52 protein-coding genes (1 of these 52 cut by a window edge) are annotated in these 57,415 nt (G+C 63.0%); 37 read left to right on the top strand and 15 right to left on the bottom strand.

Annotated elements, in window-relative coordinates; genetic code table 11:
• From phnH to ACFE8X_RS09950, 11 genes are all read left to right on the top strand, one after another.
• Positions 1-264, top strand: the 3' end of a protein-coding gene (gene phnH, locus ACFE8X_RS10000; RefSeq protein ID WP_375451321.1) for a phosphonate C-P lyase system protein PhnH. It extends 333 nt beyond the left edge of the window; the window shows 264 of its 597 coding nt (coding positions 334-597); its start codon lies beyond the left edge, outside the window; it ends in the stop codon at positions 262-264.
• A complete protein-coding gene (locus ACFE8X_RS09995) occupies positions 265-1,365 on the top strand; it encodes a carbon-phosphorus lyase complex subunit PhnI (RefSeq protein WP_375451320.1) in 1,101 nt (366 codons plus the stop codon).
• Entirely contained in the window at positions 1,362-2,243 is an 882-nt protein-coding gene (locus ACFE8X_RS09990; protein ID WP_375451319.1) for an alpha-D-ribose 1-methylphosphonate 5-phosphate C-P-lyase PhnJ, read from the top strand. The genes ACFE8X_RS09995 and ACFE8X_RS09990 overlap by 4 nt, the downstream gene beginning before the upstream one ends.
• A complete protein-coding gene (gene phnK / locus ACFE8X_RS09985) occupies positions 2,240-3,016 on the top strand; it encodes a phosphonate C-P lyase system protein PhnK (protein ID WP_375451318.1) in 777 nt (258 codons plus the stop codon). Before ACFE8X_RS09990 ends, phnK begins: the two co-directional genes overlap by 4 nt.
• A gap of 163 nt (positions 3,017-3,179) precedes the next feature.
• Entirely contained in the window at positions 3,180-3,884 is a 705-nt protein-coding gene (phnL, locus tag ACFE8X_RS09980; RefSeq protein WP_375451443.1) for a phosphonate C-P lyase system protein PhnL, read from the top strand.
• Positions 3,881-4,495: an acetyltransferase gene (locus tag ACFE8X_RS09975; protein WP_375451317.1), complete on the top strand. Its 615-nt coding sequence runs from the start codon at positions 3,881-3,883 to the stop codon at positions 4,493-4,495. Before phnL ends, ACFE8X_RS09975 begins: the two co-directional genes overlap by 4 nt.
• 133 nt (positions 4,496-4,628) lie before the next feature.
• Positions 4,629-5,465: a phosphonate ABC transporter ATP-binding protein gene (phnC, locus tag ACFE8X_RS09970; RefSeq protein ID WP_375451316.1), complete on the top strand. Its 837-nt coding sequence runs from the start codon at positions 4,629-4,631 to the stop codon at positions 5,463-5,465.
• A 64-nt stretch (positions 5,466-5,529) separates the two neighbouring features.
• Complete coding sequence (phnD, locus tag ACFE8X_RS09965) at positions 5,530-6,444, top strand: phosphonate ABC transporter substrate-binding protein (RefSeq protein ID WP_375451315.1); 915 nt, start codon at positions 5,530-5,532, stop codon at positions 6,442-6,444.
• 63 nt (positions 6,445-6,507) lie between these two features.
• Complete coding sequence (phnE, locus tag ACFE8X_RS09960; RefSeq protein ID WP_375451314.1) at positions 6,508-7,464, top strand: phosphonate ABC transporter, permease protein PhnE; 957 nt, start codon at positions 6,508-6,510, stop codon at positions 7,462-7,464.
• 9 nt (positions 7,465-7,473) lie between these two features.
• Positions 7,474-8,799 (top strand): phosphonate ABC transporter, permease protein PhnE, encoded by a 1,326-nt coding sequence (gene phnE, locus ACFE8X_RS09955; RefSeq protein WP_375451313.1) that lies wholly within the window; start codon positions 7,474-7,476, stop codon positions 8,797-8,799.
• 102 nt (positions 8,800-8,901) lie between these two features.
• Positions 8,902-9,138 carry a hypothetical protein gene (locus ACFE8X_RS09950; protein WP_375451312.1) on the top strand — a complete coding sequence of 79 codons (237 nt, stop codon included), beginning with the start codon at positions 8,902-8,904 and terminating at the stop codon, positions 9,136-9,138.
• A 78-nt stretch (positions 9,139-9,216) separates the two neighbouring features.
• Here ACFE8X_RS09950 and ACFE8X_RS09945 read toward each other — a convergent pair whose 3' ends face one another.
• Entirely contained in the window at positions 9,217-11,397 is a 2,181-nt protein-coding gene (locus ACFE8X_RS09945; protein WP_375451311.1) for an esterase-like activity of phytase family protein, read from the bottom strand.
• Between the two features lie 230 nt (positions 11,398-11,627).
• Here ACFE8X_RS09945 and ACFE8X_RS09940 point away from each other — a divergent pair, with 230 nt between their 5' ends.
• From ACFE8X_RS09940 to ACFE8X_RS09895, 10 genes are all read left to right on the top strand, one after another.
• The gene (locus ACFE8X_RS09940) at positions 11,628-12,971 is read left to right on the top strand and encodes an extracellular solute-binding protein (protein ID WP_375451310.1); all 1,344 of its coding nucleotides are present in this window, start codon (positions 11,628-11,630) and stop codon (positions 12,969-12,971) included.
• 76 nt (positions 12,972-13,047) lie between these two features.
• Positions 13,048-13,932, top strand: a complete 885-nt coding sequence (locus ACFE8X_RS09935) for an ABC transporter permease subunit (RefSeq protein ID WP_375451309.1) — start codon at positions 13,048-13,050, stop codon at positions 13,930-13,932.
• A gap of 9 nt (positions 13,933-13,941) precedes the next feature.
• Positions 13,942-14,859, top strand: a complete 918-nt coding sequence (locus tag ACFE8X_RS09930) for an ABC transporter permease subunit (protein ID WP_375451308.1) — start codon at positions 13,942-13,944, stop codon at positions 14,857-14,859.
• 13 nt (positions 14,860-14,872) lie between these two features.
• A complete protein-coding gene (locus ACFE8X_RS09925) occupies positions 14,873-15,994 on the top strand; it encodes an ABC transporter ATP-binding protein (RefSeq protein ID WP_375451307.1) in 1,122 nt (373 codons plus the stop codon).
• Positions 15,995-16,011: 17 nt separating this feature from the next.
• Positions 16,012-16,926: a TIM barrel protein gene (locus ACFE8X_RS09920; RefSeq protein ID WP_375451306.1), complete on the top strand. Its 915-nt coding sequence runs from the start codon at positions 16,012-16,014 to the stop codon at positions 16,924-16,926.
• A 391-nt stretch (positions 16,927-17,317) separates the two neighbouring features.
• Positions 17,318-18,331: a LacI family DNA-binding transcriptional regulator gene (locus ACFE8X_RS09915; RefSeq protein ID WP_375451305.1), complete on the top strand. Its 1,014-nt coding sequence runs from the start codon at positions 17,318-17,320 to the stop codon at positions 18,329-18,331.
• Positions 18,332-18,379: 48 nt separating this feature from the next.
• The gene (locus ACFE8X_RS09910; protein WP_375451304.1) at positions 18,380-19,618 is read left to right on the top strand and encodes an ABC transporter substrate-binding protein; all 1,239 of its coding nucleotides are present in this window, start codon (positions 18,380-18,382) and stop codon (positions 19,616-19,618) included.
• Positions 19,619-19,670: 52 nt separating this feature from the next.
• Positions 19,671-20,594, top strand: coding sequence for a carbohydrate ABC transporter permease (locus tag ACFE8X_RS09905; protein WP_375451303.1), 924 nt, complete (start codon positions 19,671-19,673; stop codon positions 20,592-20,594).
• The gene (locus tag ACFE8X_RS09900) at positions 20,591-21,457 is read left to right on the top strand and encodes a carbohydrate ABC transporter permease (protein WP_375451302.1); all 867 of its coding nucleotides are present in this window, start codon (positions 20,591-20,593) and stop codon (positions 21,455-21,457) included. Before ACFE8X_RS09905 ends, ACFE8X_RS09900 begins: the two co-directional genes overlap by 4 nt.
• Positions 21,458-21,478: 21 nt before the next feature.
• Positions 21,479-23,395, top strand: a complete 1,917-nt coding sequence (locus tag ACFE8X_RS09895) for a glycoside hydrolase family 127 protein (RefSeq protein WP_375451301.1) — start codon at positions 21,479-21,481, stop codon at positions 23,393-23,395.
• Positions 23,396-23,415: 20 nt separating this feature from the next.
• On the opposite strand, the gene ACFE8X_RS09890 is transcribed toward ACFE8X_RS09895, so the two are convergent.
• Positions 23,416-24,117 carry a class I SAM-dependent methyltransferase gene (locus ACFE8X_RS09890; RefSeq protein ID WP_375451300.1) on the bottom strand — a complete coding sequence of 234 codons (702 nt, stop codon included), beginning with the start codon at positions 24,115-24,117 and terminating at the stop codon, positions 23,416-23,418.
• Positions 24,118-24,373: 256 nt separating this feature from the next.
• On the opposite strand from ACFE8X_RS09890, the gene ACFE8X_RS09885 reads away from it, so the two are divergent.
• Positions 24,374-25,375 (top strand): LacI family DNA-binding transcriptional regulator, encoded by a 1,002-nt coding sequence (locus tag ACFE8X_RS09885; protein ID WP_375451299.1) that lies wholly within the window; start codon positions 24,374-24,376, stop codon positions 25,373-25,375.
• 3 nt (positions 25,376-25,378) lie between these two features.
• Here ACFE8X_RS09885 and ACFE8X_RS09880 read toward each other — a convergent pair whose 3' ends face one another.
• Complete coding sequence (locus ACFE8X_RS09880; protein WP_375451298.1) at positions 25,379-26,512, bottom strand: acyltransferase family protein; 1,134 nt, start codon at positions 26,510-26,512, stop codon at positions 25,379-25,381.
• Between the two features lie 174 nt (positions 26,513-26,686).
• Between ACFE8X_RS09880 and ACFE8X_RS09875 the strand changes: the two genes are divergently transcribed.
• Positions 26,687-28,600: a DUF5054 domain-containing protein gene (locus tag ACFE8X_RS09875; RefSeq protein ID WP_375451442.1), complete on the top strand. Its 1,914-nt coding sequence runs from the start codon at positions 26,687-26,689 to the stop codon at positions 28,598-28,600.
• Here ACFE8X_RS09875 and murB read toward each other — a convergent pair.
• Together murB and ppk2 are read right to left on the bottom strand one after the other, a co-directional pair.
• Positions 28,594-29,622 (bottom strand): UDP-N-acetylmuramate dehydrogenase, encoded by a 1,029-nt coding sequence (gene murB, locus ACFE8X_RS09870; protein ID WP_375451297.1) that lies wholly within the window; start codon positions 29,620-29,622, stop codon positions 28,594-28,596. The two genes, ACFE8X_RS09875 and murB, sit on opposite strands and share 7 nt — an antisense overlap.
• An 85-nt stretch (positions 29,623-29,707) precedes the next feature.
• On the bottom strand, positions 29,708-30,619 hold the full coding sequence (ppk2, locus tag ACFE8X_RS09865) for a polyphosphate kinase 2 (RefSeq protein ID WP_375451296.1): 912 nt from the start codon (positions 30,617-30,619) through the stop codon (positions 29,708-29,710).
• Between the two features lie 155 nt (positions 30,620-30,774).
• Here ppk2 and ACFE8X_RS09860 point away from each other — a divergent pair, with 155 nt between their 5' ends.
• Both ACFE8X_RS09860 and ACFE8X_RS09855 read left to right on the top strand, forming a co-directional pair.
• The gene (locus tag ACFE8X_RS09860) at positions 30,775-31,266 is read left to right on the top strand and encodes a ferritin-like domain-containing protein (protein ID WP_375451295.1); all 492 of its coding nucleotides are present in this window, start codon (positions 30,775-30,777) and stop codon (positions 31,264-31,266) included.
• Between the two features lie 51 nt (positions 31,267-31,317).
• Positions 31,318-31,542 (top strand): DUF2934 domain-containing protein, encoded by a 225-nt coding sequence (locus tag ACFE8X_RS09855; RefSeq protein ID WP_375451294.1) that lies wholly within the window; start codon positions 31,318-31,320, stop codon positions 31,540-31,542.
• Here the strand turns inward: ACFE8X_RS09855 and efp are convergent.
• Complete coding sequence (gene efp, locus ACFE8X_RS09850) at positions 31,539-32,108, bottom strand: elongation factor P (protein WP_375451293.1); 570 nt, start codon at positions 32,106-32,108, stop codon at positions 31,539-31,541. The genes ACFE8X_RS09855 and efp overlap by 4 nt on opposite strands.
• Before the next feature lie 138 nt (positions 32,109-32,246).
• Between efp and epmA the strand changes: the two genes are divergently transcribed.
• The 4 genes from epmA (at position 32,247) to ACFE8X_RS09830 (ending at position 35,384) form a co-directional block, all read left to right on the top strand.
• A complete protein-coding gene (gene epmA / locus ACFE8X_RS09845) occupies positions 32,247-33,305 on the top strand; it encodes an EF-P lysine aminoacylase EpmA (RefSeq protein ID WP_375451292.1) in 1,059 nt (352 codons plus the stop codon).
• The gene (locus ACFE8X_RS09840; protein WP_375451291.1) at positions 33,302-34,360 is read left to right on the top strand and encodes a lysine-2,3-aminomutase-like protein; all 1,059 of its coding nucleotides are present in this window, start codon (positions 33,302-33,304) and stop codon (positions 34,358-34,360) included. The genes epmA and ACFE8X_RS09840 overlap by 4 nt, the downstream gene beginning before the upstream one ends.
• Positions 34,361-34,569: 209 nt before the next feature.
• The gene (locus ACFE8X_RS09835; RefSeq protein WP_375451290.1) at positions 34,570-34,911 is read left to right on the top strand and encodes an ArsR/SmtB family transcription factor; all 342 of its coding nucleotides are present in this window, start codon (positions 34,570-34,572) and stop codon (positions 34,909-34,911) included.
• Complete coding sequence (locus tag ACFE8X_RS09830; RefSeq protein ID WP_375451289.1) at positions 34,908-35,384, top strand: SRPBCC family protein; 477 nt, start codon at positions 34,908-34,910, stop codon at positions 35,382-35,384. Before ACFE8X_RS09835 ends, ACFE8X_RS09830 begins: the two co-directional genes overlap by 4 nt.
• Here ACFE8X_RS09830 and ACFE8X_RS09825 read toward each other — a convergent pair.
• From ACFE8X_RS09825 to ACFE8X_RS09810, 4 genes are all read right to left on the bottom strand, one after another.
• Positions 35,381-35,920: an AAA family ATPase gene (locus ACFE8X_RS09825; RefSeq protein ID WP_375451288.1), complete on the bottom strand. Its 540-nt coding sequence runs from the start codon at positions 35,918-35,920 to the stop codon at positions 35,381-35,383. The two genes, ACFE8X_RS09830 and ACFE8X_RS09825, sit on opposite strands and share 4 nt — an antisense overlap.
• Positions 35,921-35,932: 12 nt before the next feature.
• Positions 35,933-36,580: a glutathione S-transferase family protein gene (locus ACFE8X_RS09820; protein ID WP_375451287.1), complete on the bottom strand. Its 648-nt coding sequence runs from the start codon at positions 36,578-36,580 to the stop codon at positions 35,933-35,935.
• A gap of 3 nt (positions 36,581-36,583) precedes the next feature.
• Positions 36,584-38,281 (bottom strand): Rieske 2Fe-2S domain-containing protein, encoded by a 1,698-nt coding sequence (locus tag ACFE8X_RS09815; RefSeq protein WP_375451286.1) that lies wholly within the window; start codon positions 38,279-38,281, stop codon positions 36,584-36,586.
• Positions 38,282-38,365: 84 nt separating this feature from the next.
• Positions 38,366-39,268, bottom strand: a complete 903-nt coding sequence (locus ACFE8X_RS09810; protein ID WP_375451285.1) for an aromatic ring-hydroxylating dioxygenase subunit alpha — start codon at positions 39,266-39,268, stop codon at positions 38,366-38,368.
• A 77-nt stretch (positions 39,269-39,345) separates the two neighbouring features.
• On the opposite strand from ACFE8X_RS09810, the gene ACFE8X_RS09805 reads away from it, so the two are divergent.
• Entirely contained in the window at positions 39,346-40,380 is a 1,035-nt protein-coding gene (locus ACFE8X_RS09805) for an Ldh family oxidoreductase (protein WP_375451284.1), read from the top strand.
• Between the two features lie 6 nt (positions 40,381-40,386).
• On the opposite strand, the gene ACFE8X_RS09800 is transcribed toward ACFE8X_RS09805, so the two are convergent.
• On the bottom strand, positions 40,387-41,160 hold the full coding sequence (locus tag ACFE8X_RS09800) for an SDR family NAD(P)-dependent oxidoreductase (RefSeq protein WP_375451283.1): 774 nt from the start codon (positions 41,158-41,160) through the stop codon (positions 40,387-40,389).
• Between the two features lie 279 nt (positions 41,161-41,439).
• Here ACFE8X_RS09800 and ACFE8X_RS09795 point away from each other — a divergent pair, with 279 nt between their 5' ends.
• Together ACFE8X_RS09795 and ACFE8X_RS09790 are read left to right on the top strand one after the other, a co-directional pair.
• The gene (locus tag ACFE8X_RS09795) at positions 41,440-43,368 is read left to right on the top strand and encodes an autotransporter assembly complex family protein (RefSeq protein WP_375451282.1); all 1,929 of its coding nucleotides are present in this window, start codon (positions 41,440-41,442) and stop codon (positions 43,366-43,368) included.
• The gene (locus tag ACFE8X_RS09790) at positions 43,365-47,708 is read left to right on the top strand and encodes a translocation/assembly module TamB domain-containing protein (RefSeq protein WP_375451281.1); all 4,344 of its coding nucleotides are present in this window, start codon (positions 43,365-43,367) and stop codon (positions 47,706-47,708) included. Before ACFE8X_RS09795 ends, ACFE8X_RS09790 begins: the two co-directional genes overlap by 4 nt.
• 8 nt (positions 47,709-47,716) lie before the next feature.
• Here ACFE8X_RS09790 and ACFE8X_RS09785 read toward each other — a convergent pair whose 3' ends face one another.
• The 4 genes from ACFE8X_RS09785 to ACFE8X_RS09770 form a co-directional block, all read right to left on the bottom strand.
• Positions 47,717-49,558 carry an extracellular solute-binding protein gene (locus ACFE8X_RS09785; RefSeq protein ID WP_375451280.1) on the bottom strand — a complete coding sequence of 614 codons (1,842 nt, stop codon included), beginning with the start codon at positions 49,556-49,558 and terminating at the stop codon, positions 47,717-47,719.
• A gap of 103 nt (positions 49,559-49,661) precedes the next feature.
• Positions 49,662-51,251, bottom strand: coding sequence for an ABC transporter ATP-binding protein (locus tag ACFE8X_RS09780; protein ID WP_375451279.1), 1,590 nt, complete (start codon positions 51,249-51,251; stop codon positions 49,662-49,664).
• Positions 51,248-52,387 carry an ABC transporter permease gene (locus tag ACFE8X_RS09775; RefSeq protein ID WP_375451278.1) on the bottom strand — a complete coding sequence of 380 codons (1,140 nt, stop codon included), beginning with the start codon at positions 52,385-52,387 and terminating at the stop codon, positions 51,248-51,250. Before ACFE8X_RS09775 ends, ACFE8X_RS09780 begins: the two co-directional genes overlap by 4 nt.
• Complete coding sequence (locus ACFE8X_RS09770; protein ID WP_375451277.1) at positions 52,384-53,487, bottom strand: microcin C ABC transporter permease YejB; 1,104 nt, start codon at positions 53,485-53,487, stop codon at positions 52,384-52,386. Before ACFE8X_RS09770 ends, ACFE8X_RS09775 begins: the two co-directional genes overlap by 4 nt.
• A gap of 186 nt (positions 53,488-53,673) precedes the next feature.
• Between ACFE8X_RS09770 and ACFE8X_RS09765 the strand changes: the two genes are divergently transcribed.
• From ACFE8X_RS09765 to ACFE8X_RS09745, 5 genes are all read left to right on the top strand, one after another.
• Complete coding sequence (locus ACFE8X_RS09765) at positions 53,674-53,901, top strand: hypothetical protein (RefSeq protein WP_375451276.1); 228 nt, start codon at positions 53,674-53,676, stop codon at positions 53,899-53,901.
• Positions 53,902-54,101: 200 nt separating this feature from the next.
• Positions 54,102-54,683 (top strand): AprI/Inh family metalloprotease inhibitor, encoded by a 582-nt coding sequence (locus ACFE8X_RS09760; protein ID WP_375451275.1) that lies wholly within the window; start codon positions 54,102-54,104, stop codon positions 54,681-54,683.
• Positions 54,684-54,741: 58 nt separating this feature from the next.
• Positions 54,742-55,899, top strand: a complete 1,158-nt coding sequence (gene zapE / locus ACFE8X_RS09755) for a cell division protein ZapE (protein ID WP_375451274.1) — start codon at positions 54,742-54,744, stop codon at positions 55,897-55,899.
• A gap of 138 nt (positions 55,900-56,037) precedes the next feature.
• Complete coding sequence (mdh, locus tag ACFE8X_RS09750) at positions 56,038-57,000, top strand: malate dehydrogenase (RefSeq protein ID WP_375451273.1); 963 nt, start codon at positions 56,038-56,040, stop codon at positions 56,998-57,000.
• A 99-nt stretch (positions 57,001-57,099) separates the two neighbouring features.
• Positions 57,100-57,415 (top strand): ATP-grasp domain-containing protein (locus tag ACFE8X_RS09745; RefSeq protein WP_375451272.1); only part of this gene is annotated, 316 nt, incomplete at its 3' end.

Genomic DNA, 57,415 nt, shown 5'->3' with positions numbered 1-57,415 from the left:
CAGGGCAGCGATGCCTATCCAGACCGCTCCACCACGATCGTCCTCGCCTTGCCGACACTGGGCGGCGGTTCGGCGCTGCATCTGGCAGGCCCCGGTATCGATGGCTCCAGCGCGATTGCGCCCCAGGGCCTGCCCGCCGATTTTCTTGCACAGTGGGCGCAAAACGGCGCGCAGTTCCCGCGCGGCGTCGACCTGCTGCTGGTTGCCGATGGCGCGTTGATCGGCTTGCCGCGAACCACGTGCATTTCACCCAAGGAGGCATGAATGTACGTTGCCGTCAAAGGCGGGGAAGCCGCCATCGCCAATGCCCATGCCCTGTTGGCCGACCGGCGCCGCGGTGACCGCTCGGTGCCCGCGCTCGGTATTGAGCAGATCATTCAGCAGCTCGGCCTGGCGGTCGATCGCTGCATGGCCGAAGGATCGCTCTATGATCGTGCGCTGGCGGCGCTGGCCATCATCCAGTCGCGCGGCGATCTGATCGAAGCGATCTTTCTGGTTCGCGCCTATCGCACCACGCTGCCGCGCTTCGGCTATTCGCGGCCGATCGACACGGCCGACATGCTGATCGAGCGCCGCGTCTCGGCGACGTTCAAGGACCTGCCCGGCGGCCAACTGCTCGGTCCCACCTTCGACTATACCCACCGCCTGCTCGATCCGGCGATCGCCGAGGGAAACGAGGTTGCGACGCCGCTCACCGCCGAAGCCGATCCCGCTCGCGCGCCCCGCGTTACCGACATGCTGGGCCATCAGGGCCTGATGGAGCCCGATCTGGGCTTCAACCCGGTCGAGCAGGACGAGATCGGCGACCTGACCCGCGAGCCGTTGCAATATCCGCTCGATCGCGACCTGCGCCTCCAGGCCCTGGCGCGTGGCGATGAGGGGTTCCTCTTGGCGCTGGGCTATTCCACCCAGCGCGGCTACGCGAAGTCGCATCCCTTCGTCGGCGAAATCCGCATCGGCGAGGTCGAGGTCGAGCTCGATATTCCCGAGCTCGGCTTTCCCGTCAGCCTCGGTCGCGTCCGCGTCACCGAATGCCAGATGGTCAATCAGTTCAAGGGCTCGGCCAAGGTCGCCCCGCAGTTTACGCGCGGCTATGGCTTGGTGTTCGGCCAATCCGAGCGCAAGGCAATGTCGATGTCGCTCTGCGATCGGGCCCTGCGCGCCCGCGAACTCGGCGAGGACATCACCGCCCCCGCGCAGGATGAGGAGTTCGTTATTTCGCACCTGGACAATGTGCAGTCCACCGGCTTCGTCGAACACCTGAAATTGCCGCACTACGTCGACTTCCAGGCCGAACTCGACATGCTGCGCACCATGCACGCCAAATTCGAGGCCGAGGACGCCAACAAGGAAGCCGCCGAATGAGCGCCACCCCCGTCTACAACTTCGCCTATCTGGACGAGCAGACCAAGCGGATGATCCGCCGCGCCATCCTCAAGGCCATCGCCATTCCCGGTTATCAGGTGCCTTTTGCCAGCCGCGAAATGCCGATGCCTTATGGCTGGGGCACCGGCGGTGTGCAGGTGACGGCGGCGATCGTCGGTCCCGACGACGTGCTCAAGGTGATCGACCAGGGCGCCGACGACACCACCAATGCCGTCTCGATCCGAGCCTTCTTCGCCAAGGTTGCCAACGTCAAGACGACGACCCATACCGCCGACGCCACCATCATCCAGACGCGGCACCGCATTCCCGAAAAGGCCCTCTCAGCCGGCCAGACGCTGGTCTATCAGGTGCCGATACCGGAACCGTTGCGCATGCTCGAGCCGCGCGAAACCGAGACCCGCACCATGCACGCGCTTAAGGAATATGGCCTGATGCACGTCAAGCTTTATGAGGACATTGCCACCCACGGCCGCATCGCTACCACCTATGGCTATCCGGTGATGGTGGAGGACCGCTATGTCATGAGCCCGTCGCCGACGCCCAAATTCGACAATCCCAAGATGCACATGTCCGCCGCGCTGCAACTGTTTGGTGCCGGGCGCGAAATGCGCATCTATGCCGTGCCCCCCTTCACCAAGGTGGTCAGCTTGGATTTCGAAGATCATCCCTTCGAAATCCAGCACTTTTCCGAGCCCTGCGCCCTCTGCGCCGCGACCGGCGTCTATCTCGACGAGGTCATCCTGGATGACCATGGCGGGCATATGTTCGTGTGTTCGGACACCGACAATTGCGAGGACCGCCGTGCAGCGGGGCACCGCGGAGCCCTGAGCGGGGAAGAATTGAGGGCTGCAGAATGATCGAAGAACCCCTCCTCAAGGTCCACAACCTTTCCAAATACTACGGCGCCCGTCTTGGCTGTGCCGATGTCAGCTTTGAGCTTTATCCCGGCGAAGTCCTCGCCGTGGTCGGCGAAAGCGGCTCCGGCAAAACCACCCTGCTCAACTGTCTTTCGACCAATCTGCCGCCCACGTCCGGGCGCGCCGAATATCGCATGCGCGACGACGTGTGGCGCAATCTTTATGATCTGAGCGAGGCCGAACGGCGCTTCCTGATGCGCACCGATTGGGGTTTCGTGCACCAGAACCCGGCCGACGGCCTGCGCATGACCGTTTCGGCCGGTGCCAATGTCGGCGAGCGCCTGATGGCCATCGGCGATCGCCACTACGGCAATATCCGCGCCACGGCCGTCGATTGGCTCGGCCGTGTCGAGATCGCCGAAGATCGCGTTGACGATCAGCCACGCGCCTTTTCCGGCGGCATGCGCCAGCGCCTGCAGATCGCGCGCAATCTGGTGACCGCGCCACGCCTGGTGTTCATGGATGAGCCCACCGGCGGCCTCGACGTCTCGGTGCAGGCGCGCCTGCTCGATCTCCTGCGCGGCCTGGTCGGCGAACTCGGACTTGCCGCCATCATCGTTACCCACGATCTGGCGGTCGCGCGCCTGCTGTCGCACCGCATGATGGTGATGAAAGACGGCCAGGTCATCGAATCCGGTCTGACCGATCGTGTGCTGGATGATCCGCGCCAGCCCTATACGCAGTTGCTCGTGTCTTCGATTTTGCAGGTGTGACGATTGCAAACTCCCCCTCATCCGGCGCTGCGCGCCACCTTCTCCCACGAGGGGAGAAGGGTACTCCAGTGCTGTCCCAACCACAGAGCCCCCCCTCTCCCCTCGTGGGAGAGGGTGCCCGAAGGGCGGGTGAGGGGGCCTTCTTCTTTTGCGAAAGTGCATAATCATGATCCCCCTTCGCGTTCAATCCCTCGCCAAGACCTTCACCATGCACCTGCGTGATGGGGTCATCCTCCCCGTGGTCGACAACGTCAACTTCGAGGTCGCCGCCGGCGAATGCGTCGTCCTCGGCGGTCCGTCCGGCGCCGGCAAGAGCTCCATTCTCAAGATGGTCTATGGCAATTACGGTGTCGATGCCGGCCATATCTGGCTGACCCATGACGGCGATGAAGTCGATCTCGCCACCGCCGATCCGCGTCTTGTCCTGACCCTGCGCCGTGACACCATCGCTTATGTGTCGCAATTCCTGCGCACCGTGCCCCGGGTCTCGGCGCTCGACGTGGTGGCGGAGCCATTGGTCATCCGTGGTGCCGACAAGGCGGAAGCCCATGACCGGGCCAGGATGCTATTGGCGCAGCTCAACCTGCCGGAGCGGCTCTGGTCGTTGCCGCCGGCGACGTTCTCGGGCGGGGAGCAGCAGCGTGTCAACATCGCGCGCGGCTTCATCACCGACCATAAGGTGCTTTTGCTCGACGAACCCACCGCGTCGCTCGATGCGACCAATCGCGCGGTGGTGGTTGCCATGATCGCCCGGAAAAAGGCCGAGGGCACGGCGCTGCTCGGCATTTTCCACGATGAGGATGTGCGCTCCCAAGTCGCCGATCGCGTCGTCGATGTCACCACCTTTGCCCCCAGGATCGCTGCATGACCAAGCTTGGCACCGAACCCCATATCCATCCGACCGCCAAGGTCGCGCATTCAACGCTTGGCCGCTATACCGAGGTGGGTGCCGGCTGCAGCGTGTCGCATTCGAGCCTGGGCGACTATTCCTACTGCGTCGGCAACACGCAGATCGCCTATGCCCAGATCGGCAAGTTCGCCAATATTGCCGCCCATGTGCGCATCTATGCCAGCATGCATCCGATGGAGCGGGCCTCGCTGCACCATTTCACCTATCGCTCGGCCTGGTACTTCGAGGGCGAAGCGGATGATCAATCGTTCTTTGATTGGCGCGCCGGGCAGGGCATCAATATCGGCCACGATACCTGGATCGGCCATGGCGCCGTGATCATGCCGGGCATCAGCGTCGGCAACGGCGCCATCATCGGCTCCAACGCCGTGGTCACCAAGGATGTTGCCGCCTTCGCCATCGCCGTCGGCGTGCCTGCGCGCACCATCAAGCAGCGGTTCCCGGACACGATTGCCGCGCGCCTCGATGCTCTGGCGTGGTGGGATTGGGAGCATGAACGCCTGCGCGCGGGGCTGCGGGATTTCCGCACGCTTTCGACCGAGGAGTTTCTGGACAAAAACGAAAGCTAAGCCTGCCCACAAACGATAAACCCGCGACTCCCCAGTCGCCCCTGTGCATCGTCATCGTTCCGTCACGCAATCGACATGTCAGGTTTATGATCGCGCCCTAGGCATGCCTTCGGTTCAACACCGGAGGGCAGCAATGCTCAAGATTTCCAGGGTCACGCGACGGTTCGGCAGCAAGACTGCCGTCGACAACGTCGATCTGGAAATTCCCGACGGTCAGATGGTCGGCATCATCGGGCGATCCGGCGCCGGCAAGTCCACCCTGCTGCGGATGATCAACCGGCTTGCCGACGTTTCGGAAGGCTCGATCAGCTTCGACGGCGTTGCGGTTTCGGCGCTCAAGGGCCAAGCCTTGCGCAACTGGCAGCGCGACTGCGCCATGATCTTCCAGCAGTTCAACCTCGTACCGCGCCTTGACGTGCTGACCAATGTGCTGCTCGGCCGGCTCAATGGGCGCAATACGGTGGCGTCGCTGCTCAATGTCTTCAGCCATGCGGAACGCCTCGACGCGCTGCAGGCGCTGGACCGGCTGGATATCGCCCAGACCGCGCTGCAGCGGGCCGGAACCCTGTCGGGCGGCCAGCAGCAGCGCGTGGCCATCGCCCGCGCGCTGATGCAGAGCCCCAAGATGATCCTGGCCGACGAGCCGATCGCCTCGCTTGATCCGCGCAATGCTCAGATCGTCATGGACAGCCTGCGCGCCATCAATCACGACCACGGCCTGACCATCATCACCAATCTGCATACGCTCGATACCGCGCGCCATTATTGCCAGCGCATCATCGGCATGGCCGCCGGCCGGGTCGTCTTTGACGGCAACCCCGAGCAACTGACCGAAAGTGCCGCCCGCACCATCTATGGTGCCGACGGCATGAAGGAAGCCTTTTCGGAGGCCATCACCTCCACAGCCATCGCCAGCAAGAGCGAGCGTGTCGTCGCCCTCGACGCCCGGGCGGAAGCCTTCGCCAACTGACGCTGTGCGCACCCCATCCAACCCCGCGGCAAAAGCGGGGCGGATTGCAAACCAGGAGAAAACCATGCTGAAAACTATGCTTATGGGCGCCGTCACGCTCGTCGCCCTTGGTGCCGGCTCGACCGCCACCTTCGCTCAGGACGTCAAGGAGCTGCGCATTGGCATCCTCGGCGGCGAAAACGAAGCCGACCGCCTGCGCAATTACGCATGCCTCGCCGACCATCTCAAGACTGATCTGGGCTTCGAGAAGGTCTCGCTGTTCCCGGCTGCCGATTATGACGGCGTGATCCAGGGCCTTCTGGGCGGCACTCTGGACGTCGCCGGCCTGGGCGCTTCGGGCTATGCGGCCATCGCCATCGAAAACCCCGACGCGGTCACCCCGATCCTGACCACCCAGCAGTCCGACGGCTCGACCGGCTATTATTCGATCGGCCTGGCGCTCAAGTCCTCCGGCATCACCGACATCATGTCCGCCAAGGGCAAGAAGCTGGGCTATGCCGATCCCGACTCGACCTCGGGTTATCTGGTGCCGCTGACCCAGATTCCGGTCACCACCGGCGTTCCGAACGACCAGTTTTTCGCCTCCGCCGACTTCAATGGCGGCCATGAAAACAACGTCCTGGCCCTACTCGACGGCAAGTCCGACGTTTCGGTCGACGACTCTTCGGGGATCGGCGATTTCATGGACGGCTATACCTCCGGGACCTTCCGCAAGCTCGTCGACAAGGGCGCCGTCGATCCCGCAGACTTCGTCGAAGTGTGGCGTTCGCCCTTGATCCCGAACGGTCCGCTCGTCGTGCGCAACGAACTGGGCGCCGACCTGACCAAGAAGATCACCGACTTCTACCTGAACCTGCCCACCGAAGACGCAGCGTGCTTCTCGGCGATCGAAGGCGGCGACTTCAAGGGCTATGTCCCGGTCGAAGCCAGTTTCTACCAGCCGATCATTGACGTGCGCAAAGCCACCATCGGCGGCTAAGCCAAGCTTGCAAGGGCACCAACCAATTGGGTTGGTGCCCTTGTTCCATCGGGACCCCGCTCCATGACCGCGCTTGCGCCTTCCCCCTCCGAGACCGTCCGTACCGTCGATCTGGCCTGGCGACACCTGGCGCGGCAGCGCCGGCTATACTCCATCGTCGGCTTCGGCGGCCTGGCGCTGGCGCTGGTGTGGTCGCTGATCTTTGCCGACGAAAGCAATGCCGGCCATTTCGTTGAGCGGCTGCCGCATCTGTTCGATTTTTTGTCCTGGCTGATCCCGCATGACTGGGCCGATGTTCCCCGGGCCCTGTTCGACCTGCCCAGCCCTGCCGACAATGGCACGCAGGAGTTCAATTTCCCCGAAGGCAGGCAGGATATCGGTGCCGGCTTCTACCTGCCGGAATATTTTTACCTGATGCTTATCACAGTCAATGTGGCGATGGTCTCGACCATCATCGGCTTTACCGGCGGTGTGTTGCTGTGTTTCCTCGCGGCGCGCAACATGATGCCGTCGCTGCTGGTGCGCGGCTTCGTGCGCCGCTGCATGGAAATCCTGCGCGCCTTTCCCGAAATCGTCATTGCGGGCCTTTTTGCCGCCGTGCTGTCGATTGGCCCGATTGCGGCCATCATCGCGGTGGGCCTGCACACCATCGGGGCCTTGGGCAAACTCTATTTCGAGGTCATAGAAAACATCGACATGAAACCCGACGAAGGCCTGCGGGCGGTCGGCGCCAACTGGATCGAGCGCGTCCGCTTCGGCGCGCTGCCGCAGGTCATGCCCAATTTCGTGTCCTATGCCATGCTGCGGCTCGAGATCAATGTGCGCGCCTCCACCATTATCGGGGCCGTTGGCGGCGGCGGCATCGGCGAGGAACTCAAGCTGTCGATCTCGCGCGGCTTTGGCGCCAAGACCATCGCCCTGATTGCCCTGCTACTGACCACGATCATCATCGTCGACCAGATCTCCGCCTACATTCGCCGCAAGCTGGTGGGCGACGCCGCCTTCCTGGTCCATGGCTGAGGTGACCCCATGAGCGATACCACACTGACCCTGGACCAGCGTTACCCGGCGGTGTTCCAGCAATCGGCGATCCGGCGCTTCGCGCCGCTGGTCGCCCTCATCGCGGTGGTGCTCTACCTGGCCTATGCGGCGTGGTTCTTCGCGCTGCCTTCGGTCCTGTCGAGCGGCCGATGGGATCGCCTGGGCGACTATATGCAGCAATGGATCGCCTATGACGTCAGTGCCGATTTCCGCCTCAAGGAGCCGGTCATCGCCCCCAAATATCCGCGGAATTCGGTGCTCGGCAAGGACCCCCATCCACCATGGCTGATCCCGCATGATGGCGGCTACACGGTTGAACTGGGCGGCCCTGGGCAGTCGGTGAGCTTCACGAAAACCAGCGCGACCATCACCAATGGGGGCACCAGCGTCGATATCGACCTCTCCGGCAGCGAAGCGCGGATTCTCACCGCCGAACTGCCGTCTTGGCTCGTTATCAAGAGCGGCGAAGCGATCGCCGATATGGGTTTTGTCGGCGACGTCCGTGTCGGGGTCGAGCGGGTGAAATTCCGCAAGCGCACCATTGGCTGGCCCAATTTCCTGTTCGATATCAATTCACCCTTCTTCGGCAAGACGCCGGGCGAGGTGACCTCGCTGCTGGTATCGGGGCCCGATCTGGTGCCGGGCACGTCCAATGTGGCCCTGGCCTGGGACAATATCTGGTTCAACGCCCAATGGCAGCACGGCGATGTCTGGACCAAGCTGCTGCAGACCATCGTCATGGCCTTTGCCGGCACGCTGATCGGGGCCATGGTGTCGTTTCCGCTGGCTTTTTTCGCCGCCCGCAACATCATGCCCAACAGACCCGTCAATCAGGCCGTCAAACGCCTGTTCGACTTCTTCCGCTCGGTCGATATGCTGATCTGGGCCTTGTTCTTTACCCGCGCCTTTGGCCCGGGTCCTTTGGCGGGCATTGGCGCCATCGCGCTGACCGAAACCGGCACCCTGGGCAAGCTTTATTCCGAGGGCCTGGAAAATATCGACGACAAGCAGCGCGAAGGCATTGCCTCGACCGGCGCCGGCACCATTGCCACCCAGCGCTATGGCGTGCTGCCCCAGGTGCTGCCCGTGGTGATCTCGCAAACGCTCTATCAGTGGGAGTCCAATACTCGCTCGGCCAGCATCATCGGCGCCGTCGGTGCCGGCGGCATCGGCCTCAAGCTGTGGGAGTCGATGCGCACCAACTCCAACTGGTCCAATGTGTTCTACATGGTCCTATTGATCCTGGCCGTGGTGTTCATTTTCGACAATATTTCCAATGCGCTGCGCTCAAGGCTCATCGGTCCGCGGCAGTAGCGCGGCCGGAATTACCGGCCGTAGCGCGTTCATTTTTTTTCCGTTCAGCGCTGGATTATGACAGCGGCATGTGAGTTCTGTACGCGAAATACGGAGTGCGATATGCCTGATCCAGACAAGAAAGAAACCCTTGAAGCCACCTTGCTGCGGCTGGCGAGTCCCAACAATTCGCCCAGGGACATGCTGCGCGAGGCGCGCAAACTGCACCCCAAGGCGTCAAAGAAACAGATCATAAGAGCTGCGTTCTCGTCGCTGATCGGGGTTGCCGACCACGACATAGAGCGCAGCCAGGCGCTGCAGAATTTCGCGCTGACCGGGCGTGGGCCCGAAGAGCAATAAGCTTTTAAGCGCGACGCTGCGCACAAAAGCAACGGCCGGGACACTGCCCGGCCGTCATCGATCCAGTGTTGCAATGGCTTACTTGATCTGGCCGATCGACCAGAAAAAGGTCTCGCCCGAGCTATCGTCCACACCGTCATTGTCGGTGATGACAAAGCCATTGCCGGCCGCGTCGATCGCCAGGCTTTCCACCTTGTCGACGACATAGCCATTGTTGGCTGCAAGGTCGGGAATGAGGTCGCGAACCTCTTCCTTGGTTACCAAAGGCAATTCACCATCCAGGGAGGCCGGTACCAGTTCGCTGACCGGAACGCGGAAGATCTTCTTGAGAGTTGCCTTGGAAGCGAGCTGGTTGTCGCGCTCGATGATGTAGACGTAGTCGCCATGCGCGGTGATTTCCGACACGCCATTGGTCGCGCCTTCGGCCGGAGTATCGAGCGGGTAGCGTACCGCGCCCCATTCCTGCGTCGAGGGCTGGTAGCTGACCAATTTGAGCTGGCCCCTGGGATCGTCCTTCCATTCGCGCTGGATGGCGATCCACAGGGTCATGTCATCGCCGCTGCCGATAGCGGTCACGCCTTCTGAGCCGGAGCGGATTTCGCCGGCGAGCAGTTCGGCCGGATAGGCGACTTCCTCGATGATCTCGCCGTCGGCATCGACATGGTAGAGCGCATGGGGCGTCAGCGCCCCGGTGTCGCCTTCCGAAGCCAGCCAGAAGCCGCCTTCACCATCGAGGGTAATGCCTTCCAGATCGAGCTTCTGTGCGGCATTGCCATTGCGCGTGACAATGGTCTTGGCGGTGATATGAGCCGGCGTCTGGGTCGTGTCGAGCGTGTAGATGGACGGGGCATTGTAGAGCGCGTTGTCGCTGACGAGGTAGAGCAGGCCTGGCTTTTCGGCATCGGCTACTGCGCCCGAGAGCGCGGCCCAACCGATGGGGTGACCGTCGGTATCCAGATCGGAGACGATCTGGGGATAGTTCGGCGTGCCTTCAGCCAGCTCATAGAGCATGACGTGCGAGCCCGCGAGACCGTCCTCGCGCAGGTCGTTCTCGTTGGCGGTGACCAGCAGGTTACGCTCGGGAATGGCGATCAGGCCTTCGGGGCCGATGCCCGACGGTACCGATTGCAGATATTCGGGGGCAGCGCCGGTGTCCTTGTAGATAGCGATCAAGGAGGAGCGTTCCTCGGCAACGAAGATGAACTGGGTGTCGCCGATTTCAGCAACTTCCAGGCCTTCGGGCTCGACGCCCTTCTTATTGCGCTGATCAGGATAGTGACCCATCTGGGCGGCCATGACGTCAAGCGCATTGCCCGAGTCCCAGGAGACGGTGCCATCGCGGTTGAAGATGGTAAAGCCGCGCGAGCCGCCGTTCCAGTCGCCCTCATTGGCGACGACGAGGCGATCGGCATCGAGCCACTTGACCGCATCGGGTTCGCGCAGCAAGTCGTCCTTGGAACCGGTGAAATCGATCTGGCCGTCGTTCTTGGTGTCGATGCCTTCCACCGACGTGGAGCCGGCAGTGAAGCCGCCGGTGACGGTACCGGTCTTGGCGTCGATGATGGCGATCCAGTTGTTTTCCTGCAATGTGACAGCGACTTCGTCATTGTTGTTAAAGGCGACGAATTCGACTTCGGCGTCCTCGGGTGCAATGTCGGACAGCCCGGTCAACTCGACCTTCTTGATACCCGCTTCGGTGACGGCGCCATCGGCCAGAGTAACGAGAACGAGGAAACCGGAGGGCAATTGCGGGATAGCACCGTCGTTAACCTCCTCGTCGCGCTCGTTCTCGATAGCGATGGCCAGGATGGTGCCGGCCTTGTTGTGGGCAATGGAATCGGGCTGGCCGCCGAGCTCAAATTCGCCGTCGACGGTCTTGGTCGCGATATCGACGACGACCAGCTTGCCGGTCTGCTCGACGAAATTCTCGCGCGTGTTGACGGCCACATAGGCCTTGGCGCCGATCACGGTGACGGAGGTGGGCTCACCGCCCATGTCCATATAGCCGGCCGGCTTGGGCGTCTTGGGATCGGTCACGTCGATGAAGCCGATGCCGCCATTTGGGCTGTCCGAATAGATCAGCATCATGCCGTCATCGGTGGCGGTGATGATTTCCGAAGAGGTCGCCTCGGCATCGGGAGCGTTGAGCTCGACCGGAAAGCTGGCGATCCGGTTGAAGGTCGGCGCCGCCAAGGCGGGCAGGGCGGTGGTGGCAAGTAGCGCGGCAACAAGCGCAGCGGTCGAACTTTTGATCGGCATGAAAGAACCCCCTGGGATAATGAACCGGGCCCAATTAGGGGACGAATGAAAACGATGGATGACATTTGTATGACACTGCGATGACGCTCGTTTGAACCGGCGGGGCAGCATCGCTGCATCGTCAAAGCGTCATGGTGCGTTCATCTGGCTGAAACTCAACTGTCAAAATCCGCGACTAGGACTCCGGCGCTGGCAACGCGCTCGGCACCCTCATTTCGGAGAGACCACAGATGACACGCAATTGGCTGCTCAACGCAGTGTTTTCGGTCGGCGCCCTGGCGCTGGCCAGCGCGCCCGCCCTGGCCGCGCCGACCAAGTTCGAATTCTGGTATGGCCTTTCGGGCGACCTGTCCGAGCGCATCCAGGACATGTGTAAGGATTTCAACGCGTCGCAAGCCGACTATGAAATCGTCTGCATCAGTCAGAATGACTACGACACCAACCTGCAGAATACCATCGCGGCCTACCGCGCCAACAAGCAGCCAACGATCTCGCAGATCTTCGACGCCGGCACGCTCGATCTGATGCTGAGCCAGGCCTATCTGCCCGTCGGCCAGTTGATGAGCGAAAACGGCTACGACATCGACTGGAGCAACTACTTCTCCGGCATCGCCTCGTACTATTCGACCTCCAAGGGCGAACTACTGTCCATGCCGTTCAACTCCTCGACGGCGATGATTTATTACAACACCGACGCCTTGGCCAAGGTTGGCTTTGAAGGCCTGCCCGCCACCTGGAGCCAGGTCGAAGACGTCGCTCGCAAGATGAAGGCCGCTGGCTATGACTGCCCGATCGGCTTCGATCCGGCTGGTGCCTGGCAGTGGTTCGAGCAGTTCTCCGCCATTCACAACCAGCCTATCGCCACCAACGGCAATGGCTTTGACGGCCTCGATGCCGAAATGGTCGTTGGCAAGGGCAAGTTCGTCCAGCAGCTGACCTGGATCAAGGCGATGTATGACGAAGGCCTGCTCGTTCTCAAGAGCAAGGACACCGGCGAAGTTGACCAGGACGCTTTTGCTGCCGGCAAGTGCCAGATCTTTTCGGGCTCGATCGCCGGCCATGGCAGCGTGACCGCAAAGGCCATTCCCGACCTGCATTGGGATGTGGCCATGCTGCCGATGCTCGACGGCGTCGAACGCACCAATAGCCTGGTCGGCGGCGCGTCGCTGTGGACCCTCAAGGGCAAGACACCGGAAGAGTACAAGGGCGCCGCAGCGTTCTACAACTTCCTCGCCACGCCCAAGCAGACCGAATGGTGGTCGACAGTGACCGGCTATATCCCGGTAACCAATACCGGCTTTGAAGCCATGACGGCCAACGGCTTTTATAACGCTGCTCCCTATAAGGGCCGCGAAAAGGCCATTCAGAGCCTGACCTTCACCCCGCCGACTGAGAACACTCGCGGCATTCGCCTGGGCAACTACGCCTCGATCCGCGCCGAAATGGTCAAAACCATCCAGAACGTGCTGTTCAACAATGAACCCGTGCAGCAGGCGCTGGATGAATTCGACACCAAAGGCAACGACATCCTGCGCCGCTTCCAGGCGACCTACAAGAACGCCGTTCTTCCCTGATCAATCTGTCTGACAGCGCGGGCGGCCATCACTGGCCGCCCGCGTTTCTCTTTGCTCAGTCCAAGCGGGTGGCAACATGGAACGACGCGCTTTTTACCGCAATGGCGGCCTGCCCTGGCTGCTGATCGCGCCACAACTGCTGCTGGTGCTGGTGTTCTTTTATTGGCCCACCTCGCAAGCGCTGTACTGGGCCTTTACGCTCGAGCAGCCTTGGGGCGGCGGTAATAGCTGGGTCGGCTGGGAAAACTTTCTCAGCATTTTCAACGACAAGGAATACTGGGGCACGGTCGTGCGCAGCGCGTTCTACGCCATCTGCACTACCGGGCTGTCCATGGCCATGGCTTTGACGCTGGCGGTGTTCGTTGATCGCTCGCTCAAGGGAACGCGGCTGTTCCAGTCGGTCTATGTGTGGCCCTATGCCATCGCGGCTCCAGCAGCCGGCGTGGCTTTCCGTTTCATCTTTGCCCCAGAGGCCGGCCTGATCGGGGCCATCAACGATATGTGGCCCGGCATCTGGAACCCTGCGATCAACGGCTATCAGGCCTTGGCCATGGTCATCGTTTGCCATTCCTGGCTCGGCATCGGCTACAACTTCATCTTTTTCCTCGCGGCACTGCAAATGATCCCGCGCTCGATTTCCGAAGCCGGCGCCATGGATGGTGCGCGCCCGTTGCAGCGCATGATCGATCTGCAACTGCCGCTGATCGCACCGACGGTGTTTTTCTTGTTGATCATTAATCTGATCTCCAGCTTCACCGACAGTTTTGGGCTGATCGACACCATGACCGAGGGCGGCCCCTACGGCTCGACCGAGGTGATGGTCTACAAAATCTACTTCGACGGCTTCAAGGGTTTTGATTATTCGGGGGCCGCCGCCCAGTCGATCATCCTCATGTTGCTCGTTATCGCGCTCACTTTCGTCCAGTTCAAATGGGTCGAAAAGCGCGTCCACTATAATTAGGGACGGGTCATGATCGAACGCTCGCGGATTTTCGACGCTGTTACCTACACGGTGATGGTTTTGGGCATGATCATCGTCGTGGCCCCGTTCTGGATCACGCTGGTGGCGGGGTCGCAGTCGCTGCAAGAGGTTAGCCAGGTGCCGATCGTGCTGTGGCCGTCCAGCCATCTGGTTGAAAACCTGCAATCGGCATGGACGCGGGCCGATCTCGGCCCCAAGCTGCTCAACAGCCTGATCATGGCCACAGGGGTTACCGTCGCCAAGATCAGCCTGGCGTCGATCTCGGCCTTTGCCATCGTGTTCTTCAATTTTCGCGGCCGCATGATCTGCTTCTGGTTGATTTTTGCGACGCTTATGCTCCCCCTCGAAGTGCGCATCGTGCCCACCTATTCGATTGCCGCCAATGCGCTGATGCCGTTCCAGGCCATCATGGACACGCTGGGCATCACGGGCCTGATCGAAGCCATTTCGGGCATTCGCGTGAGCATGGAATGGAACCTGCTCAATTCCTATGCCGGCCTGATCCTGCCGCTGGTCGCGACCGCCACCGGCACCTTCCTTTATCGCCAGTTCTTCATGACCATTCCGGACGAGCTGGTGGAAGCCTCCAAAATGGATGGTTCGGGACCGCTGCGCTTCTTCTGGGATGTGCTGCTGCCGCTGAGCCGCACCAATATGGTGGCGCTGGCGACGATCCTGTTCGTATCGACCTGGAACCAGTATCTCTGGCCCCTCCTGATCACCACCGACCGGCAGCATTTCGGCACGGTGGTCATGCAGCTCAAGTCCCTGATCCCGGCTCTCAACGGCACGCAGGACTGGAATGTCACCATGGCGGGCGCGCTCATCATCATGCTGCCACCTCTGCTGGTAGTAGCCCTTATGCAGCGCTGGTTCGTGCGAGGCCTCATCTCCAGCGACAAGTAATCGGAGACAAACGATGACCACCATCACCTTCAAATCCGTCAAGAAGCGCTACAAGAAGACCCCGGTCGTGCACGGGGTCGATGCACAGATCCAATCCAACGAGTTTGTCGTCATCCTGGGACCATCGGGCTGCGGCAAGTCGACCCTGTTGCGCATGATTGCCGGGCTGGAAGAGATCAGCGACGGCGAAATCCTGATCGGCGACACCGTCGTCAACCAGTTGGAGCCACGCGAACGCGGCTGCGCCATGGTGTTCCAGAACTATGCGCTGTATCCCCATATGAGCGTCGCCAAGAATATCGGCTACGCGCTCAAGGTGGCTGGCATGCCCAAGGACGAACGCGGCGCACGGGTGCTGAAGGTCGCCAAATCGGTTGGGCTCGAACCCTATCTCGATCGCCTGCCGGGCGCCCTTTCAGGCGGGCAGCGCCAGCGCGTGGCCATGGCCCGCGCCATGGTGCGCGAGCCCAAGGTGTTCCTGTTCGACGAGCCGTTTTCCAACCTCGATGCCAAATTGCGCGTTGCCATGCGCTCCGAAGTGCGGCGCCTGCATCGTGATCTGGGCGTCACCTCGGTGTTCGTGACGCACGACCAGACCGAGGCGATGACCCTGGCAGATCGCCTGATCATCATGAATGCCGGTCGCGTCGAGCAGATCGGCCGGCCTTCGGAAGTCTATCACAATCCGGCCAGCCGGTTCGTGGCCGACTTCATCGGTTCGCCGGCAATGAACCTGATCGAGGGGGAATTCGATGCCCATGGCACGTTCCTGCATGGCGCTGGCGGGCGGATCGTGTCGGATGCCGGGCGCGGCCTGTCCGGGCGTAAGGCGGTGCTCGGGGTTCGCCCGGAAGCAGTGCGCCGCGCCCAGCCGGGCAGCAATGGCGCCATCGCGGCGACGGTGGACTATGTCGAGGAACTGGGCGCCTCGCGCCTGGTCTATGCCGACGCCAGTGGCAGCCGGCTGATCGCGGTCGATACCGGCACCGCGCCATTGCCGAGCGGAACGCCGGTGCATTTCACCTTTGCTGAACAGGACATCCACGTCTTCGGCGAGGATGGCCGCCGCATCGAAACCGAGGCCAGCCGTGCGCGCCAGCAGGTTGATGCCGACGATATGTCCATCACCGCCTGATCCAAAGGAGAGTACTCATGAGCAACATCACCGCCGTTGGCTTCAATGCCAGTTCCGAAGACGGAGAGCTTTTTAGCCTCGAAGCAGATTTGCGGGCCTTGTCCGACATGGGCGTCGATACGGTCGAGCTGGGCCTGACCGGCGTCGACCTGATCTCGGGTGGCCGGATCATGGAGGAGCGCGCGAAACGCCTCGTGGCGCTGACCAGCCAGTTCGATTTCCGCTATACCGTGCACGGCCTGGTGTCGTCCAACTTCATGGACCCCGCAACGCAGGGTTACCAGCTCGCCGCTGCCAAGGCGCTGATCGAGGTGTGCGACCGGATCGATGCACGCATCATCGTGCAGCACGGCGGCGCCCTGCGGGCCGAGCAGGTGCACGATCGCGCCAATGCCGACATTCGCGAGCGCGAGGCACTGACCGAACTAGCGGATTTCGCGCGCCCCTATGGCGTGCGCATTGCGTTCGAGAACATCTTCACTACCGAGCCCGGCCAGTATCGACAGACCCCGGCCGAGATCGCCGAGACGGTCAAGGCGGTGAACCATCCCAACGTCGTGGCGCTGATCGATTTTGGCCATGCCTATATCGAATCGACCTATCGCGGGCTGGATTTCCGCGAGCAGCTCCGCGCCATGGCCCCCGTCACCGGCCATCTGCATGTGCATGACGGCTTCGGGCGCCCGCAGGGTCACTTCCAAGCCTATCATCCCCAGGAAAATACCGCGATGGGGATCGGCGATCTGCACATGCCCCTAGGCTGGGGCGATATCGCCTGGGACGAGATCTTCGCCGAACTCGATTTCCTGCCCGACACCGTGCTGATGATGGAAATCGGCCGCCGCTATCGCAGCGAACAGCCCGACAGCCTGCGCCGGGCCAAGGGCCTGGCGGGCTTTGCGGCGAATGAGGATTCGGTCGCGGCTGAGTAAGACCGGGCTGCGCTGCTCGATTTTGCCCAATAGCCAAGGCTGGCATCGAAATGTCCCAGTCGACACCTCACCCTGCCAGGGGGAGGATCAAGGTGGGGGTTGACCGGTCTCGATACCGCGGCTCCCGCACCCCCACCCATCCTCCCCTGCCAGGGGGAGGGGCCGTGCTGTGGGGGTGGTGGGATCGCGCTCCACTTCATAGTGGCCTGTTAAAGAATGGAGACCACTTAGGCTGCGGTAAAACATATCTGCTAGTCTCCACCAGCGCCATATCTCCGGCGTCCTTCACGCCCTCAACGCCAAATCCCCGCACCCTCTTGACGCTTCTAGCCGAAGATGAGAAAACGTTTTATCACTTGCGCAAAGGTTTTCTCAAAACGGAGCTCTGGGCGTGTCTGCAGGGGGCAAAACGGCGAGGACGCGCATCTACGACGTGGCGACAGCCGCGGGCGTCAGTATCGCGACCGCCTCGAAAGCGCTCAACGATACCGGGCGGATGACGGCGGAAACGCGTGAGCGGGTGAAGCGCGCGGCGAGTGCGTTGGGGTTTCGGCCCAATGCGTTCGCGCGGGGCCTGCTCAGCAAGCGCAGCTTCACTATCGGGCTTTTGACCAACGACACTTATGGCCGGTTCACGCTGCCGCTGATGGCGGGCATTTCCGAGGCGCTGGTGGATCGCGGAGTCTCGGTATTCCTTTGCACCATCGAGGATGATCCGGAACTGGGCAAGGTGCACGTCGATGCCATGCTCGACAAGCAGGTGGACGGCATCATCGCCTCGGGCAAGCGCGTGGACCGGCGGCTGCCGGTCGATTTGACGCATCTGCCGGTGCCGGTGGTGTACGCCTTTACCGACGGACCCGACGATGCCGTGACCTTCGTGTCGGACGATGCGCAGGGTACGCGCGAGGCGGTGCAATGGATGGCGGGCCTCGGACGCCAGCGAATCGTTCATGTCACCGGGCCGACGACATTCGCCTCGGTCAAGGTGCGCGCCCAAGCCTATGCCGAGGTGGTGGGGGGCGAGGCGGAAATCCTTCACGGCAAATGGTCCGAGCAATGGGGCCACGAGGCGGTGGCGCAGTTGTGGTCGGGCGAGCGGCCAAGGCCGGACGGCATATTCTGCGGCAATGACCAGATCGCGCGCGGCGTCGTCGATGCTTTGCGCGAGCGCGGGAGCAATGTCCCCAAGGACGTTTCGGTGGTCGGTTTCGACAATTGGGAAATCGTCGCGGCGGCAACGCGCCCGCCGCTGACAAGCGTGGACATGAACCTCAAGACACTCGGCAAGCAGGCCGGCTTGACGGTTCTGGCAATGGCGGAAGGCATGCCGGTGGAACCGGGAATCCGGAAGCTGCCGTGCCAACTGGTCGTGCGCCAATCTTGCGGAGGATCCGCAGGCTGAAGTTACGCCAAGGGCCGGCGTCGAAATGGCCCCAACAGGGAGGAATGAATGCTCAAACGTCTTTTCGCAACGGCCAGCGTCGCAACGTTGTGCCTGGTCTCAAGCGCTGCGGCGGCGGAGACCATCAATATGTGGGTGCGCACCGGGATTGGCGCCGCCTTTACCGGGGCCGTGGCGGCCTACAATGAAAGCCATGAGAACCAGGTCGCGTTGACCGAAGTGCCCGCCACCGAACTGGTGCAGAAATATGCAACCGCCATTGCCGGCGGCCAGGCGCCCGATGCGCTGTCGTTGGACTTGATCTATACCCCCGCCTTCGCGGCGGCCGGGCAATTGGAAGACCTGACCGACTGGGCCCATGGCTTGCCTTATTTCGATGCGCTGGCGCCGGCTCACGTCAAGCTGGGCACCTATGAGGGCAAGAATTACGGCCTGCCGCTCTCGGTGGAAACCTCGCTGTTCGCCTGGAACAAGGACCTGTACACCGCCGCCGGGCTCGATCCTGAAAAGGCCCCGACCAGCTGGGACGAAATCGAGGCCAATGCGGAAAAAATCCGCGCCCTGGGCGATGACACCTATGGCTTCTACTTTTCGGGCGGCGGGTGCGGTGGCTGCATGATTTTCACCTTCGCCCCGCTGGTCTGGGCCGAAGGCGTCGACTTCCTGTCCGAGGATGCACAAACCGCAACCCTGGACACCCCGCAAATGCGCGCGGCGATCGAAAAGTACCGCTCGATGGTGGCCAAGGACCTGGTGCCCGAAAGCTCGGCGAGCGACAACGGCGCCAACTTCCTCAGCTTCACCAGCGGCAAGATCGGCCAGCAGAGCCTGGGCGCCTTTGCCATCGGCACGCTGGTCAACGACTATCCCGACATCCATTTCGGCGTGACGCAGATTCCGGGCATCGAGAGCGGCACGTCGTCCTTTGCGGGCGGCGACAATGTCGTGGTCACCAAGGGGACGCCAAAGCTTGATGCGGTCAAGGAGTTCATCGAATACATCTACTCCCCCGAAGCGCAGAAAGTCTTTGCGACCAATGGCAGCCTGCCCACCCGCAGCGATATTGCCGCCGACGTGCTCAAGGGCCTTGATCCGCGCCTGCAGGTGGCGGTGGATGCCATTGCCGTCGCCAAGACGCCCTATACGCTGCTGTTCAACGACCTGATCAATTCCAACAACGGGCCGTGGGCAACCTTCATCAATGCCGCGATCTATGGCGACGATGTCGATGGCGCCTTCGCCGCGGCGCAGGACGAGATGCAGTCGATCATCGACAACGCCAAATAGGCCGGATGGCCGGGCGTTCGCGTCCGGCCAGTTCCCTTGACTGGAGCCGATCATGACCAGCCCCGCTTTAGCCATGGCCGTGCCAATGCGGTCGCCTCGCCGCCGGACCCGCCTGGGGCACTGGCAGGGGCTGCTGTATATCGCGCCGGCGATGGCCCTGGTCATTGTGTTCTTCGTCGTGCCGGTGCTGTTCACGCTGTGGATGAGCTTTCACGATTGGCCGCTCCTGGGCCAGCCGGAGTGGATCGGGCTCGACAACTACACGCAGATGCTGAAGGACAACCGGTTCTGGTCCTCGCTGCGGTTCACCTTCTATTACACCGTGACCACCACCATCGCGATTTTCGTCGTGGCATTCCCGTTGGCGCTGTTCGTTGAAAAACAGCGGCGCGGCGTCGGCATCTACCGGACGATCTTCTTCATGCCCGTCGTGGTGGGGTTGGCGACGGCATCCCTGCTCTGGGTGTGGCTGGCCAATGTCGATAGCGGGCTGTTCGGGCCGGCGATGCGGGCGATGGGCTATGGCGGCAAGAAGGTCAATCTGCTCGCCAGCTTCGACAGCGCGTTCTGGACCATCATCGTCATGGTGGTCTGGAAGGTCGCAGGTTTCACCATGATCATCCTGCTGACCGGGTTGCAATCGATTCCCACCGAACTGGGCGAGGCGGCACTGATCGATGGCGCGCGGCGCTGGCAGCGGTTCCGGCACCTGACATTGCCGCTGATGCGCCGCACCATTGCGCTGGCGCTGATCCTGTCGGTCACCGGCTCGGTGCTGGCGTTCGATCAGTTCTACATCATGACCGCGGGCGGGCCGCAAAACCGGATGATTTCGGTGGTGTACTACATCTTCAACCAGAGCTTCGTGTCGTTCCATCTGGGCTATGGGTCGGCCCTGTCGATGGCCCTGCTGGCGATCCTGATCGCGCTCAGCGTGGTGCAATTGCGGTTGCTGGCCGGGGGAGACGATCGATGAGCGCGCAGGGCACGGCACTGCGCGCGCGCAGGAAACTCTGGGGCGGGATTGGCTACCATGCGTTCGGCATCGGGGCGGCGGCGTTCTTTTTCGCGCCGTTCGCCTGGACGGGCCTGGCCTCGTTGCGCACCGGGACGGAAGCGCAGCAACCGCCCCTGCCGCCCTGGCCGCTGCATGGGGTCAGTTTCGACACCTATGCCGCGCTCGATACGTTCGGAGCGGGTATCTGGCAGCACACGTTCAACTCGCTGATCGTGGCGCTGGCGACGGTCGTGCTGACGGTGCTGGTCAGCCTGCTTGCCGGCTACGGGTTCTCGCGCCACCGCTTTCCACTCAAGAACCTGTTCTTCATCCTGATCATCGCGACGCTGATGATTCCGTTCCAGTCCATCCTGACGCCGCTGTTCATCATCCTGGCCAAGCTGGGGCTCAATAACTCGCTGGTCGGGCTGGTGCTGGTTTACGTCACGCTGCAATTGCCGTTTTCGGTCTTCATGATGCGCAATGCCTTCGATGCGGTGCCGCGCGAGATCGAGGAAGCGGCGCGCATCGATGGTGCCCAGGATGTGACGCTGCTGATCCGGGTGCTGCTGCCGCTGGTCATGCCCGGGGTGGCGACGGTGGCGATCTTTGCCTTCCTCAATTCCTGGAACGAGTTCCTGGCTGCCCTGATCCTTCTTTCGGACAACGACAAATTCACCTTGCCGGTGCTGATGACGGCGGTGCGGGCCGGGCGGCTGGGGGCGATCAACTGGGGCGCGGTGCAGGCCGGGGTCATGGTGATGACGCTGCCGTGCTTGGTCGTGTTCCTCGTGCTGCAACGCTATTACATGCGCGGGCTGATGGCCGGCGCGGTCAAATAATCTCAACCTCTGGAAGCTCAAATGGCTCAAGCTAAAGATCGTCAATTCCGCCCGCTGCCCGTGCCCAGCGTCGATGTTTCAGGCTTCTGGGGCGATTGGCAGGAGGCCGTGTGCGACCACACCGCCGCGATCCTTCTGGACCGGTGCGTGGAAGCGCGCATGCTGGAACAGATCGATATCAGCGTACCCAGCCCGGGCCTCGTCATTCCGGTCGTCGGATGGCTGGGCACGACCCAGATGTTCTGGGACAGCGATATTGCCAAGTCGATCGAGACCATCGCCTATTCGCTCTATCGCAAGCCCAATTCCGAACTGGAAGCGCGGGCCGACGCGATCATCGACATGTACGAAAAGCTGCAGGAGCCGGATGGCTATCTCGGCTCGTTCTTCATCCGCATCTGGCCTGAAAAGCGCTGGAGCAATCTGCGCGATTTCCACGAGCTCTACTGCGCCGGGCACATGATCGAGGCCGCGGTCGCCTATTTCCAGGCCACGGGCAAACGCAAGTTCCTTGATGTCATGTGCCGCTATGCCGACCTGATCGAGCGCAAGTTCGGCCGGGGACCCGGGCAGATGCGCGGCTATTGCGGGCATGAGGAGATCGAGCTGGCGCTGGTCCGGCTGGCCCGGGTCACCGGCGAACACAAATACATGGAGCTGGCCAAGTATTTCGTCGACGAACGCGGGCAGGAGCCGAACTATTTCATCGGCGAGGCGATCCGGGGCGGCTGGGACCCCAAGGGTGTGCAGGCCCATGCCTTTGAATACAACCAGTCCCACCTGCCGCTGCGCGCGCAGACCAAGGTGGTCGGCCACGCGGTGCGGGCGATGTATATCTATTCGGGCATGGCCGACATCGCCACCGAATACAACGACGACAGCCTAACCACGGCGCTGGAGGTTCTCTGGGCGGACCTGACGGGCAAGCAGATGTATCTCACCGGCGGCATCGGGCCGGCGGCGGCGAACGAAGGCTTCACCGACTATTACGACCTGCCCAACGAGAGCGCCTATGCCGAAACCTGCGCCTCGGTGGGCCTGGTGTTCTGGGCCAGCCGCATGCTGGGGCGCAAGCCCGACCGGCGCTATGCCGATATCATGGAGCAGGCCCTCTACAACGGCGCCATTGCCGGGCTGTCGCGCGATGGCAAGACGTTCTTTTACGAGAATCCGCTGGAAAGCGCGGGCAAGCATCATCGCTGGACCTGGCATCGCTGCCCGTGCTGCCCGCCCAATATCGCCCGGCTGGTCGCCGCCATCGGCTCCTATATGTATGGCGTTGCCGACGACGAGATCGCGGTGCATCTTTATGGGCAAAGCACCGCGCGGGTAGCGCTGGCCGGCGGCACCAAGGTGACGCTGCGGCAGGAGACGCAGTATCCCTGGGATGGCGTCATCGCCCTCGGCGTGGATGTCGACAAGCCTGTCCGGTTTGCCCTGTCCCTGCGGATCCCGGCCTGGGCGCAGGGCGCCACGCTGGCGGTCAACGGCCAGGCGGTCGACGTGGCGGCGGTCACCAGCGATGGCTATGCCCGCGTCGAGCGCGACTGGCAGCCGGGCGACAGCGTGCGGCTGGACCTGCCGCTGGTGCCGCGCGCCCTGCGCGCCCATCCCAAGGTGCGCCAGGATGCCGGCCGCGTCGCGGTGATGCGCGGGCCGCTCGTCTATTGCCTCGAAGGCGTGGACAATGCTCCGGGTCTCAATTCGATCCTGCTGGGGGACTGGTTGGGCAAGTCGCAGACGGCGAGCATCCCCAATCTCAATGGCGCCATCGCCATCGACCTGCCGGTGCTGCACGAAGTCGCGGAGGGCGATGATCTCTACAGCACTACCACGCCCGATACCGTGGATGGCGAGGCGCGGTTGGTGCCTTACCATTTGTGGGACAATCGGGCGCCCGGCGAAATGCTGGTCTGGCTGCGCACGCAACGCGGCTAGCCGACCAGAAATCCGGCATGCTAGCGCTTGAGATATTCTGACTCGGGCAACGCGCCGGCATGTTCGAGTTCGCGATTGGCGCGTTCCCAGAATAAAGGATGGACCATATCGAGCAAGGCAGGCGCGGCGACCGGTTGCAACCCGGTTTGCTGCGCCGCCTCCGCATCCAGATAAAGCACGATATTCTGCTTGTACCAGGCCGGGATCAGCGCGTCGGCCCAGATGGCCGGCCGGATGACGTCGAACGGCTGGTAGCCGTGCCGGAAAAAATGGGCCGCCCAATAGCTTTGCCACTGCTCGTTGAGGTGATTGACGCCGCCCTGGCCGGGAATGGCCGCGCTGAACAGAACGGCCGGCGCCAGCGCTACCAGATCGGCAATAAAGCTTTCCGCGCGCCCCGGCGTCAGGTGCTCCGCCACTTCGAGCGACATGGCGAGATCGACGCGCGGCCCCTGGAAGCGGTGTTCCAGATCCTGCGGGGCGAAGACGATGCGCGAATCATCGATCATGTCGGGCGTTACCCAGTGACCCTCGATGCCAAAAGCGGATTGGGCGCCACCGGCCATGGCCGCGGCCAGCCACGTTCCGGTGCCGCAGCCGATATCGGCAATGGACTTGCGGGGCAGGGTCGCGGGCAATGCCGATAGAATGCAGGTCGCCGCATGGGCCGTGGCGGTGCGGCGATTGCTGTAGAAGTCGGCGGGATAGATAGAGGCTGTCATGTCGACATATCCGCGATGGTCGGCCGGACCCTAGCGGTTCCGCGCCAATTCAACCAGCATTGATGCGGCGCCGGCCGGGGCGGGCGGTGTGCTTCGGCCCATCTGCCCAAGGTGTCACGCCCCCGTTATATTGGGCTTCTAGAGCGCAATAGTCGCAAGATGCCGGCGCAAGGCACGGCGGCAGTGTTGGACCACAAGGGAGGGCGGGAATGATGCGGACCCAGGTGTATGGGACGGCATCGCGCCGTGACATAGCATGAGCGATGCCGAGAACCGTTCGCGCAAGGTCACTTCGTTCGACGTCGCCAGGCGCGCCGGGGTGTCGCGGGCTGCCGTGTCGCGTACCTTCACGCCCAATGCCAGCGTCTCGGCCGCAACGCGCGCCAAGGTGCATCAGGCGGCCAAGGAGCTGGGATATCGCGTCAATTATCTGGCGCGCAGCCTGACCAACCAGCGCTCCGACTTTGTCGGGGTGGTCGCTGCCGGCTTCGACAACCCGTTTCGGACCTTGCAGATCGAGCACATCTCGCGGGCCCTGCTGGCGCGCAACTTCCGTCCCGTGCTGCTGCCGACCGACAGCCAGGACCAGACCGAGGTGATCGCGCAATTGCTGCACTACGCGGTCTCGGGCGTGCTGGTGACCTCCGATGCGCCCCCCACCTCGCTGTGCCAGGAATTTGCCGATAATGGCGTGCCGATCGTCCTGATCAACAAGGGGGACGATATTCCCCTGGTCGACCGGGTGATCTCGGACGATGCGGCAGCCGGGCAGCTCGCGGCCCGGACGTTGATCGCGGGCGGGGCGCAGCGTCCGGCGGTCATCGGGGGCGCGGTGGCGTCCTATACGGCGGGCCGCCGTATCGAGGCGTTCGTCGCCGGCTGCAGGGCAATGGGCGTGACCGCGCAGATCGTGCCGATCATACGCAATGATTACGCGCATGGCTTTGCGGGCGCCGCACACCTTGCGGGCAGCGCCATCGATGGATTGTTCTGCGTCAACGATTACCTGGCTTGCGGCGTCATCGACGGCCTGGCCCGGGCAGGGCGCCTCGCCGGTAAATCAGGGCTGCGGATCGTGGGCCATGACGATATTCCCCAGGCCAGCTGGGGCGCCTATGAGTTGACCACGATCGTGCAACCCTGCGCCGTGCAGGCCCGGCAGGCGATCGATCTTTTGACCAGTCGCATGGCCGATCCCACAATCACGGCCCGGGTGCAGCGCACCCCTGTCGAACTGGTCAAGCGACACAGCGCCTGATGCTCATGCCGATTTTTCGACGACGCGAGACGGGGCGAACCGCTCGCGCAGCCAGCTTTGTGCCGGCCGTTCGATCCAGCGGTAGCTGGCGGCAGACAGGGCGATCAGCACGGCCATGAAGCCGACAAAGCCCACCGGGCCCTGGATCGGCGCGAGCGGCAGGCCGCCCAGGATCACGGCCAATGCAATGGCGAGCTGCAGGGGGAAATGCCAGAGGTAAAGGGCATAGGTCAGATCGCCCAAGGGCGAGAGCCGGCGCCAAAATCGTGCGCCGGTGCTTTCGTGCAGGGCCAGCGCAAGCACGCTCAGCGGCACCAAACCGAGCCGAAAACCCATCTCCACCCACCACCAGCCCTTGACGCCAAAGCCGTCGAGCCAGGTGCTGAGCGGATGCAGTCCCGCTTCGAGGATGGCATAGACCCAAAGTGCCGCGACGACAGCGCAGAACGGCAGAATGAATTGCTTGAAACCCGCATGATGATGCAGGCGCTGCCATGCCTCATAGACGAGGCCTCCGGCAAAAAACCCGATAATGCCGCGGCCCAGCGCCCATTGCGTGTTCATGACCCAAAGGCCAATGACGACGCAAAGGACGAGAGGCACGATCCAGTTGGGCCGCACCAATCGGCAATAAAAGAAGAACAGCACGTAAAGGATGATCTCGACGCCAACCGACCATTCGGGACCGTTAAAGGTCCAGCCCGGCACGAAATACTGCAAAAACAGCAGGTTGAGCGCAAAGTTCGGCCAGGTGGTGCCGCCATAAACAAAGCTTTGATGGCCGTTGGCCATCAGGGTGATCTGCAATGCCGCCACGACCAGCAGGGTCAGCAGATGCAGCGGATAGAGCCTGGAAAACCGGGCCAGCCAGAACCGGCCCAGGCCGAGCGTTCGGTCGGCGATGGATTGGCCATAGAGCCAGAAGAACACGAAACCCGAGAGGGTGAAGAAGAACTCCACCGCCAGCCAGCCATAATGGTAAAACGGAAACAGCACGCCATAGAAAGGCTGGATGCTGCGGTCGTCGAGCACGCCGCCATCGATCAGGTACATATGCTGCCAATGCCAGATCACCACGGCGAGTGCTGCCAGGCCACGCGCGGCGTCCAGTGAGTGCAGCCTCTTGAGTTCGCTCACGCATGCCCCTTCAGGATCGATCGCTTCAGCGTTGCGCTAACGGTGCGTGGTGTCCATGGCAAGACCCAATCAGCGACGGCGTGCTGCGGCAGGGCACAGAATCGGGTTACAGCAGCCTTGCTGCGCCGGGCAGTTGCTCTAGATCGGGGACGCGTCGTGACCAAGACCATCCATATGGTGTTCAAGACCCATCTCGACATCGGCTTTACCGACCATGCCGAAAAAGTGCGGCGGCAATATCACGAGCAGTTCATTCCGCAGGCCTTGGCGACGGCCGAGCATTTTTATGCCGAGAACCCTGCCGCGCCCGCTTTCATCTGGACCACGGGTGCCTGGCTGATCTGGGATCATCTCGACAGCCAGGATGCCGACAAGGTGGCGCGGCTGGAACGCGCGATCGAGCGCGGGCTGATCGCCTGGCATGGATTGGCGTTCACCACCCATACCGAATTGATGTCGCCGGCCCTGTTCCGGGCCGGCCTCAGCTATGCGCGCGACCTCGACCGGCGCTTCGGCAAGACCACGATTGCCGCCAAGATGACCGACGTGCCGGGCCATACGCTGGGCATGGTGCCCTTGCTGGCGGAAGCGGGCATCAAGTTCCTGCATCTGGGCGTCAATACCGCCAGCCCGGTGCCGGACGTGCCGGGGATTTTTCGTTGGCAAGTCCCCGGTGGCGAGGAGGTCGTGGTGATGTACCAGGCCTCGTATGGTGAAACCGATTTCCCCGCCGGAGCCGATGTTGGGCTGAGTTTTGCCCATACCAACGACAATATCGGCCCGCAAAGCGTCGGGCAGACGGTGGATGCGTATCGGGCGCTGGCGCATGCCCATCCAGGGATTCCCGTCAGGGCGTTGACGCTGGATGCGTTCGGCGCCGAAATGTGGGCCCGACGGCAAGATTTTCCCGTAGTGACGGAGGAGATCGGCGATAGCTGGATTCATGGCGCCGCCAGCGATCCGGTCAAGATCGCCCGGTTTCGCGCATTGCAGCGCCTTTTTGATGATTACGGCGCGGCATTGACGCCGGAGCGGCTGGCCTTCGGGCGGGGGCTGGCAATGGTCGCTGAACACACCTGGGGGGTGGATATCAAAACCTATCTGCGCGACGAAACGGCGTGGGACCGTCCGGATTTCGCAAGAGCGCGCCAGAGCGACCCCCGTTTTGCCTATACCGAGGCGTCTTGGGCGGAGCAGCGGCACTATCTCGATGAGGCCGTCTCAAAGCTCGGTCATGATGACAGGGGCAAAGCACAACAGGCGCTGGCCGAGCTCGACGCCGGACCCGCCCCAACCGGTGCCACAATGGCCCAAACGCGCATTGCGGTGGCCGGCTGGGCTGTGGAACTGGATGCCGCGACGAGCGATATCGTCAGCATCACCCGGCCCGATGGCGTGACAGTGCGGGGGCGCGACGGCGCGCTGATGGGCTATCGCTACGAAAGCTATGACAGCGCCGCATTGCAGACCCATCTCGACAGCTATCTGCAGCACCGGCTCGAATGGGCGATCCTGGACCATGACAAGCCGGGACTGCAGCACGCCGGCACGGCGCGGAACGCGATTTTCGCACCGGCATTTGCGGGTGTTACGGGCGCGACGGCGATTGGCACCTTGCCCGCGCTGGCGCATGAAACCTTCGGTGCCCCGCGACAGGTCGAAATGAGCATGCGGCCGCTGGACGACCGGCAGATCGAGCTGAGCTGGGTGATGCGCGACAAGCCGGCCAATCGCATGCCGGAGGCAAGTTTCATCAGCTTGACGCCGGACACCGGCACGGCATGGGACTATTGCAAGCTGGGCCTGTGGCAGGATGGAGCTCGGATCGTCCGCAAGGGTGGCGGCCAGTTGCAGGGGGTCAGCGCCGTCGCGACGCGACTGGGCCGGCACCGGTTGACGGCAACGCCGCTGGACACGGCTTTGGTGGCCCCGGCGACAAGCCCGTTCATGCCCTTTGCACCGGAGCCGCCGGACCTGTCATCGGGCGTCCGGTTTAACCTTCACAACAACAAGTGGGGCACCAACTTCGCCATGTGGTGGGAAGGCGACTTCAGGAGCCGGATCGTCCTGCGCCTGGACGATCAGTAGAAGACCGGCTCGGCCGTCAGGCTGACGCCGAAGCGCTCGAACACCGCCTCCGTGATGCGCGCCGCCAGGGCCTCGACTTCGGCGCGTGTGCCCCCGCCATGGTTGACCAGCACCAGGGCATGTCGATCGGACACGCCGATCTGGCCTTCGCGGGCGCCCTTGAGGCCGCATTGCTCGATGAGCCAGCCGGCGGAGAGCTTGAACGACCCGTCGGGCTGCCCATAGGCCGGTGCCACAGGATGTTCGGCCATGAGCGCGTGCCGGACCGACGGCGGCACCACCGGGTTGTGAAAGAACGATCCGACATTGCCGATCGCGCGAGGGTCGGGCAGCTTGGACTGGCGCAGGGCGACGACCCGGTCGAAAATTGCCCCGGCGCTGGCAGTGTCCGGCAGGGTGTCGAGGCCGGCATAGCCGAGCACGGGTTGCCACACCGAAGGCAGGGCAAAGCGGACGGCCGTGACCACATAGCGGCCGGGCTGCGCCTTGAACACGCTTTGGCGATAGGCAAAACGACAGTCGGCGGCGTTGAAGTCATGCCAGGTCAGGGTCTGCGTGTCGAACGCCGTCAGGCTATCGAAGCGATCGGCCAGCTCGACGCCATAGGCCCCGATATTCTGCACCGGCGAGGCGCCCACCGTGCCCGGTATCAAGGCCAGGTTCTCAAGGCCCGGCAGGCCATGGTCCAGGGTCCAGACCACCAGCTCGTGCCAGTCTTCACCCGCAGCGGCTTGCACGACCGTCGTTTCGGCCGAGCGGCTGACGATGGTCTTGCCCTTGCCGGCGATCCTCAGCGTCAGGCCATCAAACCGGGGGGACAGCACGACATTGCTGCCGCCGCCCAGGATATGGACCGGCAGGGCGTTGTCGCGCGAGAAAGCATGGGCGGCGATCAGTTCGGCATCGCTGGTGACTGTAGCGCCGAAACGGGACGTGGCCGCCAGGCCAAAGGTGTTTACCCCGCCCAGGTCCATGTCCCGGACCAGCCAGGCTGGAAGCGGCAGGGCGGCCGACACTGTCATCTTGGTCCTTGGCTGCGTCGCGACGATGCATGCGCCGAATAGACCTGAAACGGGGCGCATGCAACTGCGACGCGCCCCCAGGCGGTCAGTAGATTTCGGGTACGTAGAGTTCCTGGGGCACGGGCACGCGGGTGTAATCCTCGTGGCGGACGCGGCCGGGCAGCTCCACCTCAGGCTTGGGCACGTCGCCATAGGGGATTTGCGCCAGCAAATGGGCGATGCAGTTGAGCCGTGCCTTCTTTTTGTCGACGGCCTGGACGACCCACCACGGCGCCTCGGGCGTGTGCGTGCGCGCCAGCATGTCTTCCTTGGCCTTGGTGTATTCCTCCCAGTGGATGCGGCTTTCCATGTCCATCGGGGACAGTTTCCACTGCTTAAGCGGATCGTGCATGCGCATCTTGAAGCGGAATTCCTGCTCTTCATCGGTGATGGAGAACCAGTATTTGATCAGGATGATGCCCGAGCGGACCAGCATGCGCTCGAATTCGGGGACGGAGCGGAAGAACTCTTCGACCTCGTCATGGCTGGCAAAGCCCATCACCCGCTCGACGCCGGCGCGATTGTACCAGGAGCGGTCGAACAGCACCATTTCGCCGGCGGTGGGCAGGTAGGGCACGTAGCGCTGGAAATACCATTGATTGCGTTCGCGCTCGGTCGGCGCCGGCAGTGCCACGACACGGCAGACCCGCGGATTGAGCCGTTGCGTCACGCGCTTGATGGCGCCGCCCTTGCCAGCCGAATCGCGGCCCTCGAAAATCACCACGACCTTGAGCTTGTGGTGCTGCACCCAATCCTGCAGGCGGACCAATTCGTGCTGCAGGCGGAACAGTTCACGGAAATACACCTTGCGGTCGAGCGTATCGGGCGCGGGGGCCGACATGCCCTCGGCGACCAGCTCGTCCAGCCGGTCATCCTCGAGCTGCATCTCCAGTTCCTCGTCGAAATTGTCGGCGATTTCCGCCTTGATGCGATCGAGATAGGCCTGTTCGTCCGACATGATGGGTCCCCTTGTGCGCGCGCACTCAAGCCTCAGCATTGCGAAGGTAATGTGACAACCCGCGCCAGGGGCAATCATGACGAGTCGGAACCTCGCCTGCCGATCGCCGTTCTGTGAGCAGCGTCGCCTCACCGAAATCACCGGAGTGCAAACAAATGGCTGAAGAAAAGACCCTGGACGACCTATTTCTGGATACCCTCAAGGACATCTACTACGCCGAAAAGCAGATCGTGAAGAACCTGCCCAAAATGGCCAAGGCGGCGACATCGCCTGAACTCAAGGCGGGCTTCGAGCAGCATGCCGAGGAAACCCAAGGCCAGATCGAGCGCCTGGAACAGGTGTTCGAGTTGATCGGCAAGCCGGCGCGCGCCAAGACCTGCGAGGCGATCCTGGGCATCCTCGAAGAGGGCAAGGAAATCATGAGCGATTACAAGGGCACCGTGGCACTAGACGCCGGGCTGGTGGCTTCGGCACAGGCTGTCGAGCACTACGAAATCGCCCGTTATGGCACCCTCAAGACCTGGGCGCAGCAGTTGGGACTGACCGAAGCCGTCGCCCTGCTCGATGCCACCCTGACGCAGGAAATTGCCACCGACAAAAAATTGTCGCAGGTCGCGACCACCACCGCCAACCGCAAGGCGGCCTGACATCCAGCCTGGCGCGGGTTCATCCCGCGCCGGTTTTACTTGACGGTTGCCATGCGCAAGAACACGGCTGCAGCGGAAATGGTCAGGCGAACCGCCTATTTCCTTTGGGAACAGGATGGCCGCCCCGAAGGGCGCAGCTTTGAGTATTGGCTGCGCGCCAAGGAATTGCACATGCGCCAGATGGCCTATGACCAATGGCTGGCCGAGGGCGAGCCCGGCGGCAGGGCCATTGCCAATTGGCTGACCGTCGCCGACGAGATCGACCGGGACGACTAGTCCTTGGCGCGTTCGACATAGGAATTGTCTTCGGTCAGGATGACGATGCGGGTGCCGGCCCCGATATGGGGCGGCACCATGACGCGCAGGCCATTGCTAAGCAAAGCGGGCTTGTAGGACGACGATGCCGTCTGGCCCTTGACCACCGGCTCGGTCTCGACGATCTCGGCAGTAACGCGCTGGGGCAGAGCAAGCGCGATCGCGACGCCCTCGAAGGTCTTGAGATAGACTTTCATGCCATCGGTCAGATAGGCCTTGTCCTCGCCGATCACGTCCTCGCCCACGGTGATCTGGTCGAAGTTTTCCGGGTTCATGAAGTGGAAGCCTTCACCATCCGAATACAGGTAATCGTATTCGCGCTCGTCGACATCGGCCTTTTCCACCATCTCGACTGTGCGCCAGCGGCCCACGACCTTCACTCCATCCTGGATGCGGCGCATATTGACGTTGGTGATCGAATTGCCCTTGCCGGGATGCACGTTCTCGGCGGTCAGCACGATGTGCAGCTTGCCGTCCTGTTCGACGACATTGCCCTTGCGCAGCGAGGAGGCGATGACCTTGACCATTATTCTTCCTTGTTCAAGCGATAGCGGCGGCCTAAAGGAGCGGCAATCGGGACGATCCGGGCGCACTCTTTGGTGTTTGGTTGCCCCGATAGCCCAATTCCGGGGAAACTGCCAGTCCCGAGCGCGAAAGAGCCAAGTTTGACCACAAGCCCGCAATCGCCGTGGTGGACGCCCTCGGTGCATGCCGACCGGCGACCGATCCTGCTGGCGCGCAATCGGATCGAAGCGACCATCCGGGGCTATCTGGCGGAGCGGGATTTCCTGATGGTCGATCCCCCCGGCCTGCAAAGATCGCCGGGTAACGAAACGCACCTGCACGCGTTTGCAACGACTTTGATCGGCAATGATGGGGAGCCGGAAACGCTCTATCTGCAGACCTCGCCCGAATTCACCATGAAAAAGCTGCTGGCAGCCGGCGAGCGACGGATTGCGAGCCTGGGGCATGTGTGGCGCAACCGCGAGCGCGGCGCGCTGCACAGCCCCGAGTTCACCATGCTGGAATGGTATCGGGTGGGTGAAGCCTATGACGTGGTGATGGCCGATTGCGTCGCCATGCTGGCGCTGGCGGCAGACGCGGCGGGCGCCAAGGCGCTGCGCCATCGCGACCGCCGGTGCGATCCGTTCGCCGCGCCGGACCGGCTCAGCGTCGCCGATGCCTTCGAGCGGTTTGCCGGCATCGATCTGCTGGCAACGCTTGACCGGGAGGGTGCCACCGATGCCGATGGGCTGGCCCACCGCATGCGAGCGGTCGGGATGACGGTTCCGGCCGATTATACCTGGTCCTACCTGTTCAGCCTGGCGCTGACCGAAAAGGTCGAGCCCAATTTGGGCATGGGATGCGTGACGATCCTCGATGAATATCCCGCTAGCGAGGCGGCACTGGCGCGAAAATCGGCCAGGGATGCGCGCGTTGCCGAGCGCTTCGAGATTTATGCGTGCGGAGTGGAGCTGGCCAATGGCTTTGGCGAACTGACCGATGTAGGCGAGCAGCGCCGCCGGTTCACTGCAGAAATGGATGAGAAACACCGGCTCTATGGCGAGCGCTATCCGCTCGACGAGGACTTTCTGGCGGCACTGGCGATCATGCCTGAAGCCAGCGGCATCGCCATGGGCTTCGACCGGGTGGTGATGCTGGTGACCGGCGCGCCCAGGATCGATGCGGTGATGTGGGCGCCGGTGGTGGAAGCCGGGTCATGACGCTGCATCGGGCCATCAAGACGCCGGACGAACTGGTCGAGGCCGGACTGATCGATGTCCGCGAGCGCGACGGCATCGCAGCGATTACCGAGCGTTACGCGCTGGCCATTACCCCGGCGATGGAAACGCTGATCGACCGGGATGACCCCAACGACCCGATGGCCCGACAATTTGTACCCGATCCGCGCGAGCTGGTGACGACGCCGGAGGAGCGGGCCGATCCGATCGGCGATCTGGCGCATTCGCCCGTCGAGGGGATCGTGCACCGCTATCCCGACCGGGTGCTGCTCAAGGCCGTCCATGTCTGCCCGGTCTATTGCCGGTTCTGCTTCCGCCGCGAAATGGTGGGCCCGCAGGGGCTGGGCACGCTGGCGCCCGAAGCCCTCGAGGCGGCATTCGCCTATATCGAGGCGCATGCCGAAATTTGGGAAGTGATCCTGACCGGCGGGGATCCGCTGGTTTTGTCGCCGCGCCGCTTGCGGGCGATGATGGAGCGGCTGGCACAGATACCGCATGTCAAGATCGTGCGCTTTCACACGCGGGTGCCGGTGGTGGAGCCGGACCGCTGCGATGCCGACCTGATCGCGGCCCTGAAGGCGTGCGACAAGCAGGTCTATATCGCGCTGCACGCCAATCATCCGCGCGAGATGGGCGAAGCCGCGCGGGGTGCCTGCGCGCGCCTGGTGGATGGCGGCATCGTCATGCTCAGCCAGTCGGTTCTGCTGGCTGGCGTCAACGACGATGTCGAGACCCTGGCGGCGCTGATGCGGGTGTTTGTGGAAAACCGGGTCAAGCCCTATTACCTGAACCATCCAGACCTGGCGCCGGGAACATCGCATTTTCGGCTCAGCATTGAGGAAGGCCAGAAGCTCGTCGCCGCCTTGCGCGGGACGATTTCGGGTCTGTGCCAGCCGACCTATATCCTCGATATTCCGGGGGGATATGGGAAAGCCGATATCGGGGCGAGCAGCATAGAGGAGCTGCCGGACGGACGATACGACGTGAGCGATTTCCGGGGTGGCGTGCATCGGTATCCGCCGAACCCCTCACCCTGATTTTCTGCTGGACGCAGAAAATCTGTCCCTCTCCCACAAGGGGCGAGGGTTGACGACTGAGGAACCTCGCTTGACCTCGCTTCGGCCCATTCGCCGAGCCCCCTTCTCCCCTCGTGGGAGAAGGTGCCCGAAGGGCGGATGAGGGGGCCTTCTTATTGTGAAAAACACTTAGCCCTTGCACTCACTATCTCAACCTGATACTTAGCCTTATGGCTCACCAACCCGAACAGCTCGATACCATCTTCCAGGCTCTGGCCGATCCGACCCGCCGCGCCGTGCTCGGACGCCTGGGTCAGGGCCCCGCCACTATCAGCGATCTGGCAAAACCCTTCGACATGGCACTGCCCTCGTTCATGAAGCATATCCATTTTCTCGAAGGCAGCGGATTGATCCAAACCCGCAAGGAAGGCCGTGTGCGCACCTGCGCCATCGACAAACAGCGCTTCGCCACAATCGACGCGTGGCTCACCGATCAGCGTGCCCTGTGGGAGAGCCGCACCGACCGGCTGGAGCAGTTCGTGCTCAAAACGCAAAAGGAGACACAAAGATGATCACGCTGAACCCGGACACCGACCTGACGATCTCGCGCGTCATCAAGGCGCCCCGTGCGGCGGTGTGGAGCGCCTGGGCCAATCCGCGCAGCTTCGAGCAGTGGTGGATCCCCGAGCCGGCCCGATGCAAGGTGCTGGCTATGGAGTTGCGCGCCGGTGGCGCGTTCCAGACCCAGATCAGCGAAGGCGGCGGCGCGTTCGGGCCACATATCGACGGTTGCTTTCTCGATGTCGTCGAGGGCGAGCGGATCGTCTTCACCAATGCTTTGACCGGCGGCTGGCGTCCGGCGGCGCAGCCGTTCATGACGGCAATCATCACCCTGGCGGACGATGCGGACGGCACCGAATACCGCGCCCAGGTAATGCACAAGAACCAGGCCGACCGCGATATGCATGCCGAGATGGGCTTTTACGACGGGTGGGGCACGGTCATCGAGCAATTGGCAAAGCGGGTGGAAGGCGAGGCCGGCTAGGGGCGAGAGTCTTGAGCCAAGACGCGCTCGATGAAATCGGCACGCTCGCTGACACCCGTCTTGGGCAGTACGCAGACGTCATAGCCAAGCGCGGGATAGACCTGCAGCAAGTCGGCGTATTCGGCCTTGGCTTCTGCCAGCCCATGACGGCGCTCCGGGTCGGTGACATAGATTTCGGGCCAGGGCGGGGTGAGGAAAACGCGGTGATGGTAGCGGTGCGCGTCGCGCAGGGGCGCCAGTACCGGCTCGCCGGTGAGGCGCTGCATGCCGGCGGCTGCGTCGATCAGGCCGCGATCGAAGAAGACCCAACCGGCCTGGGCGGCCGCAGCGCGGTCAGCGAGGGCCGTTGCCATGGCCCGGCGGATGAAGGCTTCCGCATCAAGCCAGGGCGAGGCAGTGCCGCCGCTGTCTAATTCGTGCCGAACGATGCGGCGTCCCGGTTCTTCCACAATCTCGTAGCCGCGCCGTCCAAGTTCGGCCAGCAGCGTGGACTTGCCACCGCCCGAGCAGCCGGAAATGACGACGAGGTTTTCCATTGGTCCCTCCGGCTACTCCGCCGCTCCCCGTCCGGCCGGGAAAATCCCGGACATGACGGTGAAGCCCCCAATGCGCCGCACCCGGTCGGCCCAGCGGCGGATGGCGGGATAGTCCTGGCGGGAAATGCCGCCTTCTTCGCTCAGCATGACATAGGGAAAGCAGGCGATGTCTGCGGTGGTGGGATGGGGCGCGGCGCACAGCCAGTCGCGGCCTTCGCGCTCGCCGAACCAAAAATGTTCGTCCATCAGGCGAAACAGGCGATGGGCGCCGGCCTGTGCCTTGGGCAGGTCGAAGTCGTAGAACATGCCGAGCGCCAGCCGCGCCGCCGAGGCAGTGGACGTGATGTCATCGGCGAAAGCGTGCCATTGCAGTACCTGCGCGAGCAAACCCGGATCGGTCGGAAACCACAGGCCGGACGGGTCATATCTGCGCGCCAGGTAGGCCAGGATGGCGCCACTGTCGCGCAGGACGAGGCCATCATCGACCAACACGGGCAGTTGTCCAAGCGGATTGAGCTGGAGGAACCCGGCCGATTTATGCTGGCGGCCGGGATAAAAATCGACTGCAACGACGTCGTACCGCACACCCAGGATGCTCATCAGCAAGCGCAGCTTGTAGCAGTTGCCGGAGAGTTCGAAATCGTAAAGGGTAATGGCCATGGCTCAGATGTCCAACACCAGTCTTGGCGACAGCGAGCGGCTGACGCAGGTCATCATGCAGGTGTTGGCGCGTTTTTCGCTGGCGTTGAGATAGACGTCCTGATGGTCGGGAATGCCCTCCATGACCCCGGTCAGGCAGGTGCCACAGGCGCCCTGTTCGCAGGATGATGAAACTTGCAGGCCCGCTTCGCGCATGACCTCGAGAATGGTCTTGCCGGAGGGGACATGCAGCGTCATGGCGGAGCGCGCCAGTTCGATCTCGAAAGCCGAGCTGTCGTCGATGACGCGGTCATTGCGGAAATATTCGTAGTGCACGGCCTCATCGGGCCAGCCGAGATCGGCGGCGGTTGCGCGTACCAGTTCAAGCAGCGGGCCGGGCCCGCAACTATAGACATGCTGGGCGAAGCTGTGGGCACCCAAGGTTTGGGCAATGGCGTGTGCGATGGCGTCGCGTGGCAGGCCGATATGAAGGCGAACATTGGCGCCCAGTCTATCGAGCTGGTCGCGAAAGGCGATCTGATCCTGGCTGCGCACGATATAGTGGAGCTCATAAGGCAGGTCGGATTTGGCCAGAAAGCGCGCCATGGACAGGATGGGAGTGATGCCGATGCCGCCGGCGACGAGCACGGTGCGGGTGGCGTCGCGGCGGAGCGGGAAATTGTTGCGCGGCTCGGAAATGGCCAGCACGTCGCCTTGGCGCACGCTGTCGATCAGGGCCTCAGAACCGCCCCTGGAGGCCAGTTCGCGCTTGATGGCGATGGTGTAGCTCAACAGGTCGCCGGGGCCATTGGTGATGGAATATTGGCGGATCAGGCCATTGGGCAGGTGCACGTCGATATGGGCTCCCGGCTGGAACGTGGGCAGGTGCGTCCCATCGAGCGCGGCGAGTTCAAAGGCGGTGATGTCCTTGGCGGTCTGCCATTTGCGCTTGACCAAAGCGCGCAGGGTGAGCGCGCTGCCGATGGTGATGTCGGGCATGGTGGAGAGTTCGACCGAGACTTTCTCAAAGCTCGGGTTGAGCGGTTCGGGGACCGGCAGGCGCGCTGCGGCGCGTTCGAGGCGGTCGCGCAGGGCGGTGAGGGCGGTATTGTGCGCGCGCAGCGCCGCGATCGGATCGGCCGGCGTCCCATCGAGCATGCCCCTGATGACGGAACGGGCGGAGTCCACAGGCTGAACGAAGTAGACGGCAGTCCCGATGCGCAGTGACAGTCCGGGCGTGGTTGTTGCCGGCCCCAGATCCGTCAGGCCGGCCAGCACATCCTGCGCCGCGGCGTTGACCGGCATCGGGCGCAGCGCGAACCAGTCGCCGGTTGCGTCATCGGGCAAGGGCGTGAAGGGCATGCTCGCGTCGACGGCAGACCAGATCAGCCCGAAGGCTTCCACTGCCGGATAGGTGGTATTGGTGATCCGTCGGGCGGGCGCATCGGCGGGATGGGCCGGAATATAGGTGCAGCCGGCGGAGCGGTTGGCATAGCGCCAGCCATGGTACTGGCATTTGAGTTCGGCGCCCTCGTTGATGCCGATGGACAGGCGCACGCCGCGGTGCAGGCACCGGTTTTCCCACACGTTCACATGGCCATCGTCGGCCCGCCAGATGGCGAGTTCGCGGCCGAGAAGCTGGCCGTGATAGACGTGGCGCAGCGGCAGGTCGGTGCTGGAGGCGACGGGGTACCAGGCGGTGTCGTCTATGGCGAGGGTCATGCGGTCATCCGAAATTGAAGATCGCGCCACGATCGGATGAGCTCGAAACGGCCACCCTGGCGTACGGGGTGGCGCAGGGCGTTGTCACCCTGCCATCGGGATTACCCCATAGGTAATCCCCTTCTGGCTCAGCCATCTGCGATAGGCGATGGCGGATTTGTCGGCGCGGATGGGCGTTTCGGCGCGGGGATCGAGCGGCAGGCGCTTGGGGAACTGGTTTTCCAGGATCGGTTTGTCCTGGCCGAAAATGGTCTGCTGGAAGCGGCGCAAAGCGGTGATGGAATTGGTTGAGTCCACCATGGATTGCAACAGGTGCGCGCGCGTGGTTTCGGCGGTCATGGGCTGCAGGAAAATGGCGATGACGTCCTGGCGCGTGATGTCCTCGGGGCAGGATTTGTACAGCACCGAGCAGAACGGGTGGGGCACGCGGTAGATGTATTCCACCTCGATGCCTTCGGTGGCGCTTAAGGCCGCGCGGGGCTGGTAAAAGCGACAGCGCGTCGCCAGCACCTCGTCGCGCTCCTCGGAGACCTCGACGTCGTATTCCTTGACCTCGGTATGGGGTTCGGCACCCAGGATGTCGGTATGCACATAGGGGAAATGGCCCATGTCGAGGAAGTTTTCCACGATCCGGGGGGCCGACGAGCCCACGCCGATGGACCCACAGCTCATGTTGACGCGATCGGGCTCGCCATATTCGGGAATGGGAAACAGCTGCGCGGGCGGGGTGCCCAGACTGGTCCAGATATAGCCATAGCCGGTGATGGCGGGCAGGCGCTCCGTGACGGCGGCAAGATCGACGGCATCCCCCGCCGCCTCGGCGCCGCGCAGCCAGACCACCGGGGCGCCGGAGGCATCGCGGCAAAAGGCGATCCGGCGATCCAGCAGCAGCGTGGTCTGGACCGTGCCGATCGGGGTTTCATCGGTGGCGGCGATGACCTGCCAGAGATCGCGCGTCACGGGATCGAGCGGGGAAAGGGTGGTCATGGGCACGGTCTCGTGGCAGGTGTGGACCCACAATAAACGGGTGGCGCCATGTTGCCAGCGTAAATTTGGAGATCGCGATGGCGGTGGGTGAAGCGGAACGGTTCGATCTGGCGGTGCTGGAAACGCGGGTGGCGGCGGCCTTGCGCCTCGCGGGGGCCAGCGAGCCGTCGCTGCTGGCAGCGACACGGGCGATGCTGCATGCGTCGCGCCACGGCATCGACAGCCACGGCATTCGGCTGACCGAGCATTATTGCGCCATGCTGGCGGGCGGGCGGCTCAACAAGACGCCGCAGCTCAAGGTGGACATCCGCGCGGCAGGCAGCGCCATGGTGGATGCCGATAACGGGCTGGGGCATTACGCGGCCTACAAGGCCGTCGAGGTCGGGTGCGAACTGGCACGTACCAGCGGTGTGGCCGGCGTCGGCATCGCCCATTCCTCGCATCTGGGAGCGGCCGGGGCCTATGCGCTGGCCGGCGCCGAGGCGGGTTTCGTCGGCTTTGCGACCACCAATACCGATTCGATGGTGGCGCTGCATGGCGGGGCGGCGCGGTTTCACGGCACCAATCCCCTGGCGTTCGCGGCGCCGGTGCCGGGGCAAAAGCCCTGGCTGCTGGATCTGGCGACATCTTCGATCCCGATGAACCGGGTGCTGCTGCATCGCTCCATGGGCGTGGACCTGCCGGAGGGCGTGGCGGCGGATGCGGCGGGGCAGATGGTGACCGATCCCGGGTCCGTGGACATGCTGCTGCCGCTCGGGGGCGAGGGTTATGGCTACAAGGGCGCGGGGCTGGCGGGGGTGGCGACGCTGTTTTCGGCGCTGCTCACCGGCACGACCCTGGACGCCGATTTCATCCCGATGTTCGGCGGCGGCGATATCGCCAGCCACCGCAATATGGGCCATTTCGTGCTGATCATCGATCCCGGCAAGTTCGTCGGCCGCGAGCTGTTCGGGCTGATGATGACGCGCTATTTGCAGAGCCTGCGGGGGGCACCGGCCCGGGCCGGCGCTGCCGTCATGGCGCCGGGCGATCGGGAATGGGACGAGGCCAGGCGGCGCGAAGCCGAAGGCGCGCCGGTCGATCCCGACACAATTCGCTTTCTCGGTCTTTAGCCGGCCTTACCCCTGGCGATGGATGGCGAAGGGGCCCCAGGCCTGGGTGGTGGCCATCAGTTCGAGCCGGTTGACATTGACATGGGCGGGCAGGGTGGTGGCCCAGAAGATCGCTTCGGCAATGTCGTCGGCGTTCATCGGCTTGGTGCCCGCATAGGGCTGGTTGGCCTTGGCGTCGTCGCCCTTGAAGCGCACCAGGGAGAATTCGGTTTCGGTCAGGCCGGGCTCGATATTGGTGACGCGCACATTCTTGCCCTGCAAGTCGGCGCGCAGGTTCAGCGCAAACTGTTTGACGAAGGCCTTGGTGGCGCCATAGACGCTGCCGCCCGGATAGGGATATTCGCCCGCCACCGAGCCCAGCGTCACGACATGGCCGCCCCCACGGGCGATCAGGCCCGGCAGCAGAGCGCGCACCGTGACCATCAGGCCACGCACATTGGTATCGACCATGGTTTCCCAATCATCAAGGCTGGCTTCAGCGGCGGGCTGCAGGCCCAAAGCCAGGCCGGCATTGGCCAAAACGATGTTGACCGCGTCGAACGGGTCGGGCAGGCCCGCAATGGCCGCCTCGAGGGCGGTCCGGTCGCGCACGTCCAGTTCCAGCACATGGCAGCGCTCGCCCAGTTCGGCCTTGAGCTCGGCCAGGCGATCGCCGCGGCGCCCGGTGGCGATGACGCGGGCTCCGGCCGCGCTGTAGCGGCGCGCGGCGGCAGCCCCGAAGCCGGAGGTGGCACCGGTGATGAACACGGTGAAGCCGGCAGGATCAAGCGTCTGGTACATGAAAAACCCGGAGCGATGTGGAAATCGGCGGCAAACTGGCCCCCGATGGCGCTGGCGTCAAGCGTGGCCTATCGGCAACGCCGGAGCGTCGGGGGGAAGTTTGTAGCCACCTGGGCTGGTCATTGCGGCGGGAGCGTCTTAAACTTGTCGTCGAGTTGAACGCTTTTCATCAGGGCTCGCGGCGTCAGCGCGGTCGGTACAAACAAATTTAACTGAATCTTTCGGCTCTTGGAGTCACCGTGTCGGTCTGCCCGTGGCAGGTCGGACGAAACGAGCGGGATGAGTACACTGAAGCTGACGCGGTTGGTATCGAGTTTAAGCGTGCTGAGTGTCGTGGCCCCGCTCCTGAGCATGGGTTTGGCGCAGCCTGTTGCTGCGTTTGACTTTTTCGGGCTCAAGCTCTTCGAAGATCAAAGCGAGGTCGACGCCGAGGCGGTGGTGGCCGATCCGCAGCCTTATACCATTGACGTTTCGGTCACCGAAACAGGCACTGCCGAGAACGCCGTGCGCAATGCCTCGTCGCTGGTGGCGGATGCCGATGAGCCGGCTTCGGGCGCGGCGGGCCTCCTGGCCAAAGCGCGCGGCGATTATCGGCGGATTCTGGCAGCGCTTTACAACGAAGGTTATTATGGCGGGGCGATCAGCATCCGCGTGGGCGGGGTAGAAGCCTCGGGGCTGGCGCCGGACGTCGACCTGCCCGACCCGGTATCGATCACGATCCTGGTGACGCCGGGCCCGCTGTTCCGGTTCAACCGCGTCCAGATCGTCAACCAGGCGCCGCCTACCGAAGATCCCGGTGATTATGTCGATCCGCCCTCCAAGGAGGGATATGGCGCCGGCGAGATCGCGCGCTCGAGCGTGGTGCTGAAGGCCGAGCAATTGGCGGTCGAGGCCTGGCGGCAACTGGGCTATGCCAAGGCCGAGGTGGTCAGCCGCGACGTGGTCGCCGATCATGGGCACTCAACCGTCGATGCGACGATTATCGTCAATCCGGGTGCCAGGGCAGCCTTCGGCGCGGTTACGGTCAGCGGCACCGAGCGCATGGACCCCGAATTCGTGCGCTGGCAGACCGGGCTTGCCGTCGGGCAGGAATACGATCCCGACGATGTGGAATTGGCGCAGAAGCGCCTGGACCGGCTGGAAGTCTTCCGGGCGGCGCGATTGGAAGCCGCGGACGGGATCGGGGCGGACGGACTATTGCCCTATGATCTGATCGTCCAGGAGCAGCCGGGGCGGCGCTTTGGCGTCGGCGCGACCTATTCGACCATCGATGGGCTGGGAATCGAGGGCTACCATCTGTGGCGCAATCTTTTCGGGCGGGCCGAACGCCTGCGGCTGGACGCCAAGGTCGCGGGGATCGGCTTTCCGATCGATACGGCCGAATTCGACTACCAGTTCGGCGGCACCTTCACCAAGCCGGGGATCTTCACGCCCGATACCGATCTGATCGCGGCCATTTCGGCCGAGCGGACGCTGTATCCCACCTATCAGGAAACCTCGGCCGAAGCGCGCCTGGGGCTCAATCATACGCTGACCGACCAGATCAGTTTCGAGGGTGGCGTCGCCTATGAGATCAGCGAGTTCGAGGACGATTTCGGCTTTCGTGATTTCTCGACGCTGGGGCTCTATGCCGGCGCGGTCTATGACGGGCGCGACGATCCCATCAATGCGACCAGCGGCTTTTATGCGGCGGCCAGGGTCGAGCCGTTCTATGAATTCAACTACGGCAATGTGGCCACCAGCCTGTCGGTGGAGGGGCGAACCTATTTCGGGTTCGGTGAGGACGACAATTTCGTTCTGGCGGGGCGGCTCAAGGCGGCGGCGCTGGTCGGGCCGGACCTGGCGGAAATTCCGCCCAATCGCCTGTTCTTTGCCGGCGGCGGCGGCTCGGTGCGCGGCTATGGCTTCAAGTCGATCGGGGTCGACGATGGCAATGGCAATGTCACCGGCGGGCGTTACCTGGTGGAAGGATCGCTGGAGGCCCGGGCCAAGGTGACCAAGGATATCGGGGTAGTCGGCTTTCTCGATGGCGGCTATGTCGCGGCCGACGAGTTTCCCGGCCTCGACGATCTGCAACTGGGTGCGGGTGTCGGGGTGCGGTATTTTACCGGCTTGGGGCCGCTGCGGCTGGATTTGGCCATTCCGCTCAACAAGCGGGTCGATGATTCGGATTACGCCCTTTACGTCGGTATAGGACAGGCCTTTTGATAGCACGCCTCACCTCGCTGCCGCGGCGGCTGTTGCTCCTTATTCTGGTGCTGGCCGGATTTGCCATCGCGGTGCCGGTGGCCATCGTCGCGCAAGACGTTTTGACCATGAGCGATGCCGAGCAAAAGGACTGGCTGACCAATTTTGTGCAGGATCGGCTGTCGACGCCGGAGCGGCAGATCAGGCTTTCCAACATCGATGGGGCGCTGGGCTCGGACGTCTCGATCCGCGAGATCACCATTTCGGATGCCGAAGGCGTCTGGCTGCGGGTCAACAATGCGCAACTGAACTGGAACCAGGCAGGGCTGTTCCTGGGTCGGCTGGAAGTGCGTTCGCTCAAGGCCGATTCGATAGAATACCTGCGCAATGCGGTTCCGGCCGAGGGCGTCGACCTGCCGCCGGTCGAGGCGGGAAGCCTGACGATCCCGGAATTTCCCGTGGCGGTCATTCTTGAGGAACTCTCGGTTCCCCAGGTCACGTTCGGGGAAAACGTCTTCGGGCTGGGCTCGCAGATTTCGCTGGCGGGAGCGCTGACGCTCGAAGGCGGCAATCTCACATCGACGCTCGATATCGTGCGGCTGGATGGGCCCGGCGGCACGCTCAACCTTGCTGTCGCCTATACCAAAGCCGACAATGCCATCGATCTGGGCGTGCAACTGGTCGAGCCGGAAAACGGCGTCATGGCCAACCTGCTCAATATCGAGGGCCGTCCGGCCGTGGAACTGAGCGTAGCGGGCAAGGGGCCGGTCGCCGATCTGCAAACCAGCCTGACGCTCAAGGCCAATGGGCAGACGGCGCTGGGTGGCGGCGCCAGCGTGGCGCAGACCGCCGAGGGCTTTGCCATCGCCGCCGACCTGCGCGGACCGGTGTCCGGCCTGATGGCCGAACAGTACCGGCCATTCTTCGGGGCCGAAACGGCACTGACGGCCAATGCCCTGGTGCGCTCTGCCGGCGGTATTTCCATCTCCGGGCTGAAACTCACCGGCGGACAATTATCCCTCGATGCAACGGCCGAGACGACGCCCGATAATTTCCTGCGCCAGTTGACGCTCAATGCAGTGGTCGGCGACGCGGCGGGAACCCCCGTACGCCTGCCGGTGCCGGGCAGCCCGATAACGGTCGGGAGCGCGCAGATCGCGGTCGACTTCGGGCGCGATAATTCGGAGAACTGGACCAGTACGCTGGTTATCAACGCTCTGGATACCGGCGATCTGGCGGCCCAAACGGTGGGGCTGACGCTGGGCGGCGTGGCCGCCAATCTGAGCGATCCGGCGACGCGCCGGCTGACTTTCAACGGCGACGGGACCATTAGCGGGATCGCAGGGAGCGAGGCGGTCGAGGCCGCCTTGGGCGACAGTATCGGGCTCGGCATTGCGGGGCTCTGGAATGCGGGCGAGCCAGTGCAACTCGCCCAGTTCCGCCTGGCGGGCAAGGCGTTGACTGCTGGTCTGACCGGCGTCCTCGACGGGCCCCAGTTCAAGGGCGACATTGCCATCGATACCTCGAGCATCGCGCCGTTTTCGGGCCTTGCGGGGCGCCAATTGGATGGCGCGCTAAGCTTGCAGGCCAATGGCAGCTTCAGCCCGGTCAACGGCGGGTTCGATCTGACCCTGGATGGCACCGGCACCAATCTCGGCCTCGATGATACAGTCGCAGACGGCATCCTGGAGGGCGTGGTGGCGCTGTCGGGCCGGGTCGCGCGCACCGAAGCGGGCCTGTTGGCGGACAATTTCAAGCTGGGCAATAACCAGGTGCAACTGGCGGCCGACGGCACCTATGCCAGTGCCATGGCTGATTTCACGTTCAATCTCGATCTGGCCGACCTGGCGCTGTTGAGCGATCAGGCGCAAGGCGCGGTCAAGGTGGTGGGCACCGCCAAAGGCCAGGACGGGGTGCTCGACCTGAACCTGGATGCACGGCTTGCGGCGGGACAGTTGGCCGGACGCGATTTCCGGCAGGGCGCGATTCAATTTGCCGGGCGGTCCGACCGCAATGGCCTGACCGGCGACATCTCGGGCGATGGCATGCTGGACGGGTTCAAAACCAGCCTGGCTGCCGCGATCGCGCTCGACAGCGTCAATCAGGCCCTGTCGGGGCTGGATTTCCAGGCGGCCGGAACGCGCATCAGCGGCGATCTGAGCCGGAGCCTTGAGACCGGGCTGTTAACCGGCGGGCTGGCGATGCAATCGCCCGACGTTTCGGTGCCGGCGGCGCTGGCGCTGCTGGATGCCGAGGGCGAGGTCGATGCCGAATTGCGGCTGGCGCCACAGCAAGAAAAGCAGGCGGCCACGGTGGTCGGGACCGTCAAGGGCTTGTCGGTCAACGACATCCGGGTGGGAAGCGCTGAAATTCGCGCCGATGTCACCGACCTGTTCGGGGTCCCGGCGATCAATGGCACGCTCAACGGCGCCGATATCGCGGCCGCCGGTGTCGATGTCACGACGCTGGCGGCAAAGGCCAGCCAGTCGGGCGATACGACTGCGTTCGACGCACAGGCGCGCCTGGCGACAGGCACCGATATCGACGTCGCCGGCTCGCTGACGCCGATCGCCGAGGGCTATCGCCTAGCGCTGGATCGGGCTGCCCTGCAACAGGGCGACCTGTCGGCACGGCTGGCGCAGCCCAGCGTGCTGACCGTGGCCGGCTCGCGCGTGGCGCTCGATGCAGTGCGGTTCGACGTGGGTTCTGGCAGCATTACCGCCAGCGGCTCGGCCGGCGATGCGCTCGACATCGTGCTCGACATCAGCGCCCTGCCGCTCTCGATTGCCAATGCCGTCGCGCCCGATCTAGGCCTTGCGGGCACGCTGGACGGACGGGCGACGATCAGCGGCACCAGTAGCGATCCTCGCGTGGCGTTCGAAGCGCGGGGATCGGGCATCAATGCGGCGGCGATCAGGGATTTCGGCATCGCGCCGCTGACGCTGAGCACAAGCGGCAGCTATGCGGGACAGACCGTCTCCCTCGCGAGCATCTCGGCGAATGGCGCCGGTGGTTTGACGGTTTCGGGCTCGGGTAGCGTCCCGCTGGGTGGAAATGGCCTTGATGTGACGCTCAAGGGTAACGCGCCGTTAGCATTAGCCAGCCGTTTCGTCGCGGATCGCGGTGCGCAGTTGAGCGGATCGGTGAGCCTGGATGCGCAGGTTTCGGGAAGCATCGCGGCCCCCAAGTTCAGCGGACGGGTGTCGACCAGCAATGCCGGCTACATCGATCCGGAACTCAATTTGCGACTGCAGGGCATCAACGGCACGGCCAGCCTGAATGGTGATCGCGTGGTGATCGACAGCCTGACGGCGGGGCTGGCAACCGGCGGTTCGGTTGCGGCCTCCGGCTCGGTGGGGCTGAGCGGCGGATTTCCCGCCGACATAAATCTGGCTTTGAATTCAGCACGTTATGCCGATGGCAACTTGTTCGTCGCCACGGTCCAGGGCAATCTGACGCTGACCGGGAACCTCACCGGCAACCCCCTGTTGAGCGGCGATGTGCTGGTGGAAAAGGCCGATATTACCGTGCCCGAAAGCCTGGGCGGCGGAGCGGCGATGATTGACGTGCGCCATATCGATGCACCCCCCCAGGTCGATGCCACCCTGGCCCGAGCGCGCGTCGATGCCGCCGGCGCCCCCGTGCCGCAGTCGCGCCCGGGCGGGCTGCTGCTCGACATCAACGTCAACGCACCCAACCAGATTTTCATCCGCGGCCGCGGCCTCGACGCCGAAGTGGGCGGCTCGGTGCGGCTGACCGGGCCGATCGGGGATATCCAGCCGGTGGGCGGGTTTCAACTCAATCGCGGCCGGCTGGCGATTCTGGGCCAGCGGGTGACCTTCGAGAGCGGCTCGGTAACGCTGGTGGGCGATCTTGACCCCATGCTGAACCTGGTTGCGCGCACGGAAGGAGACGACATTACGGTGTTCGTGACGGTCTCCGGGCGGGTGTCCGATATCAACGTGAGCTTTACCTCAAGCCCGGTGCTGCCGCAGGACGAGGTGTTGAGCCGGCTGATCTTCAAACGGGGGATTGGCGAATTGTCGCCGCTGCAACTGGCCAAACTGGCGGCGGCAGCGGCTGAACTCGTGGGTGGCAGCTCCAACGGGTCGCTGCTCGACAGCCTGCGCGGCGCGGCGGGGCTGGATGATCTGGACGTGGTGACCGACGACCAGGGCAATGTCGCGGTGCAGGCCGGAACCTACATTCAGGACAATGTGTATCTGGGCGTGCAGGCCGGCGCCAGCGGGCAGAGTAAGGTGACGATCAACCTTGACGTCACCGACGATCTCAAAGTCACAGGGGCCGCCGGGGCGAACGGGGACTCCAGCCTCGGCGTATTCTACGAGACCGACTACTAAGGCCGCTATCAGCCGCCGAGCTTTGCCGCCTTGGCCGCGTCGTACCACCAGGCATTGGGAAAGCCAATGCCGAATTCGGGCAGCACTTCGGGGTGGCTAAAACGATCCCAGCGGGCGACACGCGCGGAGAGCATGGTGTAGCTGGGCACCACATAGGCGTTGGCGAGCAGAACCCGGTCCAAGGCTTTGGTAGCGGCCTCCAGCGTATCGCGATCGGCGGCAAAAATCACCTTGTCGATCAAGGCGTCGATGCCGGGATCGGCAATGCCGGCATAGTTGCGCGAGCCTTCGTCATCCGCCGAGGCAGAGCCCCAGAAGTAGCGCTGCTCGTTCCCCGGCGAGAAGGATTCCGGCCAGGCTTCATAGATCATGTCGTAGTCGAAGCTGCGCACCCGGTTAATATATTGCGGGCCGTCGACGATGCGGATGGTGGCGGCAATGCCGATCTGGGCAAGATTGGTGGTCAGGTTGCTGGCGACGGGTTCTATGGTGGGGCTATCGAGCAGGATTTCAAAACTCAACTGCGTGCCATTGGCATCGACCAGCCGGTTTCCATCAAGCGTATAGCCGGCTTCGCTCAACACGCCCAGGGCGGTGCGCAGGTTGGCGCGGAGCTTTTGCGGATCGCCGCTGACCGGATTGGCATAGGATTCGGTGAACACGCTGGCCGGGATCTGGTCCTTCACCGAATTGAGGATGTCCAATTCTTTGCCCTCGGGCAGGCCCGACGAGCGGAACGGCAGGCCAAAGAAATAGCTGTCGATGCGTTGGTATTGGCCAAAGAACAGGGTCTTGTTCAACTCCTCGAAATCGAAAGCGTAGTTGAGGGCCTTGCGAACGCGGATGTCCTGGAACTTGGGCTCGCGCAGATTAGGCGTGAAGGCCCACATGATGCCCGAGCCGTTGTAAGGCTGGGGGAAAAGTTCCTTGATGACGCGGCCGTCCCTGGCTGCGGGAAAGTCGTAGCCGGTAGCCCAGCGGCGGGCTGCTGGCTCGATCCACCAGTCGAACTGGTCACCCTTGAAGGCCTCGAACTGCACGGTTTGGTCGAGAAAATACTCAATGCGATACTCATCGAAATTGTTCTGCCCGATTTGGGTGGGGTGGTCCTTGCCCCAGTAATTTTCGGAGCGCTTGTAGACGATGGTCTTGCCGGCTTCGAACGAGGCGAGCTCGTAGGGGCCGGAGCCCAATGGCGGCTCAAGCGTCGACGCTCCAATATTGCGCTTGTTGCCCTTGGCGTCGGTGCCTTCCCACCAGTGCCGCGGCAGGATTTGCAGCTGGCCCAAAATCTTGGGCAGTTCGCGATTGCCGGTCTGATCGAAGGTAAAGGTGACCTCGCCGGGAGCGGTTTCGGCCACCTGGGTGACGTTGGCATAGTATTGGGCGATGAGCGGATTGAGCTCTTTTGCGGTCGTGAACGACCAGATGACGTCATCGATCGTGACCGGCTCGCCGTCATGCCATTTGGCGGCGGGGTTCATGCGAAAGGTGACGGACGAATAGTCGGCGGGGAATTGCATTGCCTCGGCCAGCAGACCATAATCGGTCAGGACCTCGTCCTCCGACGGGGTCATCAGGGTTTCGTAGAGCAGTCCCAGGCCGCCGGCAGCTTCGCCCTTGGGCAGGATGGGATTGAAGGTATCGAACCCGCCCAGCGTACCCATGCGCACAACACCGCCCTTGGGCGCATCGACATTGACGTAGTCGAAATGGGCAAAGCCCTCGGGATATTTCGGCGCGCCAATGGCCGAGCTGGCATGCAGCCAGGCGTCGGGCTTGTCTTCCTGGGCCAGAGCGGGCAGGACGAGCAGCATGAGGGCGGCGGCGGCGAGGGCTGCAAGTTTCATGGGGCGCTCCCGGGCGGGTCGTACTTCAAGGACGCTAGTTTAGGAGGAATGAAGGGGATGTATAGGGAGATCAAGAAAGTTTGGGCGGCCAGGCGGCCAGGCGCTAGATCACGGTACTGTTGAAGGCCGCGGCCATCAGGGCCTTGGTGTAGTCCTCGCGCGGGGCCGCGAAGATGGCGGCGGCCGGGCCCTGTTCGACGACGCGGCCATCGCGCATGACGATCAGCATATTGGCGAGTGCGCGAATGACCTTGAGATCATGGGAAATGAACATGTAGGTCAGGCCGTGCCGCTGCTGCAACTCGCGCAGTAAATCGACGACCTGGGCCTGGATGGAAACATCGAGCGCCGAGGTCGGCTCATCCAGCACGACGAACTTCGGCTCCAGCACCATGGCACGCGCAATGGCAATGCGCTGGCGTTGTCCACCGGAGAATTCATGGGGGTAGCGAAAGCGGGTCTCGGGCGCCAGGCCGACTTCCTGCAGTGCCTTGACGACGCGCGCGTCACGGTCGGCCTTGCTGATCTGGGGGGCATGGACCTCGAGGCCCTCACCGATGATGCCGGCCACCGACAGGCGAGGGCTGAGCGAACCAAAGGGGTCCTGAAAGACGATCTGCAGATCGGCACGGAGCGGGCGCATGGCACGCCACGAGCGCTGCTGAAGCTCGTTGCCGAGAACGACGATGCGTCCTTGCGAGGAAATGAGCCGGAGCAGAGCATAACCGAGGGTTGATTTGCCCGAGCCGCTTTCGCCGACCACGCCGAGCGTTTCGCCCCGCCGGATGACGATATCGACGCCGTCGACCGCCTTGATGTGGCCGACGGTGCGCCGCAGCAGGCCGGCCTTGAGCGGAAACCAGACGCGCATGCCGGTGGCCTCGACCACGACAGGCGCTGCCGGGTCGGCTTGCGGCGGTTTCCCCTTGGGTTCGGCCGCCAGCAAATGCCGGGTATAGGCATGCTGGGGGTGGTCGAACACCTGGGCAACGGGACCCGCTTCGACGATTTCGCCCTTGGTCATGACACAGACCCGATCGGCAATGCGGCGCACGATGCCCAGGTCATGGGTGATGAACAACATCGCCATGCCAAGGCGCTGCTGCAGGTCTTTGAGCAATGTCAGGATTTGTGCCTGGACGGTAACATCCAGAGCGGTCGTGGGTTCGTCGGCAACCAGCAGATCCGGCTCATTGGCCAAGGCCATGGCGATCATGACGCGCTGGCGCTGCCCGCCCGAAAGCTGGTGCGGAAACGCGGTCAGGCGGCTGGCAGGATCGGGGATGCCGACCTGCTCGAGCAATCGGATGGTTTGGGCGCGAGCCGCGTTGGTCCGCATACCCTTGTGGATGGCAAGAACCTCGCCGATCTGCCGGCCGATGGTATGGACCGGATTGAGCGAGGTCATCGGCTCCTGGAAGATCATCGATATATCGTTGCCGCGCACGGCGCGCAGCTCGGCAGGACTGACGGCAAGCAGGTCTTGGCGCTTGAAGTTGATTTGACCCGAAAGCGTCGCCGTTGCCGGCAAAAGCTTGAGGATGGACAGGGCGGTGACCGACTTGCCCGAACCGCTTTCGCCCACTATCGCAACGGTTTCGCCGGGGGCTATATCGAAGGACACTGACTTTGCCACGGCATTGCCTGCGAAGCTGACGGTCAAGTCGCGAACGGAGAGGAGAGGAGCGGTCATACGGGTGTCTTGCGCGGATCGAACGCGTCCCGTACGCCTTCGCCGATAAAGACCAGGAGGGTCATCATGATGGCGATGGTGAAAAAGCCAGTAAGGCCGAGCCAGGGGGCTTGAAGGTTGTTCTTGCCCTGGGCGAGCAACTCGCCGAGCGAGGGGGAGCCGACGGGCAGGCCGAAACCGAGGAAGTCGAGCGAGGTAAGCGTTGCGACCGAGCCGGACAGAATGAAGGGTATGAAGGTCAGCGTGGCCACCATGGCGTTGGGCAGCAGATGGCGCCACATGATGGTCAGGTTGGAAACGCCCAGTGCACGGGCAGCGGTAATATACTCGAAATTGCGGCCGCGCAGGAACTCGGCCCGCACGATGCCGACGAGCGAGACCCAGGAAAACAGCAGCAGGATGCCGAGCAAGACCCAGAAGCTGGGGGCAATGACGCTGGAGATAATCAGCAGCAGGTAGAGTGCCGGGATCGATGTCCAGATTTCGATGAAACGCTGGAACAGCAGGTCGGTCCAGCCGCCGAAATAGCCCTGCACCGCCCCCGCCGCCACGCCGATAGCGGAGCTGAAAATCGTCAGGACCAGGCCGAACAGGATGGAAATGCGAAAGCCATAGATCAAGCGCGCCAAGACGTCCCGGCTGCGGTCGTCGGTGCCGAGCCAATGATAATTGCCCCAATTGCAGTCCGGATCGTCGGCAAGCAGGGGATAGCCCGCGCAAAGCTCGTCGCGGCTCATCAGCCAGCTGGGCGCTACAGCACCGGAATGGGGCGTGGCGCCATCGACGGTGTTGTAGCTGAACCGGACCAGCGGCCAGACCGCCCAGCCGTTGGCGGCAATTTCCCCGGCAATGAATTCGTCGCGATAGTTGGTGATGGCGAGAAAGCCGCCGAACTTGGACTCGGGATAATCCACGAAAGCGGGGAGCAGCAGCTCGCCCTTGTAGCTGACGAGGATGGGCCGGTCGTTGGCGAGAAGCTCGGCGCCCAGGGTAACCACGAAGAGCACAAGGAAGATCCACCACGACCAATGGCCGCGCCGGTTGGCCCGGAAGATGGACAGGCGTCGCCGGTTCATCGGGGACAGCCAATCGGCAGGTGGCAGGGCCGTGGCGGCTTGCGTTGCGATCTCGCTCATACCTGCCGGCTTTCGAAATCTATGCGCGGATCGACCCACATATAGGCCAAGTCGGAAATCAGGGAGATGACCAGGCCGAGCAGGGAGAAGATATAGAGCGTGGCAAAAACCACCGGGTAATCGCGGCTGGATACGGCCTCGAAACCGAGCAGGCCCAGGCCATCGAGCGAGAAGATGGTTTCGATCAGCAGCGAGCCGCCGAAGAATGCGCCGACGAAGGCGGCTGGAAAGCTGGCGATGATTAGCATCATGGCATTGCGAAAGACGTGGCGATACAGCACTTGATGCTCAGTCAGGCCTTTGGCGCGCGCTGTGGTGACGTATTGTTTGCCGATTTCGTCTAGAAACGAATTCTTGGTGAGCAGGGTCGTGGTGGCGAAAGCCCCGAGCGCCATGGCGACGATGGGTAATACCAGGTGCCAGGCATAATCGAGCACTTGGCGATACCAGGGAAAGCTCTCGAAACCCGCGGAGGTAAGCCCACGCAGTGGAAAGAGGGACCAAAAGCTGCCGCCGGCGAACAGCACGATCAGCGCGATGGCGATCAGGAACCCGGGAATCGCATAGCCCACGACGATGATGGTCGAGGTCCACACATCGAAGCGCGAGCCTTCGGCGATGGCCTTGCGGATGCCGAGCGGAATGGAAATGCCATAGGAGATCAGCGTCATCCAGAGGCCCAGCGAAATAGAGACCGGCATCTTCTCCTTGACCAGATCGATGACGGAGATGTCGCGATAATAGCTGTCGCCAAAATCGAAGCGGGCGTAGTTCCACAGCATCATGCCAAAGCGTTCGAGCGGGGGTTTGTCGAAGCCGAACTGCTTTTCGATACGAGCGACCAATTCCGGGGAAAGGCCGCGCGAGCCGCGATAGACCGAGCCGTTATTGCTGTTCTGCGGGGCCTGCTGGCCGCTGAAATCGCCGCTGTCGCTGCCGGTCACGCGCTCGGTCAGGGAGGCATCGGCGCCGGTCATGTTGGCAATCGCCTGTTCGACCGGGCCGCCTGGCGCGAACTGCACCACCAGAAATGAAATGGCCATGATGCCGAACACCGTCGGAATCATCAGCAGCAGGCGGCGGAGAATATAGGCGCCCATTCCAGCTCCACAACAGAGGCCGTGAGGTAAGCCGCGGCTTTACGGCTCGGCAAATCACCATGCGGTGAAACCACCTGCTGGCGGAATGCAACACTTCGGCACACCGAATGCAAGGCAGGCGCTGGTTGTGGGTTGCTCCGGCAGGCAAGGACAATCAGGATTGACGACAGTAACCGGAGACAGTCAATGAGCTTTGAAGTCATCGCCGAGGTCGAGGATTCATCGATGGCGCGGGTGCTGATAGTGGCGCTGAAAGCACATGGATTTCATCCACTTGAAAGCGGAGAAGGGGGCCTGCCGGGACTGCCTGGCATGTTCGGGCCGCGTGGCGTGCCAGTGCAGGTTCCCGAAAGGGAAGCGCGCGACGCTCGAATACTGGCGCAGGATTTGTTGCGCGAAATGCTGTCGCCTTGATCCGTTCGGTGCCGTTGGCCCCTAAAATCGCCATAATGGCAGGCCTGGAACTGATAGGCGGTTCGGCGGTTGAACATATAACGGGGTTTGGCTATAAGCCGGCCAAATATTAACTTTATTACGCCCTAAAGGGCAGGAGCAAGCCGATGAAGGTTTGGGTGCGCGGATCGTTATCTGCCGTTGGTTTTGCCGCAATGGGGATGAGCATTGTAGGATGCGCGTCGTCCTCCAACACTGCCAATCTCAACACTATTCAAGCCCCATCGACATTGCGGCCGGTGGCGAGTTCAACGGTAGCGCAAGGCACCTTGCCGGCGATCGGCACGACCGGAGCGCCGGCTCCCGGGCTATCCGGCCAGCCCGTGCTTGGCGGTGTGCAGGCGCAGCCAATGGGTGGGTACAACACGGTTCCTGCCGGAAGCACCGGCCTGCCGCCGATCGGCTCCAGCGTGCAGACGGCCAATCTCAATGGCGGCATGGCACCCATGGCCCAGCCGGGCACGGTGACGGGTGGACCCGAAGGTGTATGGACCGTATTGGCTGGAACCAGCCAGTGCAGGCTCAACCTGCCGCTGACCGTCAAGGAAGGCACCAGCCGGTACCGCGCATCAGCGCCGGGTTGCGCCTTGCCGGGCCTTGCCACCGTGGCGTCTTGGCAGCAGGTCGGCAACCAGGTGCAGATTTTCGACGAAAACAACACTATGGTTGCGGCAGTTGCGCAGAGTGGTGGCCGCTATATCGGCACGCTCGCCGGCGGCCAGGGTATTTCCATGCAGCGCTGACGTTTGCCAGATTCGGCGCCTGAGCTAAGGCAACAATTCCGAATTGGCGCTGGCATTCGTGAGCACCACAACACCTTCCCCAAAGACTGACGGGCCCGTCAGCGCGGCTTACACGGCGCTAGTGGCACGCGGAGTGCTCACTGGTGATCCGGCGCAGCAGGCTGCGGCGCGTTTGCTGGATGGGGTGGCGTCGGGGCTGGAAGGCGGCCAGCATTCCGGATTTCTGGCTCGGCTGATCGAGCGGCCGGAGCCCATCCGGGGTCTTTATCTGTTTGGCGAGGTCGGGCGCGGCAAGACCATGCTGATGGACCTGTTTTTTGCCAATGTGGCGATCAAGCAGAAGCTGCGGGTGCATTTCCACGAATTCATGGATGAGATCCACGCCGGCATCGCAGCGTTTCGCAAACGGGCGAAGGCCAAGGGCGACGATAGCGATCCCGTGGAAGCGGTGGTCAAGCCGATCGTCAAATCCGGATTGGTGCTGTTGTGCCTCGACGAATTTCACGTGCACGACATTACCAACGCGATGTTGCTGTACCGCCTGTTCGACCGGCTGTTCGCGGCGGGCGTGACGCTGGTGGCGACGAGCAATGTGGCGCCGGATGGTCTTTATAAGGATGGGCTCAATCGTGAACTGTTCGTGCCGTTTATCAAGCTGCTGAAAGAGCGCACGCTGGTGGCGGCGCTGCCGGCGGCACAAGATTTTCGGCGGCTCAAGTTTGCCGGGCAGGACGTGTATTTTGTCGGGACCGGCGCTGCGGCGCGCGACGCAATGGACCGACTATGGCTGCGGATTACGGGGGGCGAGCCGGGGGCGCCCACAAGTTTTGAGAGTACGGGACGACAGATCGCGGTGCCATTGACGGCACTGGGAGCAGCGCGGTTCGGCTTTGGCGATCTGTGCGAAAAGCCCTTGGGATCGCGCGATTTCGTACGGCTGAGTCATCAATTCGATTCGATCATCATCGACGACGTGCCGCAAATGGATCGCACGCGCAGCGATGCGGCCAAGCGGTTCATCCTTTTGATCGATACGCTTTACGACCGGGGGGTAAAGCTGGGCGCAAGCTTTGCGGTACCGCTCGAGCAGTTGGCGAGCGACGACAAGACGGCGTTCGAGTTTCGGCGCACTCTGTCGCGGCTGATCGAAATGCAGTCGGAGGATTATCTTGCACAGGGGTTGCGGGCGACAGGTTCTGGCGAGGTCAGCGCGTAACGGTCTCATGCCTATCGGACACCGGCCCATCGCGCACCGGCATGACCCAATGGCGCTTTAAGACGAAGGGTTCACTTGCCCCTCCGAACCGGTAGGGTTAAGACGTGCGCCAAATCAACGCAGTCGGGGATGAGGCTTATGGCGCGCAAGAAGATCGCTCTTATCGGTTCGGGGCAGATCGGTGGAACTCTGGCCCATCTGGCGGCCCTGAAAGATCTCGGCGACATCGTGCTGTTCGATATCGTTGACGGCGTGCCGCAGGGCAAGGCGCTGGATATTTCCCAGTCGGCGCCGGTCGAAGGCTATGATGCCAAAATTACCGGCACGTCCAAATACGAAGACCTCAAGGGCGCCGATGTCGTGATCGTGACCGCGGGCGTGCCGCGCAAGCCCGGAATGAGCCGCGACGATCTGCTGGAAATCAACCTCAAGGTTATGGAGCAGGTGGGTGCAGGCATCGCCAAATACGCGCCCAAGGCATTCGTGATCTGCATCACCAACCCACTCGATGCCATGGTGTGGGCGCTGCAGAAGTTTTCAGGCCTGCCGACCAGCCAGGTCATCGGCATGGCGGGGGTGCTGGATAGCTCGCGGTTCGTGCATTTCATCGCCGACGAACTCAAGGTGTCGGTAGAAGATATCAATGCCTTCGTGCTGGGTGGGCATGGCGACACCATGGTGCCGCTGCCACGTTATTCGACCGTAGCGGGCATTCCCCTGACCGACATCGTCAAAATGGGCTGGATGAGCAAGGACAAGCTCGACGCGATCATCCAGCGTACGCGCGACGGCGGCGCTGAAATCGTCGGCCTGCTCAAGACCGGCTCGGCCTTTTATGCCCCGGCCACCTCGGCGATCGCGATGGCTGAAAGTTATCTCAAGGACAAGAAGCGGGTCTTGCCAGCGGCTGCCTATCTGAACGGCGAGTATGGCGTCAAAGGTACCTATGTCGGTGTTCCGGTGGTGATCGGGGCTGGCGGGGCCGAAAAGGTCATTGAAATTTCACTGAATTCTGCTGAACAGAAGGCATTCGACAAGTCCGTCGCGGCAGTCGAAGGGCTGATCGAGGCTTGCAAAGTCATTGCGCCGAAACTGAAATAAGCTGGGCTGGAACAAAGGCCTTCACCTCGACGGGAGGGGGCGCAGGGCAAATGTCGGTGCGCATACTCGCTGGAATTGACCCACCAAGGGGATTAGACAATGAATATCCATGAACACCAGGCTAAAGAGCTGCTGAAGTCATATGGCGCGCCGGTGGCAGAAGGCGTGGCGATTTTTTCCGCCGATGAAGCTGCAGCGGCGGCCAGGTCGCTGCCGGGACCGCTTTACGTGGTCAAGAGCCAGATTCATGCCGGTGGGCGGGGCAAGGGCAAGTTCAAGGAACTGGGGCCGGACGCCAAGGGCGGAGTGCGGCTGGCCAAGACGGTCGACGACGTCGTCGCCTTTTCCAAAGAGATGCTGGGCAACACGCTGGTGACCAAACAGACCGGCCCGGCCGGCAAGCAGGTCAACCGCC

Source organism: uncultured Devosia sp. (assembly GCF_964244875.1).
Lineage (GTDB): Bacteria > Pseudomonadota > Alphaproteobacteria > Rhizobiales > Devosiaceae > Devosia.
The sequence above is the reverse complement of the archived record's forward strand: the minus strand, read 5'-3'. Positions and strand labels throughout refer to the sequence as shown.

Coding starts and splice junctions, on each gene's coding strand:
- ACFE8X_RS09995 (WP_375451320.1), top strand. CDS start 265: ATGTACGTTGCCGTCAAAGGCGGGGAAGCCGCCATCGCCAATGCCCAT.
- ACFE8X_RS09990 (WP_375451319.1), top strand. CDS start 1,362: ATGAGCGCCACCCCCGTCTACAACTTCGCCTATCTGGACGAGCAGACC.
- phnK (WP_375451318.1), top strand. CDS start 2,240: ATGATCGAAGAACCCCTCCTCAAGGTCCACAACCTTTCCAAATACTAC.
- ACFE8X_RS09975 (WP_375451317.1), top strand. CDS start 3,881: ATGACCAAGCTTGGCACCGAACCCCATATCCATCCGACCGCCAAGGTC.
- phnC (WP_375451316.1), top strand. CDS start 4,629: ATGCTCAAGATTTCCAGGGTCACGCGACGGTTCGGCAGCAAGACTGCC.
- phnD (WP_375451315.1), top strand. CDS start 5,530: ATGCTGAAAACTATGCTTATGGGCGCCGTCACGCTCGTCGCCCTTGGT.
- phnE (WP_375451314.1), top strand. CDS start 6,508: ATGACCGCGCTTGCGCCTTCCCCCTCCGAGACCGTCCGTACCGTCGAT.
- phnE (WP_375451313.1), top strand. CDS start 7,474: ATGAGCGATACCACACTGACCCTGGACCAGCGTTACCCGGCGGTGTTC.
- ACFE8X_RS09950 (WP_375451312.1), top strand. CDS start 8,902: ATGCCTGATCCAGACAAGAAAGAAACCCTTGAAGCCACCTTGCTGCGG.
- ACFE8X_RS09945 (WP_375451311.1), bottom strand. CDS start 11,397: ATGCCGATCAAAAGTTCGACCGCTGCGCTTGTTGCCGCGCTACTTGCC.
- ACFE8X_RS09940 (WP_375451310.1), top strand. CDS start 11,628: ATGACACGCAATTGGCTGCTCAACGCAGTGTTTTCGGTCGGCGCCCTG.
- ACFE8X_RS09935 (WP_375451309.1), top strand. CDS start 13,048: ATGGAACGACGCGCTTTTTACCGCAATGGCGGCCTGCCCTGGCTGCTG.
- ACFE8X_RS09930 (WP_375451308.1), top strand. CDS start 13,942: ATGATCGAACGCTCGCGGATTTTCGACGCTGTTACCTACACGGTGATG.
- ACFE8X_RS09925 (WP_375451307.1), top strand. CDS start 14,873: ATGACCACCATCACCTTCAAATCCGTCAAGAAGCGCTACAAGAAGACC.
- ACFE8X_RS09920 (WP_375451306.1), top strand. CDS start 16,012: ATGAGCAACATCACCGCCGTTGGCTTCAATGCCAGTTCCGAAGACGGA.
- ACFE8X_RS09910 (WP_375451304.1), top strand. CDS start 18,380: ATGCTCAAACGTCTTTTCGCAACGGCCAGCGTCGCAACGTTGTGCCTG.
- ACFE8X_RS09905 (WP_375451303.1), top strand. CDS start 19,671: ATGACCAGCCCCGCTTTAGCCATGGCCGTGCCAATGCGGTCGCCTCGC.
- ACFE8X_RS09900 (WP_375451302.1), top strand. CDS start 20,591: ATGAGCGCGCAGGGCACGGCACTGCGCGCGCGCAGGAAACTCTGGGGC.
- ACFE8X_RS09895 (WP_375451301.1), top strand. CDS start 21,479: ATGGCTCAAGCTAAAGATCGTCAATTCCGCCCGCTGCCCGTGCCCAGC.
- ACFE8X_RS09890 (WP_375451300.1), bottom strand. CDS start 24,117: ATGACAGCCTCTATCTATCCCGCCGACTTCTACAGCAATCGCCGCACC.
- ACFE8X_RS09885 (WP_375451299.1), top strand. CDS start 24,374: ATGAGCGATGCCGAGAACCGTTCGCGCAAGGTCACTTCGTTCGACGTC.
- ACFE8X_RS09875 (WP_375451442.1), top strand. CDS start 26,687: ATGGTGTTCAAGACCCATCTCGACATCGGCTTTACCGACCATGCCGAA.
- murB (WP_375451297.1), bottom strand. CDS start 29,622: ATGACAGTGTCGGCCGCCCTGCCGCTTCCAGCCTGGCTGGTCCGGGAC.
- ppk2 (WP_375451296.1), bottom strand. CDS start 30,619: ATGTCGGACGAACAGGCCTATCTCGATCGCATCAAGGCGGAAATCGCC.
- ACFE8X_RS09860 (WP_375451295.1), top strand. CDS start 30,775: ATGGCTGAAGAAAAGACCCTGGACGACCTATTTCTGGATACCCTCAAG.
- ACFE8X_RS09855 (WP_375451294.1), top strand. CDS start 31,318: ATGCGCAAGAACACGGCTGCAGCGGAAATGGTCAGGCGAACCGCCTAT.
- efp (WP_375451293.1), bottom strand. CDS start 32,108: ATGGTCAAGGTCATCGCCTCCTCGCTGCGCAAGGGCAATGTCGTCGAA.
- ACFE8X_RS09840 (WP_375451291.1), top strand. CDS start 33,302: ATGACGCTGCATCGGGCCATCAAGACGCCGGACGAACTGGTCGAGGCC.
- ACFE8X_RS09835 (WP_375451290.1), top strand. CDS start 34,570: ATGGCTCACCAACCCGAACAGCTCGATACCATCTTCCAGGCTCTGGCC.
- ACFE8X_RS09830 (WP_375451289.1), top strand. CDS start 34,908: ATGATCACGCTGAACCCGGACACCGACCTGACGATCTCGCGCGTCATC.
- ACFE8X_RS09825 (WP_375451288.1), bottom strand. CDS start 35,920: ATGGAAAACCTCGTCGTCATTTCCGGCTGCTCGGGCGGTGGCAAGTCC.
- ACFE8X_RS09820 (WP_375451287.1), bottom strand. CDS start 36,580: ATGGCCATTACCCTTTACGATTTCGAACTCTCCGGCAACTGCTACAAG.
- ACFE8X_RS09815 (WP_375451286.1), bottom strand. CDS start 38,281: ATGACCCTCGCCATAGACGACACCGCCTGGTACCCCGTCGCCTCCAGC.
- ACFE8X_RS09810 (WP_375451285.1), bottom strand. CDS start 39,268: ATGACCACCCTTTCCCCGCTCGATCCCGTGACGCGCGATCTCTGGCAG.
- ACFE8X_RS09805 (WP_375451284.1), top strand. CDS start 39,346: ATGGCGGTGGGTGAAGCGGAACGGTTCGATCTGGCGGTGCTGGAAACG.
- ACFE8X_RS09800 (WP_375451283.1), bottom strand. CDS start 41,160: ATGTACCAGACGCTTGATCCTGCCGGCTTCACCGTGTTCATCACCGGT.
- ACFE8X_RS09795 (WP_375451282.1), top strand. CDS start 41,440: ATGAGTACACTGAAGCTGACGCGGTTGGTATCGAGTTTAAGCGTGCTG.
- ACFE8X_RS09785 (WP_375451280.1), bottom strand. CDS start 49,558: ATGAAACTTGCAGCCCTCGCCGCCGCCGCCCTCATGCTGCTCGTCCTG.
- ACFE8X_RS09780 (WP_375451279.1), bottom strand. CDS start 51,251: ATGACCGCTCCTCTCCTCTCCGTTCGCGACTTGACCGTCAGCTTCGCA.
- ACFE8X_RS09775 (WP_375451278.1), bottom strand. CDS start 52,387: ATGAGCGAGATCGCAACGCAAGCCGCCACGGCCCTGCCACCTGCCGAT.
- ACFE8X_RS09770 (WP_375451277.1), bottom strand. CDS start 53,487: ATGGGCGCCTATATTCTCCGCCGCCTGCTGCTGATGATTCCGACGGTG.
- ACFE8X_RS09765 (WP_375451276.1), top strand. CDS start 53,674: ATGAGCTTTGAAGTCATCGCCGAGGTCGAGGATTCATCGATGGCGCGG.
- ACFE8X_RS09760 (WP_375451275.1), top strand. CDS start 54,102: ATGAGCATTGTAGGATGCGCGTCGTCCTCCAACACTGCCAATCTCAAC.
- mdh (WP_375451273.1), top strand. CDS start 56,038: ATGGCGCGCAAGAAGATCGCTCTTATCGGTTCGGGGCAGATCGGTGGA.